General features: G+C 38.3%; 45 protein-coding genes and 1 other annotated feature (1 of these 46 cut by a window edge). Of the genes, 9 read left to right on the forward strand and 36 right to left on the reverse strand.

From position 1 onward, the window contains the following. Positions 1 to 742 carry the 5' portion of a hypothetical protein gene (locus IGJ11_RS11970; protein ID WP_251850022.1) on the reverse strand. 143 nt of this gene lie to the left of the window's left edge, so only the first 742 of its 885 coding nucleotides appear in the window; its start codon is at positions 740 to 742; the stop codon falls past the left edge of the window. 250 nt (positions 743 to 992) lie between these two features. On the opposite strand from IGJ11_RS11970, the gene IGJ11_RS11975 reads away from it, so the two are divergent. Then, positions 993 to 2,126: an alcohol dehydrogenase catalytic domain-containing protein gene (locus IGJ11_RS11975; RefSeq protein WP_207432600.1), complete on the forward strand. Its 1,134-nt coding sequence runs from the start codon at positions 993 to 995 to the stop codon at positions 2,124 to 2,126. A gap of 27 nt (positions 2,127 to 2,153) precedes the next feature. Further along, positions 2,154 to 2,471 (forward strand): YrhK family protein, encoded by a 318-nt coding sequence (locus tag IGJ11_RS11980; protein ID WP_207432598.1) that lies wholly within the window; start codon positions 2,154 to 2,156, stop codon positions 2,469 to 2,471. 293 nt (positions 2,472 to 2,764) lie between these two features. Here the strand turns inward: IGJ11_RS11980 and IGJ11_RS11985 are convergent, their stop codons facing one another. From IGJ11_RS11985 to IGJ11_RS12060, 16 genes are all read right to left on the reverse strand, one after another. Next, complete coding sequence (locus IGJ11_RS11985; RefSeq protein WP_010737001.1) at positions 2,765 to 3,232, reverse strand: GNAT family N-acetyltransferase; 468 nt, start codon at positions 3,230 to 3,232, stop codon at positions 2,765 to 2,767. Between the two features lie 271 nt (positions 3,233 to 3,503). Further along, positions 3,504 to 4,757: a PTS sugar transporter subunit IIC gene (locus tag IGJ11_RS11990; RefSeq protein ID WP_034700481.1), complete on the reverse strand. Its 1,254-nt coding sequence runs from the start codon at positions 4,755 to 4,757 to the stop codon at positions 3,504 to 3,506. Between the two features lie 34 nt (positions 4,758 to 4,791). Beyond that, positions 4,792 to 5,109, reverse strand: a complete 318-nt coding sequence (locus IGJ11_RS11995; protein ID WP_010721002.1) for a PTS lactose/cellobiose transporter subunit IIA — start codon at positions 5,107 to 5,109, stop codon at positions 4,792 to 4,794. A gap of 15 nt (positions 5,110 to 5,124) precedes the next feature. Then, positions 5,125 to 5,445, reverse strand: a complete 321-nt coding sequence (locus tag IGJ11_RS12000) for a PTS sugar transporter subunit IIB (protein ID WP_010721003.1) — start codon at positions 5,443 to 5,445, stop codon at positions 5,125 to 5,127. A 280-nt stretch (positions 5,446 to 5,725) separates the two neighbouring features. Continuing rightward, entirely contained in the window at positions 5,726 to 6,400 is a 675-nt protein-coding gene (locus IGJ11_RS12005; protein WP_034700483.1) for a DUF1003 domain-containing protein, read from the reverse strand. A gap of 53 nt (positions 6,401 to 6,453) precedes the next feature. Beyond that, positions 6,454 to 7,446, reverse strand: coding sequence for an aldo/keto reductase (locus IGJ11_RS12010; protein WP_010721005.1), 993 nt, complete (start codon positions 7,444 to 7,446; stop codon positions 6,454 to 6,456). Positions 7,447 to 7,745: 299 nt separating this feature from the next. Further along, positions 7,746 to 8,462, reverse strand: a complete 717-nt coding sequence (locus IGJ11_RS12015; protein WP_242697183.1) for a GH25 family lysozyme — start codon at positions 8,460 to 8,462, stop codon at positions 7,746 to 7,748. A gap of 168 nt (positions 8,463 to 8,630) precedes the next feature. After that, positions 8,631 to 9,443, reverse strand: coding sequence for a peptide-methionine (S)-S-oxide reductase MsrA (gene msrA, locus IGJ11_RS12020; protein WP_423220913.1), 813 nt, complete (start codon positions 9,441 to 9,443; stop codon positions 8,631 to 8,633). Between the two features lie 192 nt (positions 9,444 to 9,635). Beyond that, entirely contained in the window at positions 9,636 to 10,376 is a 741-nt protein-coding gene (truA, locus tag IGJ11_RS12025; protein ID WP_207432716.1) for a tRNA pseudouridine(38-40) synthase TruA, read from the reverse strand. A 131-nt stretch (positions 10,377 to 10,507) separates the two neighbouring features. Then, entirely contained in the window at positions 10,508 to 11,143 is a 636-nt protein-coding gene (locus tag IGJ11_RS12030; protein WP_207432595.1) for a DUF998 domain-containing protein, read from the reverse strand. A 186-nt stretch (positions 11,144 to 11,329) separates the two neighbouring features. Continuing rightward, complete coding sequence (locus tag IGJ11_RS12035; RefSeq protein ID WP_207432593.1) at positions 11,330 to 12,778, reverse strand: response regulator transcription factor; 1,449 nt, start codon at positions 12,776 to 12,778, stop codon at positions 11,330 to 11,332. A gap of 4 nt (positions 12,779 to 12,782) precedes the next feature. After that, complete coding sequence (locus IGJ11_RS12040) at positions 12,783 to 14,510, reverse strand: sensor histidine kinase (RefSeq protein ID WP_207432591.1); 1,728 nt, start codon at positions 14,508 to 14,510, stop codon at positions 12,783 to 12,785. After that, positions 14,503 to 15,117, reverse strand: a complete 615-nt coding sequence (locus IGJ11_RS12045; protein ID WP_010721012.1) for a YesL family protein — start codon at positions 15,115 to 15,117, stop codon at positions 14,503 to 14,505. Before IGJ11_RS12045 ends, IGJ11_RS12040 begins: the two co-directional genes overlap by 8 nt. Before the next feature lie 223 nt (positions 15,118 to 15,340). Next, a complete protein-coding gene (locus tag IGJ11_RS12050; RefSeq protein ID WP_010721013.1) occupies positions 15,341 to 16,795 on the reverse strand; it encodes an ABC transporter substrate-binding protein in 1,455 nt (484 codons plus the stop codon). 37 nt (positions 16,796 to 16,832) lie between these two features. Next, on the reverse strand, positions 16,833 to 17,753 hold the full coding sequence (locus tag IGJ11_RS12055; protein ID WP_010721014.1) for a carbohydrate ABC transporter permease: 921 nt from the start codon (positions 17,751 to 17,753) through the stop codon (positions 16,833 to 16,835). A gap of 13 nt (positions 17,754 to 17,766) precedes the next feature. Then, positions 17,767 to 18,714 (reverse strand): ABC transporter permease, encoded by a 948-nt coding sequence (locus tag IGJ11_RS12060; protein WP_010721015.1) that lies wholly within the window; start codon positions 18,712 to 18,714, stop codon positions 17,767 to 17,769. 910 nt (positions 18,715 to 19,624) lie between these two features. Here IGJ11_RS12060 and IGJ11_RS12065 point away from each other — a divergent pair. Continuing rightward, positions 19,625 to 20,293: a B3/B4 domain-containing protein gene (locus IGJ11_RS12065; protein ID WP_178287095.1), complete on the forward strand. Its 669-nt coding sequence runs from the start codon at positions 19,625 to 19,627 to the stop codon at positions 20,291 to 20,293. Positions 20,294 to 20,401: 108 nt separating this feature from the next. Here the strand turns inward: IGJ11_RS12065 and IGJ11_RS12070 are convergent, their stop codons facing one another. From IGJ11_RS12070 to IGJ11_RS12085, 4 genes are all read right to left on the reverse strand, one after another. After that, positions 20,402 to 20,659 (reverse strand): Txe/YoeB family addiction module toxin, encoded by a 258-nt coding sequence (locus tag IGJ11_RS12070; protein ID WP_053766198.1) that lies wholly within the window; start codon positions 20,657 to 20,659, stop codon positions 20,402 to 20,404. Next, positions 20,652 to 20,921 (reverse strand): type II toxin-antitoxin system Phd/YefM family antitoxin, encoded by a 270-nt coding sequence (locus IGJ11_RS12075; protein WP_207432589.1) that lies wholly within the window; start codon positions 20,919 to 20,921, stop codon positions 20,652 to 20,654. Before IGJ11_RS12075 ends, IGJ11_RS12070 begins: the two co-directional genes overlap by 8 nt. A gap of 365 nt (positions 20,922 to 21,286) precedes the next feature. Further along, complete coding sequence (locus tag IGJ11_RS12080; RefSeq protein WP_207432587.1) at positions 21,287 to 22,012, reverse strand: pseudouridine synthase; 726 nt, start codon at positions 22,010 to 22,012, stop codon at positions 21,287 to 21,289. Between the two features lie 83 nt (positions 22,013 to 22,095). After that, positions 22,096 to 23,742 carry a putative polysaccharide biosynthesis protein gene (locus IGJ11_RS12085; RefSeq protein ID WP_207432585.1) on the reverse strand — a complete coding sequence of 549 codons (1,647 nt, stop codon included), beginning with the start codon at positions 23,740 to 23,742 and terminating at the stop codon, positions 22,096 to 22,098. Positions 23,743 to 23,982: 240 nt separating this feature from the next. Between IGJ11_RS12085 and IGJ11_RS12090 the strand changes: the two genes are divergently transcribed. Both IGJ11_RS12090 and IGJ11_RS12095 read left to right on the forward strand, forming a co-directional pair. Then, positions 23,983 to 24,576 (forward strand): YitT family protein, encoded by a 594-nt coding sequence (locus IGJ11_RS12090; protein ID WP_010736976.1) that lies wholly within the window; start codon positions 23,983 to 23,985, stop codon positions 24,574 to 24,576. A 278-nt stretch (positions 24,577 to 24,854) separates the two neighbouring features. Further along, entirely contained in the window at positions 24,855 to 26,357 is a 1,503-nt protein-coding gene (locus tag IGJ11_RS12095) for a UDP-N-acetylmuramoyl-L-alanyl-D-glutamate--L-lysine ligase (protein WP_178287089.1), read from the forward strand. 157 nt (positions 26,358 to 26,514) lie between these two features. Here the strand turns inward: IGJ11_RS12095 and celB are convergent, their stop codons facing one another. From celB to IGJ11_RS12135, 8 genes are all read right to left on the reverse strand, one after another. Beyond that, positions 26,515 to 27,858 carry a PTS cellobiose transporter subunit IIC gene (gene celB, locus IGJ11_RS12100; RefSeq protein WP_010721020.1) on the reverse strand — a complete coding sequence of 448 codons (1,344 nt, stop codon included), beginning with the start codon at positions 27,856 to 27,858 and terminating at the stop codon, positions 26,515 to 26,517. Continuing rightward, positions 27,858 to 28,376 (reverse strand): hypothetical protein, encoded by a 519-nt coding sequence (locus tag IGJ11_RS12105; protein WP_207432583.1) that lies wholly within the window; start codon positions 28,374 to 28,376, stop codon positions 27,858 to 27,860. Before IGJ11_RS12105 ends, celB begins: the two co-directional genes overlap by 1 nt. Before the next feature lie 14 nt (positions 28,377 to 28,390). Continuing rightward, positions 28,391 to 28,705, reverse strand: a complete 315-nt coding sequence (locus IGJ11_RS12110) for a PTS cellobiose transporter subunit IIA (RefSeq protein WP_014834421.1) — start codon at positions 28,703 to 28,705, stop codon at positions 28,391 to 28,393. 24 nt (positions 28,706 to 28,729) lie between these two features. Continuing rightward, positions 28,730 to 30,709 (reverse strand): BglG family transcription antiterminator, encoded by a 1,980-nt coding sequence (locus tag IGJ11_RS12115; protein WP_207432581.1) that lies wholly within the window; start codon positions 30,707 to 30,709, stop codon positions 28,730 to 28,732. A 16-nt stretch (positions 30,710 to 30,725) separates the two neighbouring features. Then, positions 30,726 to 31,040 carry a PTS cellobiose transporter subunit IIB gene (locus IGJ11_RS12120; RefSeq protein WP_010721024.1) on the reverse strand — a complete coding sequence of 105 codons (315 nt, stop codon included), beginning with the start codon at positions 31,038 to 31,040 and terminating at the stop codon, positions 30,726 to 30,728. A 221-nt stretch (positions 31,041 to 31,261) separates the two neighbouring features. After that, positions 31,262 to 34,951 (reverse strand): hypothetical protein, encoded by a 3,690-nt coding sequence (locus tag IGJ11_RS12125; RefSeq protein ID WP_207432579.1) that lies wholly within the window; start codon positions 34,949 to 34,951, stop codon positions 31,262 to 31,264. A gap of 1,074 nt (positions 34,952 to 36,025) precedes the next feature. Next, positions 36,026 to 38,440, reverse strand: a complete 2,415-nt coding sequence (gene leuS, locus IGJ11_RS12130; RefSeq protein ID WP_096709855.1) for a leucine--tRNA ligase — start codon at positions 38,438 to 38,440, stop codon at positions 36,026 to 36,028. A gap of 123 nt (positions 38,441 to 38,563) precedes the next feature. Further along, positions 38,564 to 38,774: a binding site (T-box leader), on the reverse strand. 99 nt (positions 38,775 to 38,873) lie between these two features. Next, positions 38,874 to 40,874, reverse strand: coding sequence for a muramidase-2 (locus IGJ11_RS12135; protein WP_207432577.1), 2,001 nt, complete (start codon positions 40,872 to 40,874; stop codon positions 38,874 to 38,876). Between the two features lie 381 nt (positions 40,875 to 41,255). Between IGJ11_RS12135 and IGJ11_RS12140 the strand changes: the two genes are divergently transcribed. The 3 genes from IGJ11_RS12140 to IGJ11_RS12150 all read left to right on the forward strand — a co-directional run bounded on the left by IGJ11_RS12140 (position 41,256) and on the right by IGJ11_RS12150 (position 43,678). Beyond that, on the forward strand, positions 41,256 to 41,906 hold the full coding sequence (locus tag IGJ11_RS12140; RefSeq protein WP_010721028.1) for a phosphatase PAP2 family protein: 651 nt from the start codon (positions 41,256 to 41,258) through the stop codon (positions 41,904 to 41,906). Between the two features lie 246 nt (positions 41,907 to 42,152). After that, positions 42,153 to 43,109 (forward strand): TIGR01212 family radical SAM protein, encoded by a 957-nt coding sequence (locus IGJ11_RS12145; protein WP_010736968.1) that lies wholly within the window; start codon positions 42,153 to 42,155, stop codon positions 43,107 to 43,109. Continuing rightward, positions 43,109 to 43,678, forward strand: a complete 570-nt coding sequence (locus IGJ11_RS12150; protein ID WP_207432575.1) for a class I SAM-dependent methyltransferase — start codon at positions 43,109 to 43,111, stop codon at positions 43,676 to 43,678. The genes IGJ11_RS12145 and IGJ11_RS12150 overlap by 1 nt, the downstream gene beginning before the upstream one ends. 180 nt (positions 43,679 to 43,858) lie before the next feature. Here the strand turns inward: IGJ11_RS12150 and IGJ11_RS12155 are convergent, their stop codons facing one another. The 6 genes from IGJ11_RS12155 to IGJ11_RS12180 all read right to left on the reverse strand — a co-directional run bounded on the left by IGJ11_RS12155 (position 43,859) and on the right by IGJ11_RS12180 (position 56,100). Next, positions 43,859 to 44,686, reverse strand: a complete 828-nt coding sequence (locus tag IGJ11_RS12155; RefSeq protein ID WP_161652362.1) for a class C sortase — start codon at positions 44,684 to 44,686, stop codon at positions 43,859 to 43,861. A gap of 26 nt (positions 44,687 to 44,712) precedes the next feature. Continuing rightward, on the reverse strand, positions 44,713 to 46,227 hold the full coding sequence (locus tag IGJ11_RS12160; protein WP_207432573.1) for a SpaH/EbpB family LPXTG-anchored major pilin: 1,515 nt from the start codon (positions 46,225 to 46,227) through the stop codon (positions 44,713 to 44,715). Next, the gene (locus IGJ11_RS12165) at positions 46,220 to 47,512 is read right to left on the reverse strand and encodes a pilin N-terminal domain-containing protein (RefSeq protein ID WP_207432571.1); all 1,293 of its coding nucleotides are present in this window, start codon (positions 47,510 to 47,512) and stop codon (positions 46,220 to 46,222) included. The genes IGJ11_RS12160 and IGJ11_RS12165 overlap by 8 nt, the downstream gene beginning before the upstream one ends. Positions 47,513 to 47,563: 51 nt before the next feature. Further along, a complete protein-coding gene (locus IGJ11_RS12170) occupies positions 47,564 to 52,378 on the reverse strand; it encodes a prealbumin-like fold domain-containing protein (RefSeq protein ID WP_251850019.1) in 4,815 nt (1,604 codons plus the stop codon). Between the two features lie 237 nt (positions 52,379 to 52,615). Further along, complete coding sequence (locus IGJ11_RS12175; RefSeq protein WP_081128884.1) at positions 52,616 to 54,385, reverse strand: ABC transporter ATP-binding protein; 1,770 nt, start codon at positions 54,383 to 54,385, stop codon at positions 52,616 to 52,618. Positions 54,386 to 54,387: 2 nt separating this feature from the next. Continuing rightward, positions 54,388 to 56,100, reverse strand: coding sequence for an ABC transporter ATP-binding protein (locus tag IGJ11_RS12180; protein WP_207432567.1), 1,713 nt, complete (start codon positions 56,098 to 56,100; stop codon positions 54,388 to 54,390). Between the two features lie 117 nt (positions 56,101 to 56,217). Here IGJ11_RS12180 and IGJ11_RS12185 point away from each other — a divergent pair, with 117 nt between their 5' ends. Next, positions 56,218 to 56,874 (forward strand): TetR family transcriptional regulator, encoded by a 657-nt coding sequence (locus IGJ11_RS12185; protein WP_010721039.1) that lies wholly within the window; start codon positions 56,218 to 56,220, stop codon positions 56,872 to 56,874. 153 nt (positions 56,875 to 57,027) lie between these two features. Here the strand turns inward: IGJ11_RS12185 and IGJ11_RS12190 are convergent, their stop codons facing one another. Next, a complete protein-coding gene (locus tag IGJ11_RS12190) occupies positions 57,028 to 57,573 on the reverse strand; it encodes an acyl-CoA thioesterase (RefSeq protein WP_010721040.1) in 546 nt (181 codons plus the stop codon). Positions 57,574 to 57,671 lie beyond the last annotated feature (98 nt).

A 57,671-nucleotide genomic window follows, 5' to 3' on the forward strand; every position in this document is an offset into this window, starting at 1 on the left:
GCACGTAATGTGTCATTAATTGTAAAGTCGCTTGTGAGTGAAAAGCTATATTATGTAAAACGTCTTGTATATAAAGCAATCCTGCTAAAACGCAAAACATACTTCCAGTTGTTCCCAAAATAAACATACCATAACGTAGGAAAGAAAAGGGTGTTTTGTTAATTAACCGATATAAATAGACTAGCCAAAAAACCAATAGACCCAGACAGATGTAAAAAAGAGGTACCACTATTTTTCGAGCAGACACGATGTTTTCGATAAAAATAGTCAAGTATCGATCACCTAATGCACTTTGGAAGTGATACATGTAAATAAAGATCATTGTCTCGATTTTATTTTTTTCCTCTTTATCGATAGTCAGTTGTTTTTTTGTTGCAATTGTAGCCACAGCCTGAGCAATTTTCTCACTCACCTCATTGCTGTCTCTTAGCTCATAATTTGTTTCTTCATATGTATGTTGGATAAATGGTCGAAGGGCTCCTTCGACAAAACTTGGTGAAAGTGCCGTTGCAACGACCTCTGAAAATTCACTTTCTTCTGTGTTTTCTTTCCGAAAATTCTGAGCAGCTTCTGCGAGGACCAATTCGCTATACTTTGTTTTTTCGATTTGACCGAGTAAATACGCCTGATCAAAAAACGTCACTTGAATGATTCCTACGGAAATAATCACAAACAAAGTCACTGAACAAGCAAATGTGACCATCAGTTTTCTGATTTGTTCTCCCTTTTTTTCTTTTATCACAAATAACCTCCCTTTTGATCTATTTTTTAATCTGTTATTTACTTAACCTAAGAAATCAACATAATTTAATTATACTTCTAACTATAAAGCTTCTCAATGTAAACCAAATAATACACTAGTTATTTTAAAGTGATTTTCCCTTTACTAAAAGCGTTTCACTACTCAAAAGCCAGCTCCTCCTTTAGAATGAAATTAGCTGTTCGTTCAAAAAATGACATGTTATAGGGTTTGAAGAAAGGAGTTTTATTTCATGAAAGCTGTTACCTGGCAAGGAAACCAAAAAATGGAAATCAGAAACGTAGATGATCCAAAAATCGTGGAACCGACAGATGCTATTATTCGAATTACCGCTACTGCGATTTGCGGCTCGGATCTTCACCTCTATCATCATGGGGAGGCTGTTTTAGAAAAAGGATATGTCGTTGGTCATGAACCAATGGGGATTGTTGAAGAAGTAGGTCCTGCAGTAAAAAAACTAAAAAAGGGACAGCGGGTCGTTATTCCTTTTAATATTAGTTGTGGGCATTGTCATTTCTGTACCCATGAGATGGAAAGTCAATGTGATCGCTCAAATCCAGATCAACTTTATGGTGGTTTATTTGGCTTTGGCCGTTTAAATGGGAATCATTGGGGTGGTCAAGCTGAGTATCTTCGGGTACCGTTTGCTGATAGCACTTCGTTTATCGTACCTGACAATGATCTTGCAGACGAAAAAGTCCTTTTCTTATCTGATATCCTTCCAACTGCTTATTGGAGCGTTCAAAATGCCAACGTAAAAAAAGGCGATACTGTAGTGGTCTTAGGGTCAGGACCAGTTGGGTTGTTTGCACAAAAATTTGCCGCTATGGCAGGAGCAGAGCGAGTGATTGCTGTCGATCCGGTCCAACATCGTATTGATAAAGCCGCTCGTTACAATCATGTAGAAACTTATTTGTTAGAAGATACTCAGTCTGCTGGGAAAGAACTTTACGAATTAGCAAAAGGTGGCGCTGATGTCATCATTGATTGTGTAGGGATGGATGGCTTGGAACCAGTGAAAGAAAAAGCTAAGAATCTCGTTAGTTTGCAAAGCGGGACGATTTCACCGATCCAAATGGCTGCGCAAGCTGTCAAAAAATTTGGAACCGTACAAATCACTGGTGTTTATATGACCCCAGCTTCTTCGTACCCACTACAAGAATTTTTCATGAGAGATATCACAGTGAAGCATGGTCAGGCACCGATCGTTCATTTGATGCCTAAAATTTACGAGATGATTGCTGCGGGTCTGTTCGATCCAACCCAAATCATCACACATGCGATGCCTTTAACTGATGCTGCCCGAGCATACGAGATTTTTGACAAAAAAGAAGATAAAAATATCAAAGTTGTTTTGAAACCTTAGCTTTGTTCACAGATAGGTGAGTGAGAGATGCCAGAAATAAAACGAAAAAGCCATGAAATAGATATTGGGAAAGAAGAAGATATCGAAATTGCTGGACAACGTTTTCGTCTTTATTTCCAGAACCGCTATACATTATTGTCTCTTGCAGTTGATTTATTAACAGGGATTTTTTATATTTTTGGAAGCGTAGCGTTGTTAACAGATATTCCAGACCGTTATAGTACCTATTGTTATCTAATAGGAGCGATCTTTTTGACTGCACGACCTATTTTGAAAATAGTACGTAATGTCTTCATCTATGACGAGAAAAAAAAACAAAAAAAGAGCGAAAAAAAGAATGAATAAGAAAGCTTCCTAATTTTTCGGTAAAAAGACGGAACGCCTATTTAGGACAGCGAGCTCATTCATGCTTTTCCAACAAATCAACCATTCTAAATTCCAGGACTGATAGAACTTTCTATTGCTCCTGGAATTTTTTTGAAGCTAAAAAATAGTACCGTCCACTAAATAATACTCGAATAACCAATATACCAACAAAAATAGCATCAAGAAACAATTTCCGATTTTTCTTGGCATTGCTCACCAGAAACAAAAGATTACTGACCAGACAAAGAACCCTTTTGAGTAATCAACTCCGATCACGTTGTAAAAATCGCTAGTTGATATAAATAAACCGGGATCCCTTCATTATCTTGTACCGTCGTCAGATATTCCCACTCATATCTTTCATAAAAACCTGTATGGTCAGTCGCTACATAGAGCTGCGAAATCCCAAGCGCCCCCATATCCTTTCGAATAAATGATAAAATCTCTTTGGCAATTCCTTGATTACGATATTCTTTTTCAACAAACAACGCACAAACATTCGGAGTCAAATCTGGACGATCATGAAAATCATTCGCGATGACCCCTGCTCCAGCGATAATTTTTTGTTCTGACGTCACGACTATATACCATTGAGGAACAGCGTTAGATGATTGAAGAGAATCTTCCATACTCTCTTGGTAAAAGGAAAGCGGAAGATGCCATTTTGACGTAAACCATTGCGCTGCCTGTTCCAACCATTCAGGTCTTTCTCTGATCTTAACCAACTCATAACCTTTCATTTCGTCCTTTCACTCCCCTATACATTTGCACTATTATAGCACGCTTGTTATCGAAATGGTTTTTTTAAACTCCAAAAAAAACTCCTTTTATCCTTCTTTTTCACTAAGAAAAAAGAAAGCTATCCTTGAGCCATTTATCCAAAAAAAAACAGTTGTCATGACTTCTGTCAGACAACTGTTTTTTTTGATCGCTCATTAAACGAAACAAGATCTTTTCACTAAAGAATAGCTACTTTTGATTGTATGTGCTGTTTCTTTCTTTTATGTGCTTTTAGCCGTTTAATGCTTCTTTTCTTTTTTCTTGAACTGTCGCTACTTTCACAAATGGTAGGTAAATCAAGACAGATAAGATTAAGTTGACAGCAGCTAAGACACCGCCAGCGATACTTTTTGTTGCTAATACCCCACCGATTACTGGTGGTGTTACCCATGGTGGCATCACCGTTGCAGCTGGAACTAGTCCGGTAGCAGTAGCAAAATAAGCAACAGATACTAAAACCATTGGGGTTAAAATAAACGGAATAAACATAATTGGGTTCAATACGATTGGTAAACCAAACATTGTTGGTTCATTGATATTGAAAACACCTGGTGCGATCGACAAGTTCGTAACAACCATATAAGGTTTATTTCTACGTCCCACTAAATAAATCGCTAGTAACAGACCTAATGTTGCCCCTGTACCACCTAAGTTGACAAAGCTATCAAAGAAAGGTTTGTTTACAATGTATGGTGCGCTATGACCAGCAGCAATCGCATTAACATTCGCTTCGATTGCTGGTGCATTGATTGTTTGCATCAAAGGGTCTACCATGTTTGCTCCGTGTAATCCAAAGAACCATAAGAATGGTGTAATGAATGCTAACAACAAAGCTGAAGGATAAGAATTGGCTAGTCCCATGAATGGTTCTTGGACAATTGTATAAAACGCGCCTACGATATCATCTACACCAAATGCAGCAAAGATCGCAGCAATCAAAGCAAAGAATGAGATCGTGATCATTGCAGGTAATAATGAAGCAAAGGCTTTAGCTACAGCTGGTGGCACGCCATCAGGCATTTTGATGATTAATTTTTCATTTCCACTTAAACGAACAAAGATTTCTGTTGAAATAATCCCAACAATAATTGCAATAAATAAACCGTTTGAGCTCATGCCCAACGCTCCGCCCAATGCGAAGAATGAACCTAAAGAAATTACTCCAGCAGAAACGCCGTCTTTACGATAACCATTTGCCAAATGATAAGCAAGTAGAAAGGCGATCAAAACTGAAAGAATCGCAAATGTACCATTCCAAGCAGCTGCGCCAAATCCTTTCCAAGCTTCGCCACCAAAAATTTTATTCATTAATTCTTGGAAACCAGGAATAGGCAAGTTATTGATCATTACTGCTAACGCACCTAAAATCATCAAAGGCATACTGACCATAAATGAATCACGAATCGCTACTAAATGACGTTGAGCACCAATTTTTGATGCCACAGGTATAAAATGTTTCTCCATAAATGCAACAAATTTATCCATGTTTCTTTCCTCTTTTCTATTTCACCAGTTTACTTTAAGCATCTAAACGTCGATATAAATCAATGATTTCTTTTGCTAGATCTGTAAATGCAATCGAAGTCATCAGATGGTCTTGGCTGTGAACCGTTAATAAAGTCACTTCCATATGATTACCTTGTGCTTCTTGTGTTAACATTTCTGTTTGAGAGTGATGAGCTTGCACTAATGATTCTTCCGCATCTTTGATTTTTGCATCAGCTAACTCAAAATCTCCTTTTTTCGCTGCAGCAATCGCTTCCATTGCATCGCTTTTTGCATTTCCGCCAAACATGATCAAACCCATGATTGCTTCAAGATTTTTTTGCTCTTGCATCGTTGGTCTCCCCCATTATTTATTGATTAATGATTCTGCTTGTTCTAATACTTTGGCACCGTTCATCATTCCGTAATCTTGCATATTGATTACATCTAAAGGAATTCCTTTTGGTGCTAATTTTTCAGCAAATTGATTTTGCATAAAACGTACTTGTGGACCTAAAAGTAAAACGTCTACATTTTTTGATTCTAATTGATTGTCTGCATCTGAAGCAGATACTGCAAAGATATCAGCCTCGATTCCTTTTTCTTCTGCCGCTTTTTGCATTTTTGTTACTAATAAACTAGTACTCATTCCAGCTGAGCATACAAGCATGATTGTTTTCTTTTCCATTTTCTACACTTCCCTTTCTTGTATCTTACACTTTTATATAAAGCAATTACCGTGCCAACTTTTAAAGCGCTTTAATCCCTTGTCGTGCTAACGCTTTCAATAGGACACTGTATAGATGCACACTTCTTTTTTCTTTGCACACTAAAATTAGTGTGCAAACGTTGATCATTTCTCTGATAACTTTATGTAGCTAATTCATGGTATCAAAAAAAATAAGCCGTCGTTTCGCAAAAATGACTCCTTTGAGCGAATTCCAGCTTATTTTCATCTGCTTATCCTACTATTCACTTTTGGTCGTTTCTTGAAATTTTTTGTTTAATTGGGTTAATAACTCAATTTGTAATTGTTGTAATTCCAGCATTTGTTGCCATTGCTGTGACATCAAATAATCGATTTTTTCATGCAACAAACTAATTTCTAACTCTGCTTTTAGGTTTGTTTGATAATCATGGTCGGCTGCTATCCGATCTCTAGCTGCTTGTCTATTTTGACTCATCATAATGATCGGTGCTTGGATAGCAGCTAAACAAGAAAGCACTAAGTTCAAAAGAATGAACGGATATCGATCAAATGATAGGCCAAAAAAATGTAACGTATTCAACAAGATCCAACTACCTAAAATCACTACAAATAGAAAGATAAACGGCCAACTACCACCAAACTTGGCAATTGCATCTGCTGATTTTTGACCAAAAGTCGCTTTTTGATTGATCGTTGTATTTAAATTTTGACTAATGATTTGCTTATTTTTCAACTGCTCTAGCATTTCTTGATTAATTTTTTTTGTTTCATTCTGGTCTTGAATGATTTTTTCTTTTATATACTCAAAATGATAATTCATAAAAGTAATAAAAGGGATTTGGGACTCTATGGTCAGTTTCTTATTTTTTTGTAAAATAAATGAACGAATATCTGTATCAATTGTTTTCAGATGAACGTAATCTTGATGAGCCATGGCAACTCCTCCTTTACGTTATTTTTCTGAGAAAAAGGAAAAAACAGCTTTCGTTAGTGTCCTAAGATTTGTTCAATTTTCTGTTCTTCTTCAGGTGAGAAGGAAAGATTATCCATCATCCGAACACTTTCTTCTAATTGACTAAGTCGACTAGCGCCTACAAGCACACTGGTAACTGACTCTTGTCGTAGATTCCATGCTAAAGCCATTTGTGCTAATGTCTGTCCACGCAAATCAGCTAAATCCTGTAATTGCTTGATCTTACCCAATGTAGGTGTCACTTGATCTTCTGATAGAAAAGGAATTTCTTTACGATGGGCTCGAGAATCTTCTGGAATCCCATGTAAATAGCGTTTAGTTAATAACCCTTGCGCTAAAGGACTAAAAGTAATAGCTCCCAGACCGGTCTCTTCTAAAACAGGTGCTAAATCTTCTTCTAATAACTCTCTTGAAAACATATTGTAACGCATTTGGTGGATAATAAATGGAGCGTTCATTTCACGTAAGATAGCAGACATTTTCTTCGTGTCTTCCCCGTTGTAGTTGGAGATCCCAATATACAGTGTTTTCCCTTGACGAACTAATTGCATAAGCGCTTCTGCCGTTTCTTCCAAAGGTGTATCTGGATCAGGACGATGATGATAGAAGATATCTACGTAATCTAACCCCATCCGTTTGAGGCTTTGATCACAACTAGCAATGATCGATTTACGGGAACCCCATTCCCCATAAGGTCCTTCCCACATGTGATAACCTGCTTTGGTTGAAATGATCATTTCATCACGATACGTTTGAAAATCTTCTTTAAAGATCCGACCAAAGTTTTTCTCTGCTGCTCCTGCTGGACCACCATAGTTATTGGCTAAATCAAAATGTGTGATCCCCATATCAAAGGCGCCACGTAAAATTTCCCGTTGATTACTTATAGGATCATAATCACCAAAGTTTTGCCATAATCCTAAAGACAGCAAAGGCAATCTCAACCCAGATTTTCCAGTTTTTCGATACGTCATTTTTTCATATCGCTGCTGATTTGCTACATACATATATTCTTCTCCTCCTAAACAAGTATACGCTTTCAAAAAATGTGACTCGTCACTTCTTTTTCCTAGTATGCGTACGTGTATTTCGTTTTTGATAACTATCGTTCTATGTGCATTATACGCTTATCGTTGGCGAATTACTAACAAAAATCCTCTTTAGCCTCAATCATCACCATGGATCATTTGGTAAATATCCCTAGGTAATCGGTGTTGATATCGAATTGTTTTTCGGTAAATTCTGGAAAGTATAAATCACTTGCCCATTGCCAAGCAGCTTTTTCTATATGTAAAAGTTCGTTTTCTTAAGGATTCTGAGGCCATTGTGCTACCCAGCAATTCTCTTTTCCTAAGACATCCAAGTCTAAAGTTCCATTCGTAAACCATGAAAGATTGGAATAATGAACCACCTGGGAAAAACCAGCTGCTTGAATGGCCTGACTAAACACTTGCGCATTTTCAGTCACTCTTGCTAGATTCATTTGAGGATTTTCACTATCGTTCACAACTACAGTAGAATAAGGTAAATTTAATTCTTTTAGATAGGCTAATAAATAGTAGGCTTCTTTTTCGGTGTCTTCTGCATAATTAAACCAAGCATAATGATAGACACTCACTTTCAACCCCGCCTGGATAGCATTCGCAACTTGTTCAGGGGCCAGTGGGTTCCTATAAGAATCCCCTTCTGTTAACTTAACTACTACACCTGTGATCCCATAGTTTTTCATTGTTTCATATGCTTCGACAGATAAATAACCATTATGTGAGGAAACATCAATAAAATCTTTTGGCGGTCTACTATTTTCAGAAGCAGAAATGCCTGACCCCGAATCCAACAAATTTACTCGATTATTACGTTGTTTTGCCACCACATTGTCTAGTAAATGCTGTTTGCTTTCAGTGATAATTGTTTGGGTGCTTTCTGATTTTTCATAAGTATGGACCACAAAAAATGTTGAAAATATTGAAAATACTGAAAATAAAAAAAGAACACTAAAAACCAATAAACGCCTTTTCTTCATCATAGGTACCTTCTTTCTTTTATTTGAGAGAGGTTTCTCAAATAAGTGTACCACTTAATCAACAGCGCTTACTTAAAAGTATTATTAGATTTTAATCGTTATTAAATCATCTAGCAATTTTAAGGGAATGACTGATTTTTACAGAACATCTTCCACTTACACGATTACTTATTCGTCTTCCCCAGACCATTTTTTCTTTGCCCGCTTAAAAAATAAAAATTGTTGATGAGACTTCTTGATCTTCTTATAACGTTTTTGTTGTTTTTTGTAAAATTGTTGATGATAATTTTCAGCAGGCCAAAAAGTTGTTGCTGGCTTGATCTGTGTGACGATTGGTTCCGCAAACTGATGCGAAGCAATCACTTGTTGCTTGGATTTTTCTGCTAGTATTTTTTGTTCTTCATTTTCTACAAAAATGATGGAGCGGTATTGATTCCCACGATCCTGAAACTGTCCAAAGGCATCTGTTGGATCGGTGACTTGCCAAAAAATCGCTAATAGTTCTTCATAGTTTATCATTCGCCGATCAAAAATAATCTCCACTGCTTCCACATGCCCAGTCGTGCCACTGCTAACTTGGTCATAGTTAGGATGTTCGACCTCCCCGCCAGTATATCCGGACAACACGGAAATAATCCCTTGCCGTGTTTCAAACGGTTCGACTAAGCACCAGAAACAGCCCCCGGCAAAGACGGATTTTTCTTGATAGCGTTCATCGGTGATCTGGTGTTTCGCAAAGTCGTAAGACACTTGTCCCATCGGATCATGGGTGATCTTCAAATAAAAGTCCATGACGTCAGGCGTCAAATTCCCCCGAAGTGCTAGTGATCGTAAAGAGACTTCAATCATTTCAAGGATTTCTTTTCTTTGTTTTCTTTCCCCTACTTGGTTTTTCGCTTGGATCAACAATGTCCGCTCCCATTCACGGGTATTAGGGTTTAAAATGAGATTGTATAATTCTGCTAGCTCTTGCTCCACCACTTTTCCCCTCACTTCTTGGTCAAATATGTAAATTCGTCCTGAATGTATCACGAAACTAGCGAAATTGCGAATAGACCGCTTAGAGGAGTCATGGGAGAGAGTAGGCTACTCAAACAAACTGAGACAGCCATTCTTTTGCCTGCTCCAGGCAATCAAACGACTCTCTCAGTTTGTTCTATTTGATATGAATGTTTATTGGTAATACACTTCGTCTAAAAATAAACCATGTGCCGGCACGGTTTCTCCTGCCTGTTGTCTTACTTTATTCTCAAAAATATCATCAATCGCCGAAACGGGTAATTTTCCTGTACCGATCTCCAAGAGTGTACCCATCAAGATCCGAACCATCTTATACAAAAAGCCATTGCCCACAAAGGTAAAGTGCAACATGCCGCCTTCTTGTTTGATTGAGAGTTCATGAATCGTACGAACTGTTGATTTTTTTGATTTTTTCAAGGCAGAAAAACCGATAAAATCATGACTTCCCATTAGTTTTTGACAAGCTTCATTCATTTTTTCCAGGTCTAGTTCTTGTGGAAAATAGAAACTATGATTTCGTTCAAAAACAGTTGGAATGGGATTATTCCAAACATAATAGCTATATTTTTTCCCTGTCGCATTGTATCGAGCATGAAAGCGTTCAGGCATTTCTTCCACTTTTTTGATCACGATATCTCTTGGTAGATAGCGGTTGAGAAAAGTTAGCATTTCATTACGACTCATTTGAGAAGTCGTTTTAAAGTTTGCCACTTGTCCTCTGGCATGTGTCCCAGAATCCGTGCGCCCCGATCCAATGATCTCAATTTTTTCTCCAGTCATCTGTGAGATGATTGCTTCGATTTTGCCTTGGATCGTTTTATCGTCATCTCCCAGACGTTGCCAGCCTGAGTAGCGTTTTCCATCATATTCGATCGTTAATTTGATATTTCTCATGTTTTTCATTAGACTCCCCTACGATATCCATTTGCACATCACGATGTGCGGTCAAGGTTTAGTCTGACACATTTATCCTGTGGTTTCAATCAGTTTTACGAATTTCCAGCATTTAGTAGGGCTACAGTCCGCTATGCCCTAATGTGTAAGATACTTAACCACACAATTGGTAAATAATTAAAGAAAAAACTGATCCGTTGACAAAAACCTAACTGATTCAAAACCGGCAATTGATTTAATCCGGGAATACGTGCTGCGCCATAAATTCCTGCAAAAACCAAACTGGCAACTAGTAAAATAAAAAACGATTGAGTTAATTGTGCATCGCCCATTTTGCGATACAATAAGAAAACAAATAAAGGGAACAAAATAAATCCACCATACCCAATCCCTGAACCAAGATTGTGAACCCAAGTCGAAAAATTCCAAGAAGTTTCGTTCGTGTCCACACTAAATAACCCGGTAAAAATACAATCTGTAACACCATATAGACCGATGGCAGCTGTCACTAATAAAGCAAGTGGTTTTGAAGTAGTAACAAAAGCTTGATATAACGCTGGCATTGCCAAAACATACAAGCAGCCAGATATGACCGACCAAATCAAAAATGCTTTTCGTACGGGACTACCAACATCCCCAAAAAGACTGATCACAGCAGTCATTTGATTAAGTTTAGGATAAAAAATTCCTAAAACATATGGTGTCAGAAAATCACTTACTACTCCTGACAATAAAAAATAAAATCCATACTTACGTAAAAAATCCATCCTGCATCCTCTTTTCACCAACCAGAAAAAAGAAAGTTTCATGCTCGCTTTCTTTCAACATTCTGGACATCATCTAGAAAAATTGTACCGAATTATACTAATTTAAACAAGCTTCAAGACATGCGGCACCTTGGCTTTACTTGATGAGGGTAATGAGCACTTTCCTCTGAACCACAGTAGCTGATTTTATACGATCATTCCATTCTTTTCACGATATTCTTTTGGTGACTTGCCGACGATTTTTTTGAACAACTTTGAAAAATAGGTTGTGTTGTTGTAGCCGATCTCACTAGAAATTTCATTGATATTTTGATTGCTATGCAGCAGCAACCATTTCGCTTGTTCCATTCTGAGATGATTTAAATAAGTTGAAAAACTTTTTTTCGTTTCTTTTTTGAATAATTGCCCCAAATACATCACATTCAAATGCAGGCTTTCTGAAACTTCTTTCAAGGTTAAAGGTTCTCGGTAGTGTTCGTGTAAGATCGTTATCACTCGTTCAACATTCTCGCTATATCGGACTTGTTTTTGCTGTTCCTTGATCAAAGATAGTAAGAGTTGATGCAGTTCTTGGACTGTTTTTGCTTGATTGATCTGTTGAATTCCTTTTAAATATTCATCGTCTTCTAGCCGAATCAATTCCCGGTGGATATCCATAAACAACAAAAAACTAAAATGACGGATATCATCCGGTGTCATCACAGCAGTTTGGAATTGGTCAAAAAATTGAGTAATCATTTGTTGGGCACTAGCCAATTGCCCGCTTTTCAACACACGATTAAACGAAGAAAAATCAATTGCCTGTTCTTTTGCTGCTTCTTGTTCGGCAAAAAAGATATGTTGGTCTTTTTCGCCGTAAAATTGATGCAGTTGTAAATTATCTTTGGCATGTTGATAACTCTCAGGGATCTTATCGGGATCTGCTGTTTCATCTCCAATACTGATCAACCAGTTTTCTTCCATACTCTTCTCTTGAATGAAGCGGCAAAATGCAGAAACTGACGCTTCTTCCAGCAACAAAGTAAAGCGTTCCATGTCTCCAAAGTTTCGTTGATAATAAAAAAGTTCTTGGTGGTTTTTCAGCCACTGATTCACTGATTTCCCGACGGATCTAGACACTTGAGCGAGTAAAACTCTTCGTTGTTTCCCTCCGATTTTGTCTAAAATCTCTTCTTCACTCACTTCATCTAATTCTTCATTGAGCCACTGACTAAAAAGGACTTCTTGATAGATTTCTTGCTGGTTTTTCTGTTCAATTTGATGATCTAATTGCTGCTTCACTTTGGTTAAACTAGCAATCAGTTCGGTTTTATTAACTGGCTTCATCAAGTAATTGATGGCCCCTAATTGCATCCCACTTTTTAAATAATCAAATTCCTGATAACCAGAAAGAATCATAAATTCAAACGCATGATGTTCCTTTTGAGCCGCCTCGATAAATTCTAAACCATTCATTTCGGGCATCGTGACATCTGTTATAACTAAATCAATGGATTGATTTTCTAAAACAGACAATCCTTGCATCGCGTTTTCTGCCGTTGCGACTACCTGAAATCCCAAACTTGCCCAATCAACAATTTTTTGCAACCCTGCCAAGATCATATATTCATCGTCGACTAATAACACTCGGTACATGTTCCTACCCCTTTTCTTTAAATGTAATAGTGACAGACAATCCTCCTTCTTGATTGGTACTTAACTTCATCTGATAACTATGTCCAAAACTAGCACGCAAACGTTCATTCACATTTTGCAGTCCAATCGATTGGTACAATTCGACTTTAGGATGCGCCAATCTTGATTCAATCTCTGCCAAGCGTTCCGGTGTGATCCCTTTGCCGTTATCCTTCACAATAATCTGGACTCGTTGCCCTTCACGAAACACTTTCACGCTTAAGGCATTATCAAAACGTGTAAAATCGACCCCATGTTTAAAATAATTTTCGATCAATGGTTGAATCACAAACTTCGGTACTTCGATACTTGCTAATGATGGATCAATGGAAAAATGATAGGCGATCCGGTTGGGGTAACGCATCTGATATAAATAGACATATTTTTCGCAAAAGTCCAGTTCTTCCTTTAAACTGATCGTCTTTTCTTGATTAGTATTGTTTCGCAACAAGGCCGAAAAAGCGTACACCACATCTGCCAATTCTTCGCTGCCTTCACTTAACGCATACATCCGAATATACTCTAACGTGTTATAGAGAAAATGAGGGTTGATTTGTGCTTGTAATGCACGCATGTGGGCATCTTGCTGTTTGATTTCCAATTTATAGATATCTTCAACATATTGGTTGATGCTATCCAACATCTCATTGATCCCTATAGAAAGATCTTTTAATTCATATTCCGTTTGGGTCGTATCGATCCGCATCTCCAAATTCCCTTTGGCCGTTTCATTCATTGCATCCATCACGAGATCTACTTGTTGCGAATAGCGCTTGAAGGTTTGGTATAAAAAGAATAGCAGACTGACATCTAATAGAAATACACCGAAAATCAATGGTGCTAAATCTTGGATAACCGCTCGTCTAACCATCGAACGATCTAAAGTAGCCAATATCCGGTAATCATCGGGTAACTGTTGGTACTGGATGAAATTATTTTTTTCAAGGTTTATCAGTGGCAAAGTGGAATTTTCTTGAAGGCTGGTTGTAATCAATTGTTCTTGGGTTGCTAGTTTATCCTTTGTCATTCCTTGATCATGGAATGTGTATAAACGGTTGGTGGTACCAGAGATCATATACAATGATAAGCCGCTAAAGGTATTCAAACTCTTTAATGCCGCATCCAATTCTGCTTTTTCAAAACCGACGAACATGCTCCCGACTTCGCTTCCACCTTGCGTGATCGACATTTTGATATAAAACGCATCTGTCAATTTAGGCGTACCACTTTTAATCACCCCACCTTTATTTGCTCTAGAAGATTCCAGATACTCAGGCAATTGACTGAAAACAACATAGACGGAGCTGACTTCCTCATAGCTGACATAAATATCTCTCATTAGATAAGGAAAAGAGACAAAATCGGTCGTTTTTTGTTGTTGATCATAAGCGTACATCAAATATTCATTGATCGGTTTTGTCAGATAAGTAGTCGCATTCTCGATTTTATCAGAGTTCCCCAACAATTGGTCTTTAATGATTTTACTTAGTGTCGTTTTATCGTTCAGTGTACGACTGGTACTTTGTAACGCCTCACTTGTCGTTCGCTTGGCTTGCTCTTGCGTTTGTACCCACGTATGAACACTAATGATAGCAGTCGCCACCGTTGTTAATAAAATCAGGACGAGCGCATATTTTCGGAAAAGACGATTCAGAAGTGTTCCTTGTGAAAATAAAATACGCCATTTATTCATAGCTTTCTAACTGCATATCCAGTTTTTCCCGCCATTGTTTGGTTACCAGCCCATTCCAAACAGTCAATAAGCCAATCACACCAAAGAGAATCAGTCCTTTATAATTCCAAGTTAGCCAAAAAATAATGCCTCCGCCAATCAACAATTTCAAAAAGGTCGAAAAACTGGAAAAGCCTGAAACAAAACTTAACTTAAGTAGGTTAGGAATCGAAATTTCGTATTCACTATCTAAAATCAAGCTATACTGATAAGTGGAGTAAATATAAAGTAAACTAAAAATCAGGATAAAATCAGTAATCAAAAAAAGAATGCCTTGAATTTGAACAGATAAGTATAAATTATAGCCAAGCAAAAATGTCCCCGCTAAAAATAAACCAAACAACACATTCCCACGGACAAATGTTTGTTTAAATGTTTCCCACCCTCGCTTAAACGTAATCTCTTTATATTCAAAACCATAAAGATAAAACAATTCGTTGACTGTTTTATAAGCAGGTCCAATCCCTAATACGATGGCTCCCATCAGTGTATAGATCCAAAAATAAAAAGTTAATTTCATGACCACCCACACTCTGATAAATAATGTTTCTAGTGCTTTACCTAACATGCGATTCCCTCCATAAAAAACATTGTATTCCCTTTCATTATACAAGAGTAGTAAAAAAGTAAAAGAACCAGTTTGATAAAAAGCCTAATGAACTTTTAGCTACTTGGTTGCTTTTCTTTCATTTCTTCGGACACTAATCAAAAAGCAGAACTCTCCAAAAATTCGACATGCAAATTTCGGAAAAAGTTCTGCTTCTTTCTAGAAACTGATTCAGTTTCTTGAATTATTTACTTTCCTTACGAAATGCATCATATTGTTTTTGCATTTCTGTTAATACTTTGTCATAACCTGCTCTGTTCAAAGCATCTTTTAGTTTTGGTAATGTTTCATCAGGATCAACTGTCCCAGTATTTAATCCATCTAGGTATTGATTCATGACATTTGAGATATTACTTAGTTCTGTTTTTACGCTATCTGTATTGAAACTAAAGCCTAAGATTGGAGAAGTTTTTGCTTCTTCAATTGATTTATCTCTTTCAGCGATCATTTCATCTGTGATCGTATCTTGTGTGTATAAGATTTCATTGTTACCGGTATTCCAAGCAGACATGTGCATGTTTGGTTGGTACCCATCTAATAATTTGATCTTGTCATCGCCATCTTTTTTCCATGCTTCGCCTTCGATACCCCAAACTAAACCATTCAATAATTCTGGATCGCTATTTAATAAACCTAAAAATTCAACTGATTTTTCTTTGTTTTTAGAGGTATTTGATACGACAAAGTTGGCCATTTGTGCTTGTCCAGTTGACTTCAATGGAACAGTGATTGCTTTTGAAACCAATTCTTGTTTCGCTGCATTAGTCAAGATCGTATCGCCATAATCGTATGGTCCTTGCGTTTCGCCACGCATTAACCAAGTATTCCCTTCAAGTGGGTAATCTTTATTACTAGTAGCAGCATCGCTAGGAATCAATCCTTGTTTATACCAGCTGTGCATCGTACGTAATAATTCGATAAACGTTTTGTTGTCGTATTGATTGATGATCTTAGTGTCATCGCCGTTCAAATCAACCGCAAATGGTAATGTATTCCCTAATGGATAATCGAAATCTCCTTGGACCTTAAATCCTTGTCCAATCGCAAAAGCAGCTGTATTTGGGTCTTTTTTATGGAATTCTTGTAACACTTTTTCCGCATCCTGATAAGATTCGATCCCATCAATCGATAAATTGTATTTATCTAATAACGGCTTGTTGAAAGTCAACACTTGTTGGGCAAACACATTGCCATTTACTGGAAAGGCATACAATTTTCCGTTAACTAAATTTCCTTTGATATACGCTTCATCTAAAGAATCATACGCTTCTTTCGCATATTTTGGTGCTAATTCTGTCAAATCAGTAAATGCACCCTTTTGCGCATTTGATACATAGTTGTTGGCAAAGGCAATATCGTAGTTTTCACCAGAAGAGATAATGACATTCATTTTCTTCTCGTAATCGCCCCAACCGATGTAGTTGATGTTGACTTTGACTCCGATTTTATCTTCGATCCGTTTATTTGCAATATCCATTAACTGATCGAAATTCTCTGGTTTATCACCGATTTGATACATTTGAAGGGTTGTTGAATCACTTGCTTCAGCTTTTTCTTTTGTCCCCGATCCGCAGGCTGCCAATGTTCCAACCATCATTGCAGAAACGCCAGTAAAGGCTAATTTCTTCCATAACTTCATTTTTCTTCCTCCTAAATTGTTTTATATTTTTATTGCATTACTCTTTTACTCCACCAATCGTTAATCCTTTAACAAAATGTTTCTGGAAGAATGGGTAGCTGATCGCAATCGGCAAAGTAGAAATCACGACGATCGCCATTCGAGCTGATTCTCCCGGAACAGAAGCAAGTCCGCCTGTCAATTGACTGCCCGCTCCTGAATTTTGTGTCAAATATTGAATATTGCTTTGGATCTTCATCAATAAATATTGCAAAGGAACCAGTTTATCATCTTGAATATAAAGCAACGCATTAAACCAATCATTCCAATACCCTAAGGCGGCAAACAAACTGATCGTTGCAATCCCTGGAATTGCTAGTGGTAAAACGATTTGCACAAAGATTCGCAGCTCACTAGCTCCATCAATTCTTGCAGATTCAATGATCGAATCTGAGACCGAGCGTTTGAAGAACGTTCGCATCACGATGATATTGAACGGACTAACCGCCATTGGCAAAATCAATGCCCAGATCGTATCTTTTAACTGCAAGAGATTTGTCATTACTAAATAGTTCGCAACCATCCCTGGTGAGAACAACATCGTGATCAAACAAAATACGGTAAAGAAGCGCCGAAATGGGAAGTTTGATCGTGAAATCGCATAAGCATATAAAGAAGTCGCTGTACTATTGATCAAAGTCCCTAGAACAGTGACAAGGATCGTCACAAATAAAGCTTGGAAAATCTTGTCTTGCATTTGACCGAATAAGTAAGTATACCCAAATGTACTAAATTCTTTTGGCCAAAAACTGTAGCCATATTGTGTCAAAGCGGATTCTTTCGTAAAAGAAATCGCAATCACGAATAGAAACGGTAAGATGCAAGAAAGAGCAAACAATGCGATCAACAAGTTAGAGAAAAAATTGGTTGTTTTGTTAAATGAACGAATCTGTACTCGTTCGACTTTCTTTTTTTTCATTTCTTTCTCCTCCCTAGAACAATGCTGATTCGCTGTCGAAACGACGAGCAATCGTATTTGTGATCATCAATAGAACAAACCCGACAACGGATTGATACAATCCCGCTGCAGCTGTCATTCCAAAGTCACCAGTAGAGGTCAAGCCATTATAAATGTAAGTATCCAATACTTGTGTGACATCATAAAGTGCTCCGGAATTTCTCGGGATATTGTAGAATAAACCAAAGTCTGCTCGGAAAATATTCCCGACAGCTAGAATCGTTAAGATCGTCATCAACGGAATCAATTGTGGAATCGTCACATGTTTGATTTGTTGCCATTTACTGGCACCATCCACCATCGCTGCTTCATAATAAGTAGGATCGATCCCCATAACAGAAGCAAAATAAATGATACTGTTATAGCCAATCCCTTTCCACGTGCCGATAAAGACAAGAATAAACGGCCAATACTTCGGTTCGTTATACCAGTTGATCGCTTCTCCACCATGCCCAGTGATCCACTGATTAAAGATTCCTTTATCAGGACTCAAGAAGGCATAAACAAAATACCCAATGATGACCCATGATAGAAAGTAAGGAAGTAACGACATTGTTTGGTAAACTTTTACCAGTCGTTTATTCCGTAATTCACTCATAATGATGGCAAAAACAACGGAAATCAATAAATTCAAAAGAATAAAAGTAACATTATATAAAATGGTGTTTTTAGTGATCAAGAAAGCTTGATCAGAAGTAAATAAGAAGCGGAAATTTTCCCAACCAACCCAAGGGCTTTCTCTTAAACTAGCTAAAAACCCGTCAGCAGAAATATGGAAGTTTTTAAATGCTACTACGTTTGCTAATACTGGGATATAAAAGAAAAAAATCATCCATAGCATCCCCGGCACAGCCATCAGTACTAAAGCTTTGTAGCGCCATAGATTAGCAAAAAAATGATTTAACCCCTTTCTTTTTTTCATCGTAAAACTCCTTTCGTGTCATTCACAAGCCAATTATAGCGCTTACAACAAAAGGAATAAATAAACAAATTATAGATAAAATGATACAAAATATAGATAACAAAAATAGGTAAAGGTTCAATTTTAACGATCAATTTTTTCAAAAAATCGTTGTCTAATGACAGTAATTTCTAAATAAACACGAATGAAATGAGCATAAAAAAAGGGTGTTAGATATAGATTAAGTCGATAAATAAGTGGAGCATGTAGAAAAATCAGCCTCTCATTAAAAGGATAGTTTGTACAACTATATGACTACATCAATCATTCTTTCCTTTTTCAATTGGTATAACTTCTCTCTGAGAGTGAACATCGATTTTCTTCTTCCACAACATATTTTTATCAGTTAGAATCTCCCGTAATAGACAAATAATAAAAGCGAGCGTATAGTTTATATATGACAGATACAAATATAAACATAAAAAACTAGTATGTCGTTTAGTATCCTCCATTCGTTACAAATTAATTATATCCTCCTCTATTTTTTCAAACTTAATTTTTTATATTTATGATCAGCTATGCTCGTAAAGAATGCTTTATAGAAAGGAACTCTGCCTAATATAATCTATCTACCATTAATAAATGTGATGCTCCAGTAATTCGTTAGTTGGCGAATTTACAACTAAATATCAAAAAATGATTGAACTAATTATGCTTAGTTTAGCAGCAAGTATTTGAGGTGGTAAGCATGTTGTACACTTTAGTTAGTGCTAGTAATTCTGGTTTATTTTTCTTATCACAACCAATTATAGAAATCTTTTTAAATTTATTAGGGGAATTTTTGCTTGGTACACTACTTATTTTTGGAAATAGCTGGTTAACGCTTCGCTATGATAGTTAGTTGTACTAAACAGGAAAGAGGTTAAATAAAATGATGTTTAAAATCACCGACAATATACCTAAAGAAATTAAACTATATGTTACAGAAATTGAATTTACAAATACTACTTTAAATCAAAAGCTATGGACAGAAAAAATCAATCCATTAATTAAACAAATCAGAGATCAAGATACTTTAGAAACCATTCGTGAGGATTCCAATATAATTGCTACAAAAAAATTATATAAAACGTTAGGAAAAGATCCTGCTCGTTTCCGTCCTTCATCTGATAGTTTATGGCGTCGAGCTGTAAAAGGAAATGATCTTTATCAAGTCAATACTTTAGTAGATTTAAATAACTACTTATCCTTGAAGTATCATTTGCCTTTTGGTAGTTATGATTTAAAACATATCCAAGAGCCAATCATTTTATCTAAAGGTGTAGAGAATGAAGAATACGCTGGTATTGGAAAAAAAATGATCAATCTAGAAAACCTTTTGCTATTAAGTGATACAAAAGGCGCTTTTGGTAGTCCGACCTCAGACTCGACTCGTGCTATGATTAGTGAGCAAACCACTCATGCAATAGTTGTCGCTTATCTATTTGATACTGATCCAAAAATCATTGAAGAAATGCAGAGAGAGAACCAGCAAACAATCTTAGCATACTTAAAAAATGCTACTATCATACAACAAATGCTAGTTGATCATAATCACTGATCCTAACATTGATGTTTTCATGACGTTATCCACAGCGCTCAAGAAGCAACTCCTCAACAATAAGCGATGATCGCTTCTTTCATGACCTCTTTACATACTTTCAATTTACTAATAGTAATCTTTTGCAGAATAAATAAATATCGTCTCATTTTCAACTCTATATATCAATCTATGTTCATCGGTAATTCTTCTTGACCATTTTCCAGATAGATCATGCTTTAATGGTTCGGGCTTTCCTAATCCAGCAAAGGGAGAACGATCGAGATCTTTTATTAACTTGTTAATTTTTTTTATGTTGCTTTTATTTCCTTGTTCATGCCAATAAAGATAATCATCCCAAGCATCACCAGACCAAGCCTTAATCATTAGATCCAACCTCGATTAAGTCATGTGTCTTAAATGCACCTTTAGAAAATTGCTCATCACCTCGACGAATTTTTTCCATAACGTAATTATTAGAAAGTGTTCTCAACGTTTCTTGCATAGAATCATAATCTCTTTTCGATAATACAACAATAGTATCTTCTACATCTTTACTTGTTACAATAAGCGTTTCGGCATCTTCAATCACTTGTTTCATATAACTACGTAAGTTTCGACGGAAATTTGAATAAGCTACTGCTTCCATTCCCTTCACTTCTTTTTTATTTCTACAAAAATATTGTACGTTATATTGTACACTAATCAAATAATTAAAGTAAAAACAAGCGCTATTTCTTGACTTCAAAGCTAGTATTAACCTGATCTCTCTATAAATAACGATTCTATACTTTTTGATGTTGGTGAATTTCACTAACATCTTTTTTATGATGTAAAAACATAGAAAAGACACCTTGAACTCCTTTAGAACTAATTGGGCGAACCAATTCATCGAAGGATTCAAGATGTCTTTTACTCAGCTTATCGAAGATACCCTAACTATCATTTTATCATTTGACAATGAGCCTAAAAACAGGCTAGCTGGCTTTTGTTTCTTCATTGTATTTCGTTTGATTACATTTCCTTTCCCTCTAACTGCTTGACTTCTTCAGCTGTCATTGGTCGGTATTCGCCGAGTGCCAAGTCTTCTGGGAGCAGAAAGTTCCCCATTCGGATTCTTTTAAGATAAGTGACTTCTTTTCCTACGGCTTTGACCATCCGTTTGACTTGATGGAATTTTCCTTCATGCAGGATCAAGCGAATCACCGATGTTTCATCTTCCGAATTGACTGAAACAATCGATAACTGAGCAGGTCTGGTTTCTTCGCCACCATCAATCGTCAATCCTTGGTTAAATGCCTGTACATCAGCTTCGGTCATGATACCGTTAACTTCAGCGAAGTACTCTTTTTCGACGTGTTTTTTGGGGGAAAGTAAACGGTGCGCCAAGCCACCATCATTTGTCACAACCAATAACCCTTCTGTATCTTTATCTAAACGCCCGACAGGAAAAAGATCTTCCCGATAAGAAGTATCATCGAATAGATCAAGCACTGTTTGATCGTAGTTGTCTTGAGTGGCTGAAATTACTCCAGCTGGTTTATTGAGGATATAATAAAAATCTTTTTGGTAAATGAACTGTTCGCCTTCATAAGTCACTTGATCCTTCCATTCATCTACTTGGAATTTGTCACTTTTAATGGTTTGATCGTTCACTTTGATGTGCCCTTTTTTGATCAGTGCCTTGACTTCTTTACGACTGCCTAATCCGACATCCGCTAAAAATTTGTCTAATCGCATGCTTTTCCTCCATTTGATTGAAAAAAGAAGTTAAGGGATAATAGGGAACATTATTCCTAACTTCTTTTTTCAAATTTTATTTACTACTTGATCCTTAATCGATGGCGTAATCGAACCATACTTGGTCCTAAAAGACGTTCTGCTAATCGAATTTTTAATGCTAAATATGCGTACACCGTACCGCCAACACCAGCTACAAATAAAATCAAGAACAATGACTGAATTTTACTATCTTGATTGAGGAATAAACCGAAAACAGACTTCGTGATCCCAGCTGCTGCCAGCATGATCAGTGTTAAAATAAAAATTAATAACGTTCTACGCCAAACAAAACTTGGTTTGAAACGTGCAACTTGACGCATCTTTTTTAAAATCAACGTGCAAGAAACAGCAAAACCGATCATCGTCGCAAATAGTGGACCATAGACTTCAAACAGACGGATCGCTGGATATTGCAAGATCACCTTCACGACAAAACCGATTGCAAGATAACGAATCGCTGCGGCATTTTCAAACATCCCTTGAAGCATATTGGAAACTAACATATATAGACCAAGGAACAGCCCCACAAAACTGGCTTGGATCAACACGTGACTTCCTAGTTTATCAGGTGCATAAAACAACGTATTTAAAGGATAGGCTAGCAGGATCACGCCAAAGGTAGCAGGAAACATAAAGAACGAAAACAATTGTAAATTACCACTCGTCAGTTTCGCTAAACCACGATGATCTTTGATCGTCACCGCTTCGGTGATCAACGGCAACCCAGTAGAAGCGATGGAAGTAGCAAGCGCAATCACGACCATCGTCAATTTATCTGGGTTTGCACTGAAAATTGAAAAGAGATCCAATAACTGATCTTTGGAATATTCAGTCGTTGCTGACATGATTTTAATAAAGGTAAACTGATCTACTAATTTAAAGACCGTCACCCCTGATCCGACAATAATAAACGGAATCGCTTCTTTGATCGTATCTAGTAACAATTCTTTTGTCGCTACATTGACTTGGTTATGGCTATACTGGACACGTGCCGCTGAATACGCCTGTTGTTTTTTCAAAAAATACAACAAAACCAAAATACTTGCTAACATTCCGATAAATGCAGCAAAAGTCGACTGAGTAACTGCTGTGACATAATCGCCTTTCATGACTTTCATAATAATAAAGGTCGCAAGCAACATGTAAAAGATCCGTGCGACTTGTTCCACGATTTGGGAAAGTGCATACGGCATCATTTCTTGGTTTCCTTGGAAATACCCTCGTATAACACTCATACAAGGAAAAACAAGTACCGCGATACTGAGTGATTGCATCGTTGGAATCAATTCTGCTCCGCCACCAGAAGCATGTGCGAGCCAAGGCGAAGCCACATACATAAATAATGAAAATAAGAGTCCTAGTACACCCATCATCTGTAATGCTCGAATAAATAAACGCCGAGAAGTCCCATATTCATTTAATGAATTGTAGCGAGCGGTTTGCTTGGCGATCGCCGCCGGAATCCCAGCTGTCGAAATCAATAGGAACAAAGCATAAATATTGTAGCCCATATTGAATAATCCATTAGCAGCTTTCGCATTCTCCCCCATCCAAGCGTACCAAGGGATAATGTAGATAGCCCCGAGTAACCGGGATATGATATTACTAGCTGTCATCCAAGCAGAGCCACGAGCCATTTTTTCTTGAGGTGTTAAATTTTCCATTGCTGGTTTTCGTTGATTAGTCATCGATCAGATTCCAACTTTCTTCAAAACATTACTAACAGTTTAATAGTAAAAAGGAAAACTGGCAATCTTTTTTGTGTGATTTTTCTGTAAATTCAACATTTTAAGATAACGTTTTCTTTCTAGCTATCATAAAGTTTCTCCTCAATAATGTTCGTTATTATTTAACATTTATAATTACTAACGAGTTGTTTTTTTCTTATGCTATACTAGTTCTATAATTAGCGAACGGAGGATGCGCTTATGCTGAAAGAATTGAAAAAAACACCGATCATTTTACTAGGTGTCGTTTTTATTGCCATTGGTTTGAATTGGTTTTTACTGCCACATGACATTGCTTCAGCAGGAGTCGGAGCGATCGGACATTTAGTTGAGACCGCCTTTTTGATTCCACGATCCATCACGGTTTGGTCAGTGAATGTCATCATGCTGCTATTAGCTATACTCTTATTAGGAAAAATGATCTTCATTAAAGCAGTATTTGGTAGTTTGCTCTTTCCACTTGTGTTAGATGTGATTCCTAAAACACCGATTTTTTATTCTCATCTTCTTTCGTTGATCATGGGAAGTCTACTTTTTAGTACGGGTGTCTATACGCTTTATACAGTTGGTGCATCAAACGGTGGCGTGACAATCCCACCAATCATCCTCCAAAAGTTCTTCCGCATCCCGGTTTCTAAAGGATTACTCTTAACGAATCTGATCATTGTTTGGTTGAATTATCTTGTGTTTGGATTACGGGAAACCCTCTATGTCTTATTTTCTATCGTTTTAAGTTCACTATTCTTAAAGCTATTGGGACGGATCTATCCGATCACAAATGATCTAGAGGCGTGATGCTCTCACTGTTGATTCAAGAATTACGTGCAAAAAAATCAAGAACTGTTCTGTTGGAACAATGTGTTATGCATTCGTTTCGGATAGGTCAGTAATGCTAGACAAGTAACAAGCAATTTTTATATAAAAAAGAGAAAAAGCTCAACACGTTCGGTCGTTTTGAGTTTTTTTCTCTTTCCTATTCTCTTTTTAGATAGCTGATTCCCTTTTTAGCAACTCTTTTGAAGTATGCTATAATAAATCAGAACCCAATGAATAATAAAGTGAGGGATGATTCAATGCGCTTCTCTTTAGAAGATATCCGTAAATTATTGATCAAAGAAAATTTATTAAAAGAATTTGTTTCTGTTCAAGGTTGGCATTTAGATGCTCCTGAGCAATTTGTATTCAAAAAGTTAAGTTATGACTCACGCCAAGTAGATCATGAAACGTTGTTTTTTTGTAAAGGTCTGAATTTCAAAGAAGAATATTTAACAAGTGCGATCTCGAATGGTTTGAGCTACTACGTTGCTGAACAGCCTTACGAAAATACAGCAACTGGTATCATCGTGACTGATATTCGCAAAGCGATGGCGATCCTTTCCATGGCTTTTTATCAGTATCCCCAAAATCAATTGCAAGTGATCGGCTACACTGGAACTAAGGGAAAAACAACGGCAGCTTATTTTACCAAAGCCGTTTTAGATCATGCGACAAACAATAAAACAGCGTTGCTTTCAACGATGAACACGACTCTAGACGGGCAAACTTTTTTTAAATCCCATCTAACAACACCTGAATCGTTAGACTTGTATCGCATGATGGCGGAAGCGGTAAAAAATGGCATGACACATTTAGTGATGGAAGTATCCTCACAGGCTTACAAAACACAACGGGTATATGGTTTAACGCTAGATGTAGGAATCTTCCTGAACATTTCTCCTGATCATATCAGCCCAATTGAACATCCAACCTTTGATGATTATTTCTATTGCAAACGTCAACTGATTTTAAATTCTAAAACTGTGATTTTAGATCATGAAAGTGATCATTTCGATCTTTTACAGGAAACGGCTGAGTTAGCAAACGTCCCTTACATCACTTATGGACGTTCTGCCGAATCTGATTATGAAGTAAAAAGTTTAACTTCAGGGAACCATGCCTTTCACTTGATCAAACACAACGGAAAACTTGATATCGAAGCTGACTATGAGATCCAATTAGCCGGTGATTTCAATCAAGAAAATGCAGCAAGTGCTATCATTGCGGCTGCGTTGACTGGCGCTTCCATCGAGGATGCCCAAAAAGGACTCAAAGCAGCACGTGTGCCTGGACGGATGGATCAGTTGATCCAAAAAAATGGCAGTCATGTTTATGTCGATTATGCCCATAATTATCTCAGTTTAAAAACATTATTAGAATTTGCCAAAAAAGAACATCCGAAGGGTCGGGTCATCGTTGTTCTAGGTAGTCCCGGAAACAAAGCAGTTTCTCGCCGTCAGGATTTCGGAAAAGTATTATCAGAAACGGCTGACGTCGTCTTTTTAACAGCGGATGATCCAGCGTTTGAAGATCCGCAAAAAATCGCTGAAGAAATCAATGCAGCCATCACTAATGCTGAGCTTGAGGTTCACTATGAAATGGATCGTCCAGAAGCGATCAGACAAGCATTAGCGATCAGCAATCCTGAAGATTCCGTTGTAGTCGCTGGAAAAGGAGTCGATCCTTATCAAAAAATCAATGGGATAGATGTTCCTTATAAAGGCGATTATGAAGTCGTCAAAGAACTGATTGAAGACTGAGTATTTCAATGAATACCACTTGTTTACAATAAAAAATACGAGATGCGAAACGTATTAAAGCGACCTCCAAAAATTAGATTTTTTGGAGGTCGCTTCATATTTATCGTAGTTTTCTATCTTTGTTTTTATTGAGTTAATTGAAGCAAATCACATGGCTTTATTCCGCAGCTAATTCGGCTGCTTTTTCTCTTTCTTCAGTCAATAGTTTATTGTCATAGTATTTGATGAATGGTAACCAAATGAAGAACGCTAAAATTGCACATAATACTGCTAAAACAGCCGCCTTCCAGTCTCCCCCACTACCGACAAATGCGCCCACACCAACTGGCGAAGGCCAAGGCATTTGCGCCAGCATTGGCTTAACGATCTCGAAGCGAATGGCAAAATAAGCTAGTGAAGCCGATGCCATCGGTGCTAGGAAAAATGGAACAGCCAGATACGGATTATAAACAATTGGCATCCCAAAAATAATTGGCTCATTGATATTAAAGATACCTGGAACTAGTGAAGCTTTCCCTAGTACTTTTAATTGATCGGATTTAGCCAAAAAGGCAATGAAGAAGATCAATCCTAATGTGGCCCCTGATCCTCCTACTGTCACATAGGAATTATTAAATTCGCCAGCAAGCGGGAAATTCGCTCCCTGTGCATTTGCTGCCATGTTCGCTAATACGATTGGTGTCAAGAAAGAAGTAATGATATTGGCGCCGTGGATACCCACGATCCATAGTGCATGGATCAAGAAATAGATCACCATGATCCCTAACCATGTGTTCGTTAATTGAGTAACAAACCCGAATGGGATCGCAATCATTTTGAAGATATCTGTTCCTAATACAACCAACAGACCATTAACAAGCATCACGACGAAGCCAATCACAAATGTAGGGATCAAAGCTGTAAAGGAACGAGAAACACCTGGGGGTACTACATCAGGCATCTTGATGACCCAATTCCGTTTGACACAGATGCAATATAATTCAACAGCTATATATGACATGATGATTGCTGTAAAGATACCGGAAGTGCCTAGCCGCTCGACAAATGAGCCCATCCGAATCCCGTTCACGACAGTTTCCGTATCTGAGATACTAGCGATCAAACTTACTTTCCCATCGGATAACACTAATTCCGGAATACACATGAAGAAAGCAAATACCGCAAGCAGCGAACCAGTTAAAGGATTGACATTCAACCCTTGTTCATCTCGTTCGATTGAAGTCAGTTCATAAGCAAAAACAATAGCAAAATAAATGGATAAAATCCCCATGGTCATCGTGTTGATGATCATGTACAAATCACTGACTTTAAAAAATGTAGCGTTGAAAAACCCTTCAAGAAATGGAAATGGTAAAGGTAAGATATTCAAAACCAAAAACATCGACCCGACAATCGTAAATGGAATCGAAGCCATCCCTGCTGCCATTACCGCCCGAACGATTTTCATTTGTGCAATTTTTCCCATCGGTCCCATCAAATACTTTTCCAAAAATTTAAACATTAGTTACTCCCCTTCCCTAATTGTGAACTCTTTTCATATTGTTTAACACGTTGATATTGACGGTCTTGATTACGTTCAATTTTTTCTAAGCGGAACCAGCAAAAGCTACAAATAAAGATACCGCTTACAAATAATGCGAGTAAAAATAGCTTGGTGCTATGATCATTAGCCATAAATGGAAAAAATGAGCGATACCATGGGGTAAGTAGTAAGCCACTGATTCCTACGTTCATCATTCCTTGAATCTTAAAATAATTGCTCGTCCAAGGTGCTCGGTTCGTGTGCGTACGATAAAGTATGACTTGTTCACCGATAGCAGGAACGATCAAACCCAGCAAGCTAAGCGGCAGTAGCCAGGCACTGCTTCTTGCGATTAATAGTAGTACTAGCCAATTAAGATTGATGAAAAAGAAAAAGGCTGTCAAATAACGAATCACAAGATAACGATTGAAGTACATGATTTTCAAACTAAATTGTTTCTTTTCTAAAGCTAATTGTTGCTTCTTAGTTTCATCCACCTTAATCTCCTCTTTCAAGCTTTTTGTTGATACAAATAACTCATTTCATTTGCAACTTCTAAAAGGGTCATTGTTGTCATTAAATGATCTTGGGCATGGACCATAATGATCTCCATCTCGATTTTTTGCCCACTAGCATATTCTTTTAGCAAGTTTGTCTGGGCTTTATGCGCTTCTAAAATAGCTTCATTTGCTTTATCTAACTGTTGACTCGCTTCCGCTTTTTCTCCTTGCCGTAGAAGTTTGAAGGCTTCATGAATCAATGTTCGGGCATTTCCACTATGCAAAATAATATCAAAAGCGATGACTTGTAATTCTTCACTCGTCATATTTCCAGTCACACGTATTCCTCCTTATTCAATCACCTCGTCAAAATGATTGCTAAAATTTTCAAACGTTGGTTCAATTAAAATTTGTTGTTGCAAATCTGTGCGATCAATTAATTGCACAATTGCTTTTGTCACTATAGTAATTTCTTCGTTTTCAATAAAAGATGGTGACACGAGAAAAACAAATTTGATCTGTTGGTAATCATCCCAAAACATCCCCTCCGGAATCACTGCGACTGCAATTTTTGTCGTGACCCCTACTGGAATAGCTGGATGTGGGACTGCAACAGTTTCACTGAAGACAATCTGTCCCATTTTCTCTCGCTTGCTGATTTGTGTCATCATTTCAAGGGTATAATCTTTTACTTCGTCTTTTTCTAAAAGCGAGAGTAGGTCTAAAATCACCGTCTCTTTAGTTGGTCTTTCAGAATAGACTTTGTACCATCTTTCAGAAAGCTGGCCATGATAATCCTGTCTTTTTTTCGGAGAATCTGTGCAAATAGTTTTTATTCTTTTTGACGGACAAGGTTGTAAGTCCGCAATCGTCTGTCGAATTTTTTGGCTATCTAGTGGATTCAAAAAGACACTCACATGTAATACGGGGATCTTAAAAATCATCGTTGATAAATCGATTGATGAAATAATCATATCTACGCCCATCAAAGTCATTTCATTGATCTCGTAATAACCTTTGACATTGGTCACTAAGAGCATTTCGCCAAACTCAGCAAGCACACGATTCTTCAACAATTGCGCACTTCCATAACCAGTTGCACAAATGATCAATACACGTATTTTTTTCGCTGTTCTGACTTTTTCTAAAGCTGCCATGATGTGTAAGGTAAGATACGCCCATTCATCTTCATTGATCGTGAATTGTCGTAACATAGGCATTTGACTAAATATTCTTTTCGTCTGTTCAAAGGCGACCATATTTTCTTTTTTTATATCCTCAGTCAACGGATTCTCTAAAGTAATCCCTTGCCGTAGACGAACCACCATTGGCGTCAAATGATTAAGCAGACCATTTTTTAATTGTTGATCCTCAATCAGTGAATCGCCAAAAAAGTCGGCAAGCTGCTCAATCACTCTTGCTAATTCCTCGTAAAGCAGCTCATCATTTATTTTTTCGATGGGATTAGACTTAGCAACCAAATGCAATGTCAGATAATGAATTTCCGCTGCTGGAAAAGGTACTTTTGTCACACGATTCATTCGTTGAACAATCTTTTTTGCTACCTGATATTCACGGCGATCCACTAACTCTTCACTAAAATCTAAAGCTTCAATGGGGAATCCTTCGTTGATTCGCTTGATCGTTAAGGCTAGGTGTAATGCTAGATTTTGCATGATAAAATCAGAAACTTTTAAATTTGCTTCTCGGATCTCATCTAAAATAATGATTAAAACCTCTTCAAAATTGAATTCATTGAAAAAGTGACTGTTCACTAAATAATCTTTTAAAGAGTTCGCTGCTTGATCACCAAAAAACGTGTCCATAATAAAATGGCGCTTGTTTTGCTCTGATCCTTCGATCCACATTCCTTGTCGCGGTTTAGAACAAATTTTTAACGCATAGGGCTCAATTTTTGCCTTTATCTCATTTAGATCATTGGATAAACTAGAACGGCTGATAAAGAGTTCCGACTCTAATTCATCCATAAAAATGGCTTCATCTTCTAGCAATAACTTATTCAACAGATATTTTTGCCTGTCTTCAGTTTCAAAAAATTCCATTTCAGACATGCCTTGATCAGCTGCGATATTTTGATGTTTTAAAAAAAATGCAAATGCCAAAGGCTTTAAGATCGCCAACTGATATCCTTGTCCTTGTTTGGCAATGATTTTTGCTCCGTTTTTTTCAATTTTCTCTTTGACATCAACCATGTATTTACGGATTGTTCGATCAGATAAAGACAATTCAGAAGCAAGCTCATGACTAGTGATATATTTTTTTTGGTAGTTGATCAATAGCCCTAACAATGCTTTTTCGATCTGTTTCATCTTTATCCACTCCTAGTTAGATATTTTCTTCAATCAAATCCGCTAATTTCTGAATACCTGTGGGAATCGGAACATACGCTTGAAAGGGAATACTAACCACAGGTTTATCAACCGTTTTTCCTAGTTTAACAAACTTATCTAAAAACATCGTGGTTTGAGGACTAATGAGAAATAAATCAAAGTCGCTTGACTTGATCATTTTATCGCCTTCTGTCGCAGATACCGCATCGACTTCGATTTCTTCCCCCTTTTGTTTGAATAGATCCGTGGTCTTAGAAGCCATCATAGAAGATGACATCCCTGCTGCACAAATAATCAATGCTTTTTTCATTTTATTTGCTCCTTCCTTTTCGTTCTATTTAAAGTATAGATTGTAAACGTTTTCTTTACAAAAGAAATACTTCCGTATCGATTAGGAAGAAAAAAACATACAAAAAAAGAAACTGAGCTAAAACTTGCCTCAGTTTCTTTTTTAGTTGGTTAAAAAATTCTTTCTGTTTGTTTTCGGAACTATCCGATGCTTTCACGATCTCTTTTGAATAGGTCTATATCTCATGGTGTTTTAAAATGCAACTGCATCAAGTAACTAGGTTTGATTGGCGCATCTAAGGTTTCCGACAAGATGTTGTCACCTGCTGTTCCAAAGAAAGAGAACTCATAAGCATTCTGTTCATTTGTTAAAGTGACAAGTTCAACGGTTTCTGATAGATTTTGACCATTTGATACTAAAACTACCTCTTGTTCATGATCCGTATTTTGCAAACCTAATGTCAGTTCAGTTAATCGTTCGGTTTCTTCAAGACTAGTCATGGCATCCACATAAACGGATACCGGACGGTTGGAATTATTTTTGATCTCATAATTTGGTGAAGCGATACCAGCTAGAATATCCTCCTGTACAAAACTCATACGTGCAGGAATGGTGACATCGATGTATTGTGCGTTAGATGTAATCGTCAATATTCCGTCTAGTTCTGTTTTATTGCCAAATTCATCAATCAATTTCAACGTAAATCGATGATCGTCTGCAGGCAACTCAGAAAATTCTAAGCCATTCTCGAAAGTTAACTCAAGTCGGATATTTTCTGGTAAGGACCAATTGTCAGTTGGATCGCCATCTAACAACTCTCGTAAATCCGGCATTTCACTTCCTTGCTCATAGACAAGTGAATCTCTTAGCTTTCCTTCTGGAGGTGTTGTATCCTCGATCAATAGATTTATAGGTGAAAAGTGTTGTTGGTTTCCTGCTTCGTCTGTTAGAACAGAGGCTACAACATACGCAGTAGATGAAGGCACTTTCCCAGCAATTTCAAACTTTCCTCCTTGAAGATCCTCCAGCCCAATCGTAATCTTTTCTGGTAAACTCCAATTATCTTGTAAAGTCCCTTCTTTGATCACACTCATTAACTCTTCTCGGCTAAGACTGCCTGTACGTCTTGCTTCAAATGAAACACTCCGTTCAAACTCTGCTGTCGGTGCCTTCGTATCTACTACTGTATATTTAGTAGTAAGTTCTTGCGTGTGATTCGTTGTTTTGTTTTTGACAGCAACTGTTACTTCTCCAGTTGCTCCAGGTGCCCATTCTTTCGGTCCATTAGTCAGACGATACTCATAATCATCGGTATCTTTTGGTCGTTTATTAAACCATGATTCTAGAATTGCCCGAGATAATTCTTGGCTTCGTTGTGCTTCAACAACCACTTCAGACTTTATTTCAAACCGTTCACCGATGTACAACTTCCCCTTAAGTTCTCTAGCATTTCCTCTTTCATCCGTTAAGGTTAACGTAAACTCGTGCGCCCCTTCAGGTAATTCTGAAAACTGCTTGCCGTCCTTGAAGCTTAACGCAAGTTTGATATTTTCTGGTAGCGACCAGTTGTCGGTGGGTTCGCCATCTAATAACTCTCGTAAATCTGGCTCTTTACTGCCTTTTTCAAAAAACAGTGACTCCTTAAGCTTGCCCTCTGGTGCTTGCGTGTCAACGACTGAAATATTTTTCAGATATCGACTCGTATTTCCTGCTTCATCTGTTAAGGTAATAAAAATATTACTGTACATACTTGGTGCCTTTCCAACAAGTTCAAACGGTTCATTTGCGGATCCGATGTTAGTCAATCCGATCGTAATCTTTTCTGGTAAACTCCAATTATCTTGCAGATCACTCTCAATCAACAGTTCTCGTAGTTCTGCTTGCGTGAGCGCACCTGTACGCCTTGCTTCAAACACGATCTCTTTTTTAAGTGTTGCGGTGGGTGCTTTAGTGTCTACGACGGAGTATTTCGTTTCATATTCTTTTGTTTCATTCGTTGCTTTATTTGTGACAGCGACTGTTGCTTGTCCGTTAGTCTCTGGTGCCCATTCTGCCGGTCCGGAGACTAGACGATAGTCATAACTGTCAGGATTGTTTGGTAATTGTTCAAACCAGCTTTTGAGAATTTCAGTTGATAGCTCTTTGGCTCTTTGTGCTTGGACAACCACTTCCGATTTGATTTTAAACGCATCACCGACGTGTAACGTACCTTTGAGCTCTTTAGGATTTCCAGCCTCATCCGTCAAGGTTAGTGTAAATTTATGCTCTCCCCTAGGTAATTCCGAGACTTGCTTGCCGCCATCAACAGCCAACGAAAGACTGATTTTTTCTGGCAAGGACCAATTGTCGGTTGGATCACCCTCTAGTAAATCTCTTAAATCTTTCAGTTCCATTCCTTGTTCAATCACGATTTTGTCTTTTAGTTTCCCATCAGGAGGCGTAGTATCAACCACTTGGATACGATAACCACTTCCCGTAGCAGCATTCCCTGCTTGGTCGGTCACACGTACCTTGACAATTTCAACACCTGGTTGAATCCCAGCAATCTCCCAAGGAACGTTGGAACCGTTATAATCAAATAACTCAATCTGGAGATCCTCCGGTTTACTCCAGTTATCTTCTAGTTTTTCAAATATACTTCTTAGTTCTTCATCAGTGAGACTCCCTTTTCGTCTAGCCTCCAATGGTGCATCCCTGATTATTGTGTATTTTGGTGCAGTAGTATCTACAACAGTATAGTTAGTCGTAAATTCTTGCGTGTTATTCGTTGTTTTATTTTTGACAACAACTGTTGCTTTTCCAGTTGCTCCAGGTGCCCATTCTGCCGGTCCGGAAGACAGACTATAGTCATAATTCCCTGAATTCTCCGATATCGTAGAAAACCACGATTTTAGGATGCTCGTAGACAGTTCTTTTCCTCTTTGTGCTTCAACGGTCACTTCATTTTTGATCTCAAATTCAGGTTGCTCTTTCTTCACTGTAATCGTTCCCAGCAAAGCATTGACATACGAAACATCTTCGATCGGGATCGAGTCTAAAACAGAGTATTGGGAGGCTACAGCCGTCGTCCCTAGTTTCACGTCTCCGTTAAGTACTAATCGATCTTCTTTTGCACTGGTCGATGCCAGCCTAGTGATCGTGACGGTAAAAGATGCGGCATAAGAAGAAATACTAGGCTTCGTAACCGTCACTTGGTACCCATTGACACTTTGATCAGATGGAATCGTTAACGTATACGTTCCGCGGTAAGATGAATGATTCCCATAATACATCGTATCGTATGGATAATCATCCGATGTGGTTAGATTACTTGCTATCCAAGAAATCCAACCATGATCTTTATCTTGAGTGACCTTCTCATAGGTAGGCACATTCACAGTAAAGGAAGTCTTCGAACCAACGGCAGCTCCCAACATAATAGTGCGATTAATCTGTGTCGCTAACGTTTTCTCAATATAACTTTTTTTCCCATTTGCTATCAGATCAGGTCGATATTTATCTAGGTTTGGTAAATTATTCTTCCTTAACTCAGCACTTTGTCGAAGGACTGGTGGTACAGGATCTTCCCATGGAGTCACAGGTTCCGTTACTTCAGTTGGCTGTTCAGTTGGTATTTCAGTTGGTACTTCTTCCACTTCTTGTTCTTCAACGATCGGTACTTCCTCAACTACAGGTGCTTCTTCTACGATTTCCTCTGTATTTTCTTCTACTGGCTCCTCTACCTCGATTGACTCTTCTGTTGAGTCGTTTGCAGCTGTTTCAGGTGAAACAGGTTCTTGCATCACTGGTTGTTCCCCTTGATTTTGTAAATCCTGTACAAACTCCGTATCTAGTTCTGGTGGTGCTTCCTCAGCAAAAACGGTTAATGGATAAAGACAATTTTGGAACAACAACAAAGAGGTTGTTATCGTTCGCAAATGCTTGCTTTTCAAATTTTCTGTCCTCCTCTCTTACTAATACACTCACTCTTTTTCCTTGCTCAAATTCTCTAAAAGGAAAGATTAAATAAACAAAATTTTTATTATTTCTTATGAACATTCCTAGTGTGAACGTTCCTAATATTTGTAAAAGGTTACTTTTTTGCTCATGAGATGATAGTTTATTTGACTATTAACATAACAAAAATCACTATGTAAAGAAAAATTTTTCATTTTAATCTTACGTATACTCACCTCCAAAAACATATGAAACACCTACACTAAAATTATCTACGATTATCCGCTTAGAACAAAACCTTTTTTTACCGATAGAATGGTAATTTTTAACAGATTTGCAGTTGTTTCATCGGCCTGTCATTTTTCTAAAATAAAAAAAAACAAAATAGCGTAATACTATAGCTTGGTATTAAAAAAAAAAAGAAAACATGCCAACTAAATAAAAATAACAATGTTTTAAAAAAATGTGTCATTTGTTTACGTTCAAAAGGTATCACGATGCAAATATTATGAGACATAAGCAATTTTAATAAAACACTTTTTGTTTTTTTCACTTTTGTAACTAACAAAAAATAACTGTTCATCTTGGATAGTCATTCACAAAAAAAAACGTCAGCAAACTTCCACTCGGTGAATGGTTCTAACTCTTCAATTGATATTTTCTTTGTTTTAGTTTCTCTTCACTTTATTTTTCTATAAAAGAGTTTGAGAGGAAGCGACCCAAGACAAATAAATAGTATTTAAGCATCTGCTCGGAGCTATCCGCCTCTTTCACGATCTTATCCACGGTGTTTCAAGCTCTAACGGAAAATAAGCCGAAGAAAGAGGTTGAGCCAACACATGGCTCAACCTCTTTTCCGGCTTATTTCTCAGAGCTAGACACTTTTGTCATAATCTCTTTTTTGTTTATTCAGTTATAAACTTGCTGAACTGATTGCGACTTATAAAACATCTTAAAATACTGAAACAGCCAAAATTGTTTTTAATGATCTGTTCTTCATTCTGAAAGTGGCTCTGGGTTTCATCGAAAGCTCCTTCAACAATCTCTTATAATTCACTTGTTCCTGCTTTTTAATTAGCCACGATATTTACTAATTTATTTGGTACAACGATCACTTTACGAACAGTTTTGCCAGCAATGTTTTCTTTGATCGTTTCATTGTTCATCGCTATTTTTTCAAGTTCATCTTTTGGTAAGTCACGTGAAACATTAGCTTTTCCTCGGACCTTACCATTGATTTGGAAGACAACTTCGATTTCATCTTCGACTAAAGCTGACTCATCATAAGTTGGCCAAGGTGCGTAAGAAATCCCTTCCTCATTTCCTAAGATTGCCCATAGTTCTTCACCCATGTGTGGTGCGATCGGTGCCAACAATTGAACAAATCCTTCGATATATTCATAAGGTAGTGCATCCACTTTATACGCTTCATTGACAAACACCATTAATTGAGAGATGGCTGTATTGAAGTGAAGATTTTCGTAATCTTCCGTAACTTTTTTGACGGTTTGATGATACACTTTATCTAATTTTCCATCATTTAAAGTGGTGATTCGATCACGCATCTTATTGTTTTCATCCACGATCAAACGCCAAACACGATCTAAGAATTTGCGGCTTCCTTCTAGTCCATTTTCACTCCAAGCAATCGATGCGTCTAATGGTCCCATAAACATTTCATATAATCGTAATGTATCTGCGCCATATTTGGCCACGACATCATCTGGATTAACGACATTGCCACGTGATTTAGACATTTTTTCGTTGTTTTCTCCCAAGATCATTCCTTGGTTGTATAATTTTTGGAATGGTTCCTTTGTAGGTACAACACCGATATCATATAAGAATTTGTGCCAGAAACGAGCGTACAGCAAGTGAAGAACGGCATGTTCTGCTCCACCAATGTAGATATCTACTGGCAACCAGCGTTCTAATTTCTCATAGTTCGCTAATTCTGCTTTATTATGTGGATCGATATAACGTAAATAATACCAAGAACTTCCTGCCCATTGTGGCATTGTATTGGTTTCACGACGACCTTTTTTGCCAGTCACAGGATCGACAACATTCACCCATTCTTCGATGTTGGCAAGTGGCGATTCTCCTGTTCCACTTGGTTTGATATTAGTCGTTTTAGGCAAACGTAATGGCAGCTCTTCTTCTGGTAAAGCTGTGACCGTACCATCTTCCCAATGAATGATCGGAATTGGTTCCCCCCAGTAACGTTGACGTGAGAATAACCAGTCACGTAAACGATAGCTGACTTCTTTTTTCCCACAACTATTTTCTTCTAACCATTCATTCATTTTAGCAATGGCTTCTGCTTTATTCATGCCATTCAAAAATTCAGAATTGATATGAGGACCATCTTCTGTATAAGCAGCCTCTTCAATATTTCCTCCTTCGATCACGGGAAGAATTTCTAAATCAAAGGTTTTTGCAAATTCATAATCACGTTCATCGTGAGCAGGAACAGCCATGATTGCTCCAGTACCATAAGAAGCTAACACATAGTCAGCGATCCAGATCGGGATCTCTTTTCCATTAACTGGATTGATTGCATAAGCTCCAGTAAAGACACCCGTTTTTTCTTTCGCTAGATCTGTACGTTTCAAATCTGATTTTTTAGCTGTCTCTTCGATGTATGCTTCAACTGCTGCTTTTTGTTCTGGCGTCGTGATTTCTTGCACCAAGTCTAATTCAGGAGCTAAAACAGAGTACGTTGCGCCAAATAGTGTATCTGGTCGTGTGGTAAAAATCGTGTACGTTTTGTCTGTTCCAGCAACTTTAAATTCAACATTTGCTCCTACTGAACGACCGATCCAGTTGCGTTGCATTTCTTTGATGCTATCTGGCCAATCTACTAAATCAAGATCATCAAGTAAACGATCTGCGTATGCAGTGATCTTCAGCATCCACTGACGCATTGGTTTGCGGACGACATCATAGCCGCCACGTTCACTTTTTCCATCGATCACTTCTTCATTAGAGATCACCGTACCAAGCTCAGGTACCCAGTTAACTGCTACTTCTGCTTCATATGCCAAACCTTTTTCGTATAATTTTGTAAAGATCCATTGTGTCCATTTGTAATATTCTGGATCAGTTGTGTTGACTTCACGATTCCAGTCATAACTAAACCCTAAAGAATTGATTTGACGACGAAATGTTTCAATGTTTTTTTGTGTAAATTCAGCTGGATCATTTCCTGTATCTAATGCGTACTGTTCGGCTGGTAGTCCAAACGCATCCCATCCCATCGGATGCAAGACATTGAATCCTTGACTGCGTTTAAAACGAGATAAGATATCTGTTGCTGTATAGCCTTCCGGATGTCCAACATGCAATCCTTGACCTGATGGGTATGGAAACATATCCAACGCATAGAACTTTGGTTTTTCAGGATCATCATGGGTATTGAAGGTATTGTTTTTTGCCCAGTATTTTTGCCATTTCTTTTCGATTTCTTTATGGTTATAACTCATTTTCTATCCCCCTGATCTATTTGTACTTCCACATTAATCTGTCGAAGTGTAGTGAGGTCTCCCTCACTTTTTTGCTTCTTCATCTGAAGAAAACAAAAAAGTCCTATAAAAAGATTGCTCTTTTTATAGGACGTAATCTACGTGGTACCACCTAATTTTGCCTTTTCACAAAGGCCTCAAACGTTGTAACGGTCGTCACCGCTCCTACTTACTCTGTTTGTGATTTCAGTAGGCGCAACTCAAAGGCGAGTTCAAAAGCGTCCGTACACATTTCCACCAACCATGTGCTCTCTAAAACTTTCGACTTTTTACTACTTCCTTTTCAGGCGTTGATTTTTATTTACTCAAAAGTGTAGATTCATAGTAACAAATAAATGCTACAAGTTCAAATATTATTTCACACATTTACTGATTTCCTGCCATGTGTCATTGCTTATTTTTTGACGATCAACTGTTGTCCCGGATAAATAAAGTTATTCTTGATATTATTCCATTCGATCAATTGATTCATGGTGATTCCATGACTATCGGCAACGCCCCATACTGATTCGCCTGCTTTGACGGTATAGGTTTTTTCATCTGATTTCGTTGGCGTTGATTGTGCAGTGCCTTTTTTAACGATGACTTCTTGTCCTGGATAAATAAAATTATTTTTGATGTTGTTCCATTCAATCAACTGATCCATCGTAATATGGTGTTTATTGGCAACGCCCCACACCGATTCGCCTGCTTTGACGGTGTACTTCGTATCACCCGTTGAAGAAGCCGTTGGAGTTGTAGAAGCTGGCGTTGAAGCTGTTGGTTTGGTTGTTGCTGTTGCGCTTGCTTTACTACTTCCACCTTTGACGATCAATTTCTGTCCTGGATAAATGAAGTTATTCTTAATATTGTTCCATTCAATCAACTGGTTCATGGAAATCCCATTTTTATTTGCAACACCCCATACTGATTCGCCTGCCTTGACAGTATAAGTCGCTTGCCCTGTCGCAGTTGAGCTGGTATTGCTTGATGCGGTGTTCTTGTTATTAGCTGTCGAAGTGGACGCATTACTTGAAGATGAACCACCTTTGACAATCAATTTTTGCCCTGGGTAAATAAAATTATTTTTAATATTGTTCCATTGAATCAGTTGGTTCATGGAAATTCCAAATTTATTCGAAACACTCCAAACCGATTCGCCTGCTTTGACAGTATAAGTACTTCCAGAAGTAGTACTTCCTGTATTTGCCGTATTACTAGATGTATTACCTGTCGATGTATTAGAAGTAGAACCGCTTGCTGAAGAACTACCTTTTGAAACAACCAACTGTTGACCTGGATAAACAAAGTTATTCTTGATGTTATTCCATTCGATCAGTTGATTCATCGAAATCCCATGATCATTCGCAATTTTCCAAACAGAATCGCCTGATTTAACCGTATATTTTGCACCAGTTGCTTGTCCCGTACTGCCAGACGTATTCGTGTTTCCAGAAGTATTTCCAGAAGAAGCATTATTACCAGTGTTAGTGGTTGAAGAACCTGCAGATTGGCCACCTTTGATCGTTAATTTTTGTCCTGGATAGATAAAATTATTTTTGATATTATTCCATTCGATTAACTGCGCCATCGTGATTCCAAATGAATGAGAGATTCCCCAAACGGAGTCTCCTGATTTGACGGTATAAGTCGTACCAGTCGTAGTTGCAGAACCGCCTGAGTTCCCACTAGTACTTCCAGAATTGGATGTATTTCCCGTATTCCCGCCATTTCCAATCGTTGCACCGCCTCCAGCGTTGCCGCTAGCTGGTGTATCGTATTTGGTCAATCCATAGGTTGTAATAATATTGTTTAGTTTTCCAGCATACCCTGGATCAGTTGCATAACGACCTGTCAAACAAGCAGTAGCATCAGTATAAGATTTAGTGTTGCTTTTCCAAGTACCTGCATAATAATAGCCATTACCAAAAGAGGTATTTCTTAAAACATAGGCATTGTCATTAAATGACTCTGCAAAAGAAGGGTACTGACGGAAAGGTTCTTTTTTAGATACCCATTTATTGTTAAGATATTCGAGTGTATCCATATAAACAGTTTGACCTTGATAACTTCCTTTAATCCCAAATAGATTATAGTAAGGTGCTTGTGACAAGGCACTACTTCCCCAACCACTTTCAACGACTGCTTGAGCAATCATGACTGAGGCATATAAATCGTTGGCTTGAGCAATTGGTTGTGCATACGTAGCAATCTCAGCAATAAACGCTGCTGTATTGATTCTGGCACCGAATTGTGTGGGGGTTTGATCAGCATCTACCTGTACAGGCTGAATCAATGGCGCTGCCACAGAACAGCCGACCATCGCCGTACCGACAAGTGCAGCACTACGTTTTACTTTACGAAAACGTTTGGTTTCATTTAAACGTCTACGTTCTTTTCTTGCAATGTTTTCCATCTTCTATCCTCCAACTTCTATCTACAATTTCTATACTATTATAATAATTATAACTTCTCTTAATCTTTATTAAAAGTTATTTAAGTGTGTGACTGCTTATTGTAATCAGACTGTAACCTTTCGTAATGTTCAACACTGAGAAAAAAATAGCACCTTTCCCCGCTTGATTTTAACGACTTTTAACAAATAATCGATTTAACCTTTCCCAGTCAAAGTATGTCAGTTATATTACTTGAAAATGTCTAGGAGATTACAAAGTGATTTACAAATAAAATACCTTTTTTATTTTTTGATTAAGTGCTCGATTCTATAAATAATTATGGATATTATTTATAGAGCGAATAATGCTATAATGAGTCATTGTTGAAAAGGAGGATATTTATGAAGCAACGTACAACTTTTCATGTAGCTGGAGCTTGTTTTTTACTGCTCTTTTTAGTCTTAGGCTACATTGTCAAATACCGTATTTCTTTACTGGCGGGATTTGATCAATCAATAACAGAAATGATCCGCGCTCCCTACCCCCATTGGAATGCTTATCAGCTGTTTATGACAAAATTTGGCAATCCACTCACGGTCATCTTAGTCTTTTTGCTGGTTTCATTTTTGTTATGGTGGAAGAAAAAAAGACCTGAAATGATTTGGTTAGCGGTTAATTTTATTGCCATTGCTGGGATCATCAATCCTGTGATCAAACTATTCGTGATGCGCGTTCGCCCAACCCTTGAACACCTTGTGGTAGAGCACAGTTACAGTTTTCCTAGTGGTCATGCAGCTGGTAGTATGATTTTATATGGTACACTGATTTTTCTAATTCCTGTCATTATTCAAAAAAAGGTCTTTCGTCCATTGATTCAAATACTTCTAGCGTTTATTATAGTAAGTGTTGGGATTAGCCGTATTTATTTAGGCGTTCATTTTCCAAGTGATATTCTAGGTGGCTTTTTACTTAGCCTCTCGTGGTTATGCTTCACGTATCCAATTTATCGAACCCAAAAAGAAAAATGGCTAAACACGCAGAAAACGTCTTGATCTCACACAAGTATTTTTTAGTGAGAACTTTTGTTACAAATCATCCAAATCAATAAAAAATTGTGTAGAGACAGTTAACTTTTTTCTTTGATGATTAGTTAATCTGTCTCTTTACTTGATTCTAAGAACGATTCTCGTTATAAAGTGCTTAGATTTTACGTCATTCATCAGGTATAATGATCTGAATCGTTCAATACGAGTAGAAGAAAGTGATGAATTTAGCACCATTAAGAAAGAAGGATAACAATGGAATTTACATATTCAGATGGAAATAAACGCTACCACTCATGGAATTATGCGTTAAGAAATGAATTTGGCGGGAAAATTTTCAAAGTGCCAATCGATGGAGGATTTGACTGCCCCAATCGTGATGGTACAGTGGCTCACGGGGGCTGTACTTTTTGTAGTGTTTCTGGATCAGGTGATATGATCGTCGCTCCCGAAGACCCATTACCTATTCAGTTCCATAAAGAAATCGATATGATGCATCAAAAATGGCCAGGGGTAACCCAATATATCGTTTATTTCCAAAATTTCACGAATACTCATGCACCTGTAGAAATCATTCGTGAGCGTTTTGAACAAGTGATCAACCTTCCTGGTGTTGTCGGGTTGTCGATTGGTACTCGCCCAGACTGCTTACCAGATGCGGTCGTGGATTATCTCGCAGAACTAAATGAACGGCTTTATCTGTGGGTCGAATTAGGATTACAAACGACTTTTGAAGAAACCTCTACACTGATCAATCGCGCACATGACTACCAAACTTACCTTGATGGTGTGAATAAATTACGAAAACATGGCATTCGTGTCTGCACTCACTTAATCAACGGCTTACCTGGTGAAACATTAGAAATGATGCGTGAAAATGTCCGACGTACGATCCTTGATTCAGATATCCAAGGAATCAAGCTTCACTTAATGCACTTGATGCGCAAAACAAGGATGCTTCGTGATTATCATGAAGGTCGTTTACAACTGATGACCCGTCCTGATTATGTCAATGTGATTTGTGATCAATTGGAAATGATCCCTCAAGAAATCATTATCCATCGGCTTACCGGTGATGCCCCTTGGGATTCGTTGATCGGACCAATGTGGAGTTTGAAAAAGTGGGAAGTCTTGAATGCGATAGATGAAGAATTGGTTCGTCGCAATAGTTATCAAGGAAAATTTGATGTTCGTAAAGGAGTGCGTTGCTAATGCTACAAACTGCTTTACACTTTAGCCATACGTTATTAACAGAAATCCTGCAACCAGGTGACCATGCTATTGATGCCACCATGGGTAATGGCTACGATACGCTTTTTATGGCTGAATTGGTCGGGAAGACCGGACATGTTTACAGTTTTGATATCCAACCTGCTGCCTTGCAATCCACGAAAGAAAAACTCGCTGAACAAGCATTGACCGATCGAGTCTCTCTTTATTTACAAGGTCATGAGACACTGGGGAATGTCGTGGCTCCAGAGCAACCAATCAAAGCAGGGATTTTCAATCTAGGTTATCTTCCTAAGAGTGACAAAGCAATCATTACTTTACCTGAAACAACAAAAATCGCAATGGAAGAGATACTGAAACGTTTAGCCCCTCGAGGACGCATGATTATCGTCGTCTACTATGGTCATGAAGGTGGGAAATCAGAACTGGATATGGTACAACAGTTTTGTCAAATGCTCCCTCAAAATCAGTATAATGTTTTAAACTATCAATTTATTAATCAAAAAAACAATCCACCGATTTTGTATTGTGTGGAGAAGAAAAAATGTTGAAATAATTGGCTTTGTTCAATTACTCCGTTCGCTTCTTTATGGCTTATCAACGTTTTTTGGACAGTTTTGTTAATTGACGAATATAAAAAAGCCCATAACTAGAAAGTTTTCACTAAGCTTTCTATGGTTATGGGCTTTTTCTCATTGTTGGTTCTCTCAAGTAATCCAACATGTCTTTTTCTATTCTATTGGCTTTTCACGTATGACTCGCAGAATGAACAGGGATAGACTTCCTACAAAGAGCAATAAAATGAGTAAGATCATGAGATTGAGCCACCATTGTCTTTGTTCTGCATTCGCTTCTTTTTGGGCTAGTTCTTCTGTATAAGGCACTCGATGTCCTCTGACTAATAATCGATGGGAATTGATCATATACGGTGTACAGGTGACTAAAGTCACGAGATCTTCCTCTGGATAAATTTTTAGAGAGCTAACGTCATCAGGGGTCACAATAGTGATGTCATTCACTTCATAGGCCAACTTTTCTTCTGCATAGGTGATAATGAAAATATCCTCCAACTCCAGTTGATCAAGATCCGTAAAAAGTTTTCTTTCGGGAATCCCACTATGGGCAGAGATCACACTATGATTATTTTTGCCGCCAGTAGGATAGGACGTTCCTTCCAAAACTCCAGCACCATATTGGAGGATCGTTGGGCTTGCATGGTCAAACAGCGGAACACTGACCCTAATCTTAGGAATTTGAATCGAACCAATCAAGTGATTTGCTAAATAATTAGCGAGGTCCGCTTCTTTCCGTCCAGTGTAGGTTGGGAGCGTGATCGCTCCCATGCCTCTTTCTGCTAGTTCTTGATTATACTTTTTGGCTCTTTCTCGTTCCTGTTGCTGTTCTGCTTTCGTTTTTTGAGACTCATTGATACGATAATGATCAACGAGTTGGTTGAAGGCATTGACATAAAAAGGATAACTCGCAATTAATCCACCTGTTAAAAAAAGGAGATACATCACGATCCGAAGCCACTTTTTTGGTCGCTGTTTTTGGGACATTGGATATTCCCTCCTTCAAAACCTGTTTACATGTGCTCTTTTTTCGTTTGTCGATAAACGACGTAGGCTGCTAAGAGAATCAGTCCCCCGATCAGCAGGAAAATATAGATGCCCATACCACCGGTTTCCGGTAAAAGCCCTTGAGGTTGGTTTTCGATCGTAACTAAAGGTGTCTCTGAAGCAGTTGGATCAATTTCAAAAGTGGTATAAGGATCTAAAATGACGTAACCACTTGGAGCCGTCACCTCTTCCAACGTGTAGGTTCCCGCTTTAAAGCCCCGAATATCAAAATAGCCATCTGGTCCTGAGGTTATTTCTGTCCCGACATCATCCCAACCAATCAAGACATTCTCTTCATTCAGACGTGCGTACAATACTTGACCATCAGAATCTTTAAAAATCCGAAAGACCGCCCCACTTAATGGATTACCATCATGACTATTGATCTTTCTAAATTGATGCTCATTCGTCTTGACTTTTGGTCCATCTAAGATCGTAGGATCCGAGCCAAAATCGATTGTGGCGGTATTATCAGATAGTTGAGTGATTGCATCACCCGTGAGCGACATGTCATAAGAAATCGTGAGCGTTTTTCCTTGTAATAATTCAACCACTTCCTCATTGTCAATGTGGAAAGTAATCGTAAACCCACCATTCGGAGTAGCTGTATCAATCGTAAAATAACTACTAGGTACCGCTACACCATCAATCAATACTTCGATTGAATCAGGGGTCGTTAGTCGCAATCCATTAGTTGGTGTATCCGTGATTTCGAAAAATGCTTTGTTACCTAAGTCACGGGGAACAGCAACCGTCAACAGATAATTTAAGATGTCATCTGTTCCAACATCATAGTAGGTTACTTGATTCCCATCTTGAGTGATTGTTACTTCATTGAATCGACCGCTATCTACTAAAGTTTTCGAATGTTCTTTCAAAATATTTTTAGGATAGAGGTGGATCTCTGTTAGTTCTCCATCACCAGCATAGACTGGCAAAGCCAAAAGTAGTGGGTATGCCATTTCATATATATTCGCTGGTGATTCTTCTTCGACAAAGAGATAAACAGCATCTCTACCTTGGGCATCTTTTCGAGGTAATTGGTCAAAGACCGCAATCCCCTGTCTGTTTGGATCGGTCTCGCCACTTGCTGTTGCTGTCACTTGAGTCTGCAAAGGGCCACTGGCATAATCAGGGGCTCTTTTATATAAAGCCGCATCAGACTGGATTCTTTCCAAGGCTTCTCGTGCTGTTTTCCCATCCTCTCTGATAGAACGAAAATATTGTTCTGTGACATCATAGACAGAAAATGTCACGCCGTCTAACGGATCGCCGCCAAAGTTTTCCATTAGTTCACCAGTATTTTGTTGATACGCTTCTTTCGGGATTTCATCCTGCCAAACACGTTTATGAAGCGTGACATTCACATGCTCTGGGGCTGCTGCTACTGGAAGACTCATTCCTAAAATACTGAATGCCGAAAACAACAACGTAGCAAGCATCACGAATATCCTGAATTTATTCTTTTTACTTTCAGTCATCTTCTTCCCTCCTAGTTTTGTTCATGTACTTCCTTAACAAGTAAGCCAGTAATAACAACGCAATGCCTAAAATAGCTAGCGCTTGTCTCATTTCTGCAGTACGTGGTAACAGACGATTGAATAGCTGTTCCGTCCCTGTCGCTGTTCCTCCTTGTTCACTCCCATCATCTGTTGGCAGATCATCGTCCTTTTGAGACTCTCTTGCTCGTGAAATATTATAGATTCTAGGTCCTTTCTCTACCGATTCGTCCTGTTCATCAGAAAAAGGTTCCGACATTTTTTGTTCATTAAGTGTCATGAATAAAAACTCACCTGATTCATTTTTCCAAGTATTTGGGATAAATAATGGAATCTGCCGATTTTCTTCACTGATCTCATACCCCGGAAGAGTTTGCAATTCTTCAAAATAGTATTCACCACCGATCAAAAAATGGTCTGCTATCTTGACACGCCCTGCAGCGTCAGAGATGAAGGTTGCGATTGCTTCATCGTTTAAGGGATCATCACTTTGTTTCCACACATCCCCTAATGCCTCCTGATTTTGCGCTAAATAGATTTTTTCCCCAGCTTCGTTATAACGAAACAGGGAAAAAATCACACCTTCGAGAGGTTCGGTCTGCTCAGTGTCTTCTTCTTTGCCATATTTGTAAAAATACGGTTGTCGAAAATACCCAGCATTTTTAGGATAAAGATGAATCTGAGTCAGCTCTACTTCATTTAATGGGTCCATTAGAGGCAAGCCAATCATTATCGGTGCAGCATTTGTCACATTGAAATAACTAGTTTGCTGGGAATGATCCTCAACGATCAGATAAATTCCATAGTGACCGTTGTGCTTTCTGGGAACATCGACCACACCCACTCCTTCGCCAAATTCAGCATGAGTCTGCGTTAGGACAGGACTACCTGTCACTTCTTCTAATTGCTGCTCTGCAATAAATTGTTCGATCTGGATCGGGTTCATCTGTCCCAAGCGTTTAGCTAAAGCTTGCGCATCTTCTTGTGATTGAAGATAATAATCCGTCAAATGATAGACATGAAACGTGGCGCCATTATAAGGAACACTCAGACCAAGGCCATTTAAGTTAGCCAATTCATTTTCTGTCAATTGTCTGCCATTTGATGGAGAGGTTTGTGGATCTGTGATCGACTCATCTACAAGGACTCTCTTGTGTAAGATGAACGTCACAGTCTCAGGATCAGTAGCATAGCCTCTATATGGGAAGAATCCGGTTACTAACAGCAGACCTAGCAGCAGCCATTGAAACATTCTTTTTTTCTGCATATCCTCTACTCCTTTCTCATTTGCTGAAATGCCATCAGACCGTCCTAATTACTATTTGCTATTTCGCTTACTTCTCAAGCGATAGAACAACCAACCTAGTAATAAAACAATGGTAGTGAGGGCTGCAATTAGAAAGAAGCGAAGTCCAGGTCCACCTGTCATTGGCAATAAGCCAGACGTTTCCGTATTCATGATTGGTACGACTTCCATTTCGTCCAAGTTTTGGACAGCTTCATGTGGTTGTAACAAAATGTAATCTGTATCAGCTAGCCTAAATCGTTCAGAAAGGTCACTACCTTCGTGATCCGTGATACTTATTTCTCTAATGTAATAATGATAAGCTTGACCATCTGGAGTAAATTTCTCCAAGCGGTTACTGATCCATTTCAACCCTTCACCTGTATCTCCTGGCGTTAAGAGAATCGTTTGGATTTTCTGCTTTTCCCATTCTTCGACACTTCTAAATAACTCAAAGGTAATGTAGTTAATGCTCGAGTAATCTAAATCGCTGAATTCAAATTGTTTCTCAAATCCCACATAGACACGTTCAGGGGTACTTTCAGGTGTCGTGCTATTTTTCAGGATGATTTGCCAATTCTGATTAGCATCTTTCACGATCTTATTGAGATTATCAACTTGATCGCCCTCTTCCCCACTACTTAAATCAAAATATGGTTGCAGGTTTTTTCCTGTTTTGGTATTGATGATGCTGGTTTCTTTTACGATATATCGATAATCCTCACCTAAATCGGCTAACTCTTCGACCAGCACTTTAAACTCATTCTCCTGATTCAAAGTGAAAGTCATGGGTGTGAATGAAGCATCCAAGCGCCACTCATCGCTTTGTTCATGCCGTTGTTCCCTTAATAAATTGACCGTAATTTCATAATCTTCTTTGATCTCCTCTGGTACTGCCGCATTAGGCGTGGTAAAATCCCAATTTTTTTCGATCATGAAAGGCTTTGGTCGGTTTTCAACAGTCAACTTGAACTGTCCATTGTCTAATTGGATCGTTGCTCGTTCTTGTGTCACTGGAATCCCTTGTTCATCGGTGAAAAAAATTTCCTCTTCTCTACTAGTCGTTCCTGATGCCTGTACCTTGAAATAAATGGGCTCTGGTAGTACAGCAAACGGACCTGCTGGTGGAGTAATCTCTGTCAGACGATAAATTCCGTTCGTCAATCCATAAGCCTCTTCTTCATGAACACCACCGATCTGAGTAGGATTATCTACCGTAAATGTCCCTAATACTCTTTCAGGAAATTGTTCTTGGAAAAAATCTTTAGATTTTTTCTCTAAACGGAATTCTGAACCTGTAAGGTCATTTCCTTCGTGATCGGCTTTATAGAATTCCACGATTCGGTGGATTCCTGAAGCATAACCTTCGCCCGTCGTGATGTCCGTAATGGATTCTTCCGTCACTTTTTGTTTTCCATTCAAGAAAACACCTGCACGATTATTGACAGAATCAGCGGTTGTTTGGGCAGTATATTCTACGATCAATGTTTTATCTGTCACTTCTGACTGACCGGTATTATCACCTACAACTAATTGGAAATGAGCAGTTTTTTGCGATAAATTGATCAAACCGTCCGCAGCTAACTGGTCAAAGGCGGTTTCTGCCTTCACACCTGGCTCACTTAAAGCTCTTCCTGTTTGCTGACTGATCCAATGAGCTTCACTTGTGTCATTTTCTGGATTTGCTTGCCATTCAAAGATTTGATAAGCACCTCGCCCATCTATGCCAATGTACTCTGGCAAATATGGGACTAAGAGTTGTTGTGGTGCCAATAGTAGAAAATCTTGTTCATCGATTAAACGGCGTATTTTTTCAAATTGCTGAGTCTGGGGATTGTATTTTCCTTCAAAAACGTTGATTCGATATTTTCCAGTATCGGAATCTAGCAGAAGCGTCGTTTCTTCTTCATGATCCATGAGATCAAAGAGATACAAATTCTGGTATTTGGCGCCACCTGGGTTCACGATCACGCGGTAGGTGATATGTTCGCCGTCGTCTGCTACTTCACCCGTCTTGATCACTAAACTTTCTGTCGGTATCGTGACTTGCGTTTCTACTTCTGTCTTGCGCCCACCAGGACTTGTCAGTGTCGCTATATTTTTATAAGAACCTGCTAGTAATGGATTATCAGCTAGTTCTTGAGTGGCAACATAATCGGCAATGAAGAAGATAACGATAGGTCGATGACTCTCTTTTAAGAGAACGATCCGCATCAATTGTGTTTGCGGATCATATTCTAGGCGATAATCCGTACCTTCCACTAGTCGTTCATTCCCTGCATAATCTCCTGCCGCTATTTTCCAGCGGTGTTGATTCGTATCAGGATCAATCGGACCAGCTAGGTTGGCGGTCCCATGAAAGACACGAACAGAGTCTGGCTTAAACTCCCAACCAGCAAGGGTCGAAAAATCATCTTCAATGACGGTTCCTGCTGGTAATGGACCACTGGAAGGATTGAATTCTAGACGAAACAGTGTTTGGTAGCGATCAACGATTCCAGTGTAGACCGGTTGTCGACTCTCATTTGAAAAACTTTCATCTGTCCAATATTCAAACGTTCCGATATTTCCAGCATCAGCTTGTTCTGCATCTTCAGCGATTGCTTCTTCATACTTTTGCCCTGGCTGTAGGAATAACCCTTTTTTATGTCCATCGTTTATGAGACTATAGTGCCAATTGCCAAATGTTCCATAACCAACTGAATCTTGAGAATACTGAACGTCTCCTTGTCGCCAAGTTGCTTTGGCGTAGTTGAAGAACGTAATATCTGGATGGATATACGTTCCACCTAACCAAGGATAGATCCCTTGGACTACTGGATCGCTCGAATAGTAATTACTTCTATTGAACTGAGAAGGGTCTTCATCCCAGATTTTTAAATACCCTCTACTAGATAACTGATGCTCTTTCGTTGAAAAATGAATCTTAATGGTTCGATCCGTTGTTTCATAATCTCCAATCAAGCGGATCGTAAACCCTGTTTGATAAGCACTATTCGCTTGATGTAAATAACTCCCATCTGGCAACATCAATCGTTCGCCTGGTTCAGAAAGATTATGCAAAACCAACTCAAAATCAACATCGTTTTCTAATGTGTTGCCTACGTCATCTGTGATGACTAATGTTGATTCTAGTAATGAGCGAGCATAATAGATCCATTTAAAAGGACGAACATTGTTCTCATAGTAGCCGTGATAGTTATTAGGATCGAACAATCGCACGAGATCCTCTTCAAAGATGATGGAAGAATCACGGATTTCTACTTGTTCAACTAATTTATTTTCCTGATTGAACAAAATCTCCCAATGTTGGATCTGCTGAGTCTGGTCACCCCCAACTCCACGTTTTACGATCCCTGGCATGCTTGGGTTAGGAATAATTCCGCCAGCGCTACCTTCACCAAAACTTCCTTGGATCGCATGGTTGGAAAACTGGATCGTATCCGCTGAAACCTGTCCATCCGTCGTTTGTATCCTCGTTTGGTAGGTGATTCGGTAGGTGCCATTCGCATCCCCTGGTGGTGTGAGCGTCATCTCTGTGTTTTCTGCATTGAAACCGACTGTAAAGCCCTCCGCATTCGTTCCAGTGATCTGCAGTGAGTCTTGTTCAAAGGTATGGCTCGCAGCATTTGCTGGAATGACGGATAATCGATCGACGATAGGGTCTTTTTCACCATCGACGTAATAATACGTGTCGATTTGCCAAGTCACGAGTACATAGTCATACGCTTCGCGATTCCCCGTTGGTTGACCAGGCTCATCTGTCGCCCGATAAAAATCAATTTTGTCTGATCCATTTGGATTTTTAGCTATTCGTTTTGAAAAATTTTGTTTTACGATATCAAATTCGACGTCATTCGTTTCTGTCCGACCTAATTCATCACTTTCGACAATGAGTTGATTATGAACAGTTGGTTGACTCAGATCTTTGACTCTGGTACGGATGATTAATCGATAAGCGGTTCGTTTAGGTGTTTCATTATTTCTGATCGTCCAAGTTATTTGGTTGTCTTGTTGCGCTTGACTATAATCACTTGCTAATAAAGGATGGAATTGTTCATCCTCCACTTCTTTCTTTTGGATACTAACTGACACAAATTCCTGGTTATCACCAAAGAAATCTGTGATTTTCACATTTGTCAACGCCCGATGTTCTTCGTTGATCAACGCTTCCCATTCAACAATTCCAGTGTCCCGATTAAAACCAATTCCCTGTTTTTCAACGATCTCTTCCCCTTTAACAATGATCGGCACTTCAACTACACCATATTCTCCCAAATCCACGATCAATTCTTCGGTAATATTATCAAAACTCGTATCAATAGAAAACGAACCCTGAATCTCACTAAAATTATAAATACGGGTATTAAATTGGATCGCTATACTACGATCCTCATTTACATAAAACGTACCAAAAGAAAATCGTCCAGTTTCATCCATCAATTCACCCGATAAACCACCTGCTGGAATCAATAACGTGTCAGGAATATTTTCAATGATCGTATAGCGTTCATTAGCCATTAGATCGCCACTAGGATAAATATCGTCATCGACCAACCACCAATTGATTTGAAGGCGGACATTCGTATCGCTTGGAACGCCTGTTTCGGGCAAATCACTCGTATACGTGCCGTCTTTTTCAGGATCGATCATCAATTGGACGCCGTTATCATTATTCCCGTAAGTCTCACCTAATTGAAAGCCTGTTGGTTGTCCAGTTACCTGGAAATGACCATTTGAGGAAGCATGGACTAGCGGCCCCATCAAAAAGAGCGGGTTGGACAAAGGAACCAAAATCGTCAAGAGCATCATCAATTGTAAGCACACCTGCCTTATTTTTACCTTCATACCCATTACCTGCCTTTTTATAGTTTTTAAGGAGCGCCTTATTTAACATGAAATATAACAGGTTTCTTGAAACAGCTTACTTCAACTTTTTCAGACAAGTCTGAAAAATAACGATTCTTATCTCACAATAGCTAAAGTCAAAGAGATCTCTATATGTAAAAAAAAGACTACTTAGAAAAGAGCCATTCCCTCTTCTAAGTAGTCTATTAGTTAGCTTATTTGTTCATCAAAAACAGATTATTCAAAGACAAACTGATTATGATAAAGTTCAGCATAGAAGCCATCTTCTGCCAACAACTGATGATGATTTCCTTCTTCGATTACTTTTCCATCACGTAAAACAACAATACGATCCGCATTTAAAATCGTTTTTAACCGGTGGGCAATCACAAAGCTGGTACGTCCTTTGATTGCTTCGTCCATGGCTTTTTGGATTTTAGCTTCTGTTACTGTGTCCACGTTACTTGTTGCTTCATCTAAAATCAACAATGAAGGATTCGTAATGATCGTTCTGGCAATACTGATCAATTGTTTCTGACCAGTACTGAACAAGTTGTTTTCTTCAGATACTTCTGTTTCATACCCTTTTTCTAGATTCATGATAAAGTCATGAATATTCGCCTGCTTAGCGGCATTGATCACTTCTTCATCTGTCGCATCAGGTTTCCCAAAGACAATATTGTCACGAATAGTACCCGAGAATAGGACGGATTCTTGTAAAACGATTCCTACATGTTTTCGTAAAGCATCTAAATCATACTCACGGATGTCTGTCCCATCAATCGTTACTGCACCACTATTCACATCATAAAAACGATTCAATAGATTCATGATCGTTGTTTTACCTGAGCCAGTCGGTCCAACTAACGCGACCATTTCGCCTTTATTTACATCAATAGATACATCATTTAACACTAATTTATCAGGGTTATAACCAAAATCAACGTGTTCCAAAGATAAGCCTTTATCGATCCCATCAAAGGATTGACCATTCGCTGGTTTCACTTCATCTTTTTCAGCAAACATCTCATTCAGTCTACGTGCCCCTGTGATCGCTAATTGGATCATGCTATAACCAGATGAAATTTGCATCAATGGTTGATAATATTGTTGGGAATACTGAACGAATGTGACTACCAATCCTAAAGCAACCGAGCGTTCCAGATCCCCATTCAGTGCTAACCATCCACCAAAGAAAATGACGATTGCGGTATTCACTAAAGACATCCCTTGCATCATTGGGAAAAGCAATCCTGAATAAGCTTGTCCTTTAAACGTTGCTTTACGAACAGTCTCATTGTGTTCCAAGAAACCATCAATTGTCTCTTCCTGTAATCCATTGGTGATGATGACACGTTGACCACTGATTTTTTCATCCATATAGCCGTTCAATTTCCCAACTTCGTCTTGTTGTAAATCAACGTATTTTCTTGCCTTTTGGATAATCAAAACAGCAATCAAAACTGCCACTGGTGTAGAAGCAATTGTTGCCCAAGCTAACTCAACATTTTGGCGGAACATCATAATCAATATCCCAAAAAGTAAAACGATATTGGTGATTACTTGGAGCAAAGCTTGGTTCAAACTATTTTGGATATTATCTAAATCACTCGTAAATCGACTAAGAATTTCCCCATCTTGATGAGAATCAAAGAAGCGGATCGTCAATTTTTCTAGTTTATTGAATAAACCAATACGCATCCGATTCGTCGATTTACCCACCACTTGCGTAAATAAGATACTGTAAATGAAGTTTGCGGCACTCGCTAAAACATAAAACATTAATAGTTTCCAAATAATGGAAACGAAGCGACTCTTATCATCGACTCCTTGCATCAAAGCCCCAACATAGTTAGCTAGTTCTTGAAAGGCTTCTCCGATATATTGTGGCGCCTTCACTTGAAGATAAGTGGCAATGATAACTGTAACAAAAATAAAGAAAAAGGAGACCTTATACCGTTTTAAATAGTGATAGAAAAACTTACTGGCTTTTATTAAATCAGTCATGGCTACTCCTCCGTTCCTTTTTGTGTTTCGAAAATTTCTTGGTACACCCGATTGGTTGCTACTAGTTCTTCGTGTGTTCCTTCACCCACTAATCTGCCTTCATCTAATACAAGAATCCGGTCTGCTTTGACAACAGAAGCGATTTTTTGAGCGATCACAATTGTAGTAGTGCCTTTTAATTCTTTTGCTAATGCTTCACGAACCAACTTTTCAGAACGTGCATCTAATGCACTGGTACTATCATCTAAGATCAAAATCTTAGGATCACCAATGACACCTCGGGTAATAGACAACCGCTGTTTCTGTCCACCTGAAAAGTTACTACTACGTTCTTCCACAGGAGCCTCATAGCGATCCGCTAATTTTTCGATAAATTCTTGTGCTTGAGCAATCGCAGAAGCATGTTCCATATCTTTTTCAGAAGCATCTTTTTTCCCTTGACGCAAGTTTTGCGCAATCGTTCCAGAGAAAAGGATCGCTTTTTGTAAAACAAAGGATACAGTGTGACGTAAGCTTTTTTCATTGACTTGTCTTAAATCTACACCGCCTACTTCCACTTTTCCTTCTGTTGGGTCAAACAATCGTGGAATCAACTGAGCGAGTGTCGATTTACCAGCTCCGGTTGCACCAACAATCCCCACCATTTCCCCTGGTTGGATCGAAAAACTGATATCTTTCAATGTGTCTGCATCATCGCCAGGATAACGGAAAGAAACATGATCAAAAGTGACTGATCCAGTTAAATCCTGTTCTGGCACATCTTGGTATGTTAAATCTGGTTCTGTGTCTAAGATTTCTTTGATCCGTTTCAATGAAACTGCAGCTCTTGATGTCATCATCATCATCATTCCACCAATAATGATTGCCATCATGATCTGCATCAAATAGTTCATGAAAGAAGCCAAACCACCGATTAAGGTTGGATCATCTTTTGCTAAATCACTAACAAAAAAGATTGCGCCAACTACTGATAAATTAGCAGCCAACATAAAGGATGGAATCATCACAGAAAACAAGGTTCCCACAATGATGTTGTGTTTCGTTAGATCTTCGCTGACTTTACTAAACTCTTTCAATTGATTGTCTTCTTGGACAAAAGATTTGACTACACGGATCCCCATAAGATTTTCTTTGGCAATACTATTGACTTTATCAATCAGTTTTTGGATGATCATAAAATGTTTACCCATTCTGGTAAATGATAAAGCTGTAATCAAGAAAACTGCTACGATCAATGCGACAATGATCCACCATAATTGCGGCATCGTCATCATTGCCAAAACAAAAGCCCCGATAAACAGAAATGGAATTCTAAAGAGCGATTGTAAAGAAATCATGACTAGGTTTTGAATTTGTGTAATATCATTTGTTAGTCGAACTACCAGATTTCCAGCAGAGAATTTTTCGATATTTCCAAATGAAAAAGTCTGGATTTTACGAAATGCTTCTTCCCGAATATCAGCACTAATCCCTTGTGCCACTTTCGCTGAAAAAATCGTATTTGAAACTCCAGCTGCTAGTCCTAACAAAGCTAAACTGATCAAGTATACACCGATCGTTTTCATCTTGTCGTTATCTTCTGTAATAATAGCTTCTAATACTTGTTGTAAAAGCTTCGGTTGCCATAATGCGGCACTTACCATAATCGCTACAGAAAACAATGAAATAAATACAGCAACTTTGTATTTTTTTGCATGTCTTAAAATTAAGCCCATTGGTTGTTACACCCCTTTTTATTAAAATTGACAGGTCTTATTTAACACTGTAAAATAAGGCCGACTAACAATTTACCATGTTTAAAAAAATATTGCAATACAAGAGGTTGATTAAATTTGGAACCAAAGCTTTCCCAAGAAATGATTATCAAATCTGCTTTTGCGATTCTGGCAGAAACGCAAGAACTATCAAAACTATCTATGCGAAACCTTGCTCAAAAAGTTCAAGTAAAAGCCCCTGCGCTTTACTGGTATTTCAAAAATAAGCAAGACTTGCTCCAAAAAATGGCTGAATTCATGGAAAATGAACTAATCATTCCCGATCCTCGTTTACCTTGGCAGGAACGCCTTGTTCAATTCATGGAAAACTACTACGACCTTTACACCCACTTTCCTTGTGGTGCAGAGCTAGAAATCAATACCGTTCCTTCTTATGCGAGTCGTTTGGAACACTTAGAAATGATGATCCAGATTCTTATCCAAGCGGGCTTTTCGATTGACCGTAGTCGTCAAGCAGTGTTTGCTCTTCATAACTTGTTGATTGGTCAACTGATGGATCAACAGCATGAACAGAATCTTCGGCACAAAATCATGACCGGTAATCACTTACTCAAAGATGCTATTCTTTCTATGAAAAGTTATGTCGAAGAAAATGCACTAGTTGGACTAAAGGCTAGTATCACCGCTCACCAGCACCAAGAAAATGAAAAACAACTCTTTCTTGATAGTGTGACGATCTATCTTCAAGGGTTGGCTGTACAAAAAGAATCGTAAACAAAAAAAGACATGAAGGCAAGTTCGCGAACTTGCCTTCATGATTTTTTGTTTACTGTTTGAGTTGACTACGTGAATAAAACTTCCTATTCCACAAGTAATAGTCAGTTTAGCTACTAGTTTAGCCATTTCACTTATCCTAGATGAAGCAGTCTAATCATCTATTCCTTCATTTTTTAACCAAGGAAGGTCTGTTGATAATTGAGCAGCAAAAGCTCGGTATTCTTCTCGTTCTTGTAAACGCTGTTTGCGCCGTTTTTCGTATCCTGCGCACACTAGTTTTTCTTCTGCCGTGTCCGGTATGACTTTAGGTACTGTAAATTCCGTTTCTTCATTCATATGAGACGGAACAGCGACAAATGTTGTAAAACAAGTTGCGGCTAAGTAACGCTCCCCAGTTGTCAGATTTTCTCCAATAATTTTAACGAATACTTCCATCGATTTATGATGAGTACCACTTACATAAGATTCTACACACACAGAATGGTTTTCATGCAATGGTTTCAAAAAATTCAAGCTGTCTAAAGAAGCGGTAACTGCACCTCTACGACAATGTCTTGTCACAGAGATCGACGCAGCATCATCGATCATCGTCATCAATTTCCCACCAAATAAAAACCCAAAAGGATTAAGATCAAATGGAAAAATCCGATGTGTTTGGATGACTATCGATTCTTTACAATGCTTTATCTCTTCCAAAAAAACACCTCTTTCAAATTATTACCTGATGATTCGTCCTATAAAAAAGCTAAGGCCAAGACAATGTCTCAGCCCTAGCGATCCTCCTAAAAATGGCC

This window comes from Enterococcus sp. DIV0691 (assembly GCF_051711145.1).
In the GTDB taxonomy this organism is placed as follows: Bacteria; Bacillota; Bacilli; order Lactobacillales; family Enterococcaceae; genus Enterococcus_B; species Enterococcus_B hirae.

Bases quoted from the DNA above. Each gene is read 5' to 3' on its own strand.
- IGJ11_RS11975 (WP_207432600.1), top strand. From the start codon at position 993: ATGAAAGCTGTTACCTGGCAAGGAAACCAAAAAATGGAAATCAGAAAC.
- IGJ11_RS11980 (WP_207432598.1), top strand. From the start codon at position 2,154: ATGCCAGAAATAAAACGAAAAAGCCATGAAATAGATATTGGGAAAGAA.
- IGJ11_RS11985 (WP_010737001.1), bottom strand. From the start codon at position 3,232: ATGAAAGGTTATGAGTTGGTTAAGATCAGAGAAAGACCTGAATGGTTG.
- IGJ11_RS11990 (WP_034700481.1), bottom strand. From the start codon at position 4,757: ATGGATAAATTTGTTGCATTTATGGAGAAACATTTTATACCTGTGGCA.
- IGJ11_RS11995 (WP_010721002.1), bottom strand. From the start codon at position 5,109: ATGCAAGAGCAAAAAAATCTTGAAGCAATCATGGGTTTGATCATGTTT.
- IGJ11_RS12000 (WP_010721003.1), bottom strand. From the start codon at position 5,445: ATGGAAAAGAAAACAATCATGCTTGTATGCTCAGCTGGAATGAGTACT.
- IGJ11_RS12005 (WP_034700483.1), bottom strand. From the start codon at position 6,400: ATGGCTCATCAAGATTACGTTCATCTGAAAACAATTGATACAGATATT.
- IGJ11_RS12010 (WP_010721005.1), bottom strand. From the start codon at position 7,446: ATGTATGTAGCAAATCAGCAGCGATATGAAAAAATGACGTATCGAAAA.
- IGJ11_RS12015 (WP_242697183.1), bottom strand. From the start codon at position 8,462: ATGAAGAAAAGGCGTTTATTGGTTTTTAGTGTTCTTTTTTTATTTTCA.
- truA (WP_207432716.1), bottom strand. From the start codon at position 10,376: ATGAGAAATATCAAATTAACGATCGAATATGATGGAAAACGCTACTCA.
- IGJ11_RS12030 (WP_207432595.1), bottom strand. From the start codon at position 11,143: ATGGATTTTTTACGTAAGTATGGATTTTATTTTTTATTGTCAGGAGTA.
- IGJ11_RS12035 (WP_207432593.1), bottom strand. From the start codon at position 12,778: ATGTACCGAGTGTTATTAGTCGACGATGAATATATGATCTTGGCAGGG.
- IGJ11_RS12040 (WP_207432591.1), bottom strand. From the start codon at position 14,510: ATGAATAAATGGCGTATTTTATTTTCACAAGGAACACTTCTGAATCGT.
- IGJ11_RS12045 (WP_010721012.1), bottom strand. From the start codon at position 15,117: ATGTTAGGTAAAGCACTAGAAACATTATTTATCAGAGTGTGGGTGGTC.
- IGJ11_RS12050 (WP_010721013.1), bottom strand. From the start codon at position 16,795: ATGAAGTTATGGAAGAAATTAGCCTTTACTGGCGTTTCTGCAATGATG.
- IGJ11_RS12055 (WP_010721014.1), bottom strand. From the start codon at position 17,753: ATGAAAAAAAAGAAAGTCGAACGAGTACAGATTCGTTCATTTAACAAA.
- IGJ11_RS12060 (WP_010721015.1), bottom strand. From the start codon at position 18,714: ATGAAAAAAAGAAAGGGGTTAAATCATTTTTTTGCTAATCTATGGCGC.
- IGJ11_RS12065 (WP_178287095.1), top strand. From the start codon at position 19,625: ATGATGTTTAAAATCACCGACAATATACCTAAAGAAATTAAACTATAT.
- IGJ11_RS12070 (WP_053766198.1), bottom strand. From the start codon at position 20,659: ATGATTAAGGCTTGGTCTGGTGATGCTTGGGATGATTATCTTTATTGG.
- IGJ11_RS12075 (WP_207432589.1), bottom strand. From the start codon at position 20,921: ATGGAAGCAGTAGCTTATTCAAATTTCCGTCGAAACTTACGTAGTTAT.
- IGJ11_RS12080 (WP_207432587.1), bottom strand. From the start codon at position 22,012: ATGCGATTAGACAAATTTTTAGCGGATGTCGGATTAGGCAGTCGTAAA.
- IGJ11_RS12085 (WP_207432585.1), bottom strand. From the start codon at position 23,742: ATGACTAATCAACGAAAACCAGCAATGGAAAATTTAACACCTCAAGAA.
- IGJ11_RS12090 (WP_010736976.1), top strand. From the start codon at position 23,983: ATGCTGAAAGAATTGAAAAAAACACCGATCATTTTACTAGGTGTCGTT.
- IGJ11_RS12095 (WP_178287089.1), top strand. From the start codon at position 24,855: ATGCGCTTCTCTTTAGAAGATATCCGTAAATTATTGATCAAAGAAAAT.
- celB (WP_010721020.1), bottom strand. From the start codon at position 27,858: ATGTTTAAATTTTTGGAAAAGTATTTGATGGGACCGATGGGAAAAATT.
- IGJ11_RS12110 (WP_014834421.1), bottom strand. From the start codon at position 28,705: ATGACGAGTGAAGAATTACAAGTCATCGCTTTTGATATTATTTTGCAT.
- IGJ11_RS12115 (WP_207432581.1), bottom strand. From the start codon at position 30,709: ATGAAACAGATCGAAAAAGCATTGTTAGGGCTATTGATCAACTACCAA.
- IGJ11_RS12120 (WP_010721024.1), bottom strand. From the start codon at position 31,040: ATGAAAAAAGCATTGATTATTTGTGCAGCAGGGATGTCATCTTCTATG.
- leuS (WP_096709855.1), bottom strand. From the start codon at position 38,440: ATGAGTTATAACCATAAAGAAATCGAAAAGAAATGGCAAAAATACTGG.
- IGJ11_RS12135 (WP_207432577.1), bottom strand. From the start codon at position 40,874: ATGGAAAACATTGCAAGAAAAGAACGTAGACGTTTAAATGAAACCAAA.
- IGJ11_RS12140 (WP_010721028.1), top strand. From the start codon at position 41,256: ATGAAGCAACGTACAACTTTTCATGTAGCTGGAGCTTGTTTTTTACTG.
- IGJ11_RS12145 (WP_010736968.1), top strand. From the start codon at position 42,153: ATGGAATTTACATATTCAGATGGAAATAAACGCTACCACTCATGGAAT.
- IGJ11_RS12150 (WP_207432575.1), top strand. From the start codon at position 43,109: ATGCTACAAACTGCTTTACACTTTAGCCATACGTTATTAACAGAAATC.
- IGJ11_RS12155 (WP_161652362.1), bottom strand. From the start codon at position 44,686: ATGTCCCAAAAACAGCGACCAAAAAAGTGGCTTCGGATCGTGATGTAT.
- IGJ11_RS12160 (WP_207432573.1), bottom strand. From the start codon at position 46,227: ATGACTGAAAGTAAAAAGAATAAATTCAGGATATTCGTGATGCTTGCT.
- IGJ11_RS12165 (WP_207432571.1), bottom strand. From the start codon at position 47,512: ATGCAGAAAAAAAGAATGTTTCAATGGCTGCTGCTAGGTCTGCTGTTA.
- IGJ11_RS12170 (WP_251850019.1), bottom strand. From the start codon at position 52,378: ATGAAGGTAAAAATAAGGCAGGTGTGCTTACAATTGATGATGCTCTTG.
- IGJ11_RS12175 (WP_081128884.1), bottom strand. From the start codon at position 54,385: ATGACTGATTTAATAAAAGCCAGTAAGTTTTTCTATCACTATTTAAAA.
- IGJ11_RS12180 (WP_207432567.1), bottom strand. From the start codon at position 56,100: ATGGGCTTAATTTTAAGACATGCAAAAAAATACAAAGTTGCTGTATTT.